Raw genomic sequence first — 56,174 nt, forward strand, 5'->3', positions numbered from 1 at the left:
CTATCAAATTATCTATCACAGCAACTTTGGCAAGCCGATCCTCGAAGAAGGCGCCCGCTTCCTGGCCCCGATCGCCAGCATCAGTCCATTCAACGACTACGCCAAAGCGGGCTTAAAAAGCTGGCAAACCTACGCCGGACCAACGAAAGATTTCGATGAAATGGTGTTTAATATGCAGCCTCTGGCGGATGAAAATCATCAAACGCTAGCCGCAGTGGTCAACAAAGCCGGCGATAAAGGGGCATCTATTCAGTTTGATACCCGCCAGCTACCGGTGCTGACCCTGTGGAAAAATACCGATACCGAGAAACAGGGTTACGTCACCGGTATTGAGCCAGGCACCAGCTACGCCTATCCGGTCACTATCGAGCGGGAGCAAAAACGCGTTAAGCAGCTTCAGCCCGGGGAAAGCGCCCAGTTTGATCTGACCTATACGCTGCTGCACAGCAGCGAGCAGGTTGCCGAGGTGGAGAAGAAGATCGCGGCTATTCAGGGCGATAGCAAAGTGGCGGAAAACGAAACGCCTATCGCGAAAGAGTAATTTAACGCGTTGAGCATGTTCCGGGCGACAAAACACGCAGACGACGGTGAACTTGTCGTCCGGCTAAGCGCAGCGCGAACCGGAAGAAAAGCGGAGGCCGTATTACGCACGGCTTCCCGGAGGCGGCGCTTGACGCGCCTTGTCCGGGTGACAAAAACTCAAAACACGCGGACCTTTAGCCCAGCTCAGGCATCAGCCGCAACCGGGGATTTTCCCGGAGGCGGCGCCTGGCGCACCTTGTCCGGGCGACAATACCTCGATCGCACCAGCCTGAGCCATGACCACCAAACGCAAATCCCGCGCAAAGCGCTGATACCGCGCCTCATCAATCGGCTGCGGGTAGCTCAACACGATCAATTCATGATCGGCAATACCCTGATGATAGGTCGGATGGCGATGCGCCCAGGGATTCGCGCAAAACCCCATGGTTTCATAAAAGCGCAGACGCTTATGGGCAATCTCGCTGGTCAGCGGATCGATTTCGAGAATGGTCAGCGGCGCACGCTGAAGTATTTCAGCTAACAGCCGCTTGCCGTAGCCACGCGATCGTAACGTATCGTCGATGGCCAGATGTTCAATGTAACTATAGTCAGCAAACCGCCAGCAGCCGCTCAGGCCGATAAACAGACCATCATCGAACCAGGCTTCCAGTACATAATGGGGATTATCAAGCGCCTGCTGTTTAGCCTCGGCTTCACGCTGTTCGTGCCACGGGAAGGCCCTGCCGTACAGGGCGTCCAGCGCGGGAAAATAAGCGGAATCGGTAGAGGTCACTCTTTGTGAAATCAACATGAACCATCCGTAACTATCCGCCCTCACGCGGAGGGCGGACCAACGCGGAGAATGGCCTATTCGGCCGCCTCGGCTTTTTTCGCCAGCTTATCGAGCAGCTTCTGATGAATGCCGCCAAAACCACCGTTGCTCATGACCAGAATGTGGTCGCCAGGATGCGCGGTCTTCACAATCATATCCACCAGCGTATCGACATCGGCGCTCCAGTGCGCGGGCTGTACGCAGGCGTCAGCTACTTCAGCTACCTGCCACGGAATATGCTGCGGCTGCAGCAGGAAGACCTCGTCGGCTCGGCCGAGAGACGGCGCCAGGTCGTCTTTGCAAATGCCCATTTTCATGGTGTTGGAACGGGGTTCAAGCACGGCAAGAATTCGCGCGGTACCGCCAACTTTGCCGCGTAGCGCCTGCAGAGTCGCCAGAATCGCCGTCGGGTGGTGGGCAAAATCGTCGTATACGGTGACGCCGTTGGCTTCGCCGCGTAGTTCCAGACGGCGGCGGGCGTTGATAAAGCTACCCAGCGCATTGGCCGCATCGGCAGGCAGCACGCCGACATGACGGGCGGCGGCAATGGCCATCAGGCCGTTATGCATATTATGTTCGCCGACCAGCGCCCACTTCACCTCGCCCACTTTCTCGCCGTCCAGCCACACTTCCCATGAGGATGCATCGGTGGTCAGCTTTTTCGCCTGCCAGTGGCCCTGTTCGCCGACCAGTTCCTGCTCGCTCCAGCAGCCCATCGCCATCGTCTGTTTTAGGTTGATGTCGTTCTCAGGCAGAATGATTTTGCCCTTGCCCGGCACAATACGCACCAGATGATGGAACTGTTTCTGGATGGCCTTCAGGTCGTCAAAAATGTCCGCATGGTCGAACTCAAGGTTATTGAGAATCAACGTACGCGGGCAGTAGTGAACGAACTTAGAGCGCTTATCGAAGAAAGCGCAGTCGTATTCATCGGCTTCAATCACGAAGAACGGGCTGTCGCCAAGGCGCGCGGACACCTCAAAGTTGCCCGGTACGCCGCCGATGACAAAGCCCGGCTTGTAGCCGCAGGCTTCAAGGATCCAGGTCGCCATTCCGGCAGTGGTGGTTTTACCATGCGTCCCGGCAACCGCCAGCACCCAGCGATCGCGCAGGACAAAGTCGTGCAGCCACTGCGGCCCGGACATATACGGGATGTTATTTTCCAGCACCGCTTCCACGCACGGGTTGCCGCGCGTCATCGCGTTACCGATGATCACCAGATCCGGCTGAGGATCCAGCTGGCTGGCATCATATCCTTGAATTAACTCAATTCCCTGGGTTTCCAGCAGGGTACTCATTGGCGGATAGACGTTTGCATCCGACCCCGTTACCTCATGACCGAGGGAACGCGCCAGCATCGCCAGCCCCCCCATAAACGTGCCACAGATTCCTAAAATATGAATGCGCATTCGTCATTTCCTTCTCTTATCTGAAGCACAGTTTACCGGGATGTTGGGGCTGAAAGAAATGCATTTCAGGGGAATCCGTATTTTGCTGGCGCGATTCACCTGTGCGAACTTTTTTTATTCTTTGTTAAGATTGTTTTGTTCGTTTTACTTCACATAAACATGCAGGGAACGGGTTATGAAAACGTTAGGTGAATTTATTGTCGAAAAGCAGCACGAGTTCTCTCACGCAACGGGCGAGCTGACTGCTTTGTTGTCGGCGATAAAGTTAGGCGCCAAGATCATCCACCGCGATATCAACAAGGCCGGTCTGGTCGATATCCTGGGTGCCAGCGGTGCTGAAAACGTTCAGGGCGAGGTGCAGCAAAAACTCGACCTGTTTGCCAATGAAAAGCTGAAAGCCGCACTGCGAGCACGCGATATTGTTGCCGGGATCGCCTCTGAAGAAGAAGATGAAATCGTCGTCTTTGAAGGCTGTGAACACGCCAAATACGTGGTGCTGATGGACCCTCTGGATGGCTCCTCTAACATCGACGTTAACGTCTCCGTCGGGACGATTTTCTCTATCTATCGCCGCGTCACGCCGGTGGGTACTCCCGTCACCGAAGAAGACTTCCTGCAGCCGGGTAACCGCCAGGTCGCCGCCGGCTATGTGGTTTACGGCTCCTCGACGATGCTGGTTTATACCACCGGCTGCGGCGTCCACGCCTTTACCTACGACCCGTCCCTTGGCGTGTTCTGCCTGTGCCAGGAACGCATGCGCTTCCCGGAAAAGGGGAATACCTACTCGATTAACGAAGGTAACTACATCAAGTTCCCGATGGGCGTGAAGAAGTACATCAAGTACTGCCAGGAAGAAGATAAAGAGACCCAGCGCCCGTATACCTCGCGCTATATCGGCTCGCTGGTAGCGGATTTCCACCGCAACCTGCTCAAAGGCGGCATCTACCTCTACCCGAGCACCGCCAGCCACCCGGACGGTAAACTGCGTCTGCTGTACGAGTGCAACCCGATGGCGTTCCTCGCTGAACAGGCGGGCGGCAAGGCCAGCGACGGTAAAGAGCGCATTCTGGATATTATCCCGGAAAGCCTGCATCAGCGCCGCTCTTTCTTCGTCGGCAATAACCATATGGTCGAAGACGTCGAGAACTTTATTAAAGAGTTCCCGGACGCGTAATATTCAGACGCCGGATAATTCCGGCGTCTATTTGCTTTAGTTCACGAAGGTGAGTTTGACGCGTTTCGACAGGCGGAAATAAGGTATCCAGATGATTATCTGCAGCGCGCATGAGGCCAAAATTTTTATATCTTCAACCTCCAGCCCGACACCATAAAAATGCGCAGCAATCCAGCAGTCGACGGCGTAGAGAATCGTGGTGAACAGAACCCAGACAGTATAATAATTTGGCAACTGACGTTTCTTCCTGAAAAACAACATCGTCGTATAAACTGCCAATAACCAAAGAAATAGTGCCCCAGCCGCTTCAAACAGCGCAAACGCTCTAAACTCCTCTTCAACATCCAGAAAAACCGTCACCGTATTACATATCCCAACGATCTGTAAAAGCGAGCTGAGCGTCAGGGTTAAAGCCGGCAGATAAAGCCAGCCGCCGATACCGGTATATTTTTTATCCTTACAGGTTTTACAATAACGCGCCGGAGGCAATACCTTTTGCCCACAGCTGGCGCACTTGCCTGATAATCCTTCACCTTCAACCATATCCATTAATAGCGTTCCTTTGCTCAAAATATCCCTTTTCAGGGTGCCTGTTGTATCAGGCACCTATCATGGATGAACGTGGCGAGTAGGTACATAAGTTGAGCGAAAAACCAGAATACTACTCAGCAGTCGCACGCACATTTACCCTTGTCACCGGCGAACTCTGCCGATTCTCCCACAGCACCGTCAGGCCGCGCTGCAGCGCGATAAAGATAAACAGCAGAATACCGATGGCGATCTTGGTCCACCATGAACTAAGAGTACCGTCGAAGTTGATATAGGTTTGAATCAGCCCCTGAATGGCGACGCCAAACAGGGTGCCGAGAACCGTGCCCACGCCACCGCTTAACAGCGTGCCGCCGATCACCACCGAAGCAATGGCGTCCAGCTCGACGCCAACCCCTGCCAGCGCATAACCCGCCTGGGTATAAATAGAGAAGACGATCCCCGCCAGCGTCGCCAGACCGGTAGAGAGCATATAGATGCGAATCGTCGTGCTCCGCGTGGAGATCCCCATCAGGTTGGCCGACGTCGCGTTACCGCCAATGGCGTAAACCTGATTGCCAAAGCGGGTGCGGTGGGCCATAAAAATACCACCGAACACCACCAGCAGCATCAACAGCCCCATGGCGCTCAGACGACCGCCGCCGGGGATGGTCCATGCCAGTCCGGAAAGCGCGTCATACACCGGATGATTGATGGGAATCGACTCCTCCGAAACCAGATAGCTGACGCCGCGCAGAAAAAACATCCCGGCAAGCGTGATGATAAACGCCGGGATCTTCAACGCATCGATGAGCAGCCCCATAAAGGCGCCAAAAGCGCAGCCCATCACCAGCACTAGCGGAAATGCCACCAGCGGCGAGATCCCCCAGAAACCGATCGCTTTGGCGAGGAATACCCCGGTGAAGGCGATCACCGACCCCACCGACAGATCGATCCCGCCGGAGAGGATCACGAACGTCATGCCGACGGCGATGATCCCGAGAAAAGCATTGTCGGTCAGGATATTGCAGATCACCCGCGTCGAGGCAAAGCCGGGAAACTGCGTCAGGCAGTAAAGGTATCCCAGTACGAAGACCGCGAGGGTAATCATTAACGGTAAATTACGTTTTATCATGGCCACGCATCCCCTTCAGTATGCTGATAAAGCGCGGCGACTGGACGATCAGTACGCATAGCACCACCACCGCTTTGACTACCTGATTAAGCTCCGGCGGGAAACCGGACAGCAGGATCCCGGTATTCATGCCCTGGATAATCAGCGCCCCGACAACCGAGAGCAGCAGATTAAAGCGCCCGCCCATCAGCGAGCCGCCGCCGATAACGACCGCCAGAATGGCATCCAGCTCCAGCCATAGCCCGGCGTTATTGGCATCCGCGCCGCGAATATCCGCCGCGACGATAATGCCGGCGATGGCCGCGCATACTCCGCTCAGCACGTAGGCCAGCATCACGACGATGCGGGTATTTACCCCGGCGTTTTTCGCCGCACGAATGTTAATCCCCACCGCTTCGATAAACATCCCCAGCGCGGTTTTGCGGGTAAACAGCCAGAACAGCACCAGCGTAACGATGGCGATTATCACCGGCGTCGGGAACAGCAGCAGCGATCCGCTGCCCAGCCAGGCCAGCGGCGGGGAGTCAAAAGTGACGATCTGCCCGGAGGTGATCAGCTGCGCCACGCCGCGTCCGGCGACCATCAGGATCAGCGTGGCGACAAACGGCTGGATCTTCAGCACCGCCACAAGAATACCGTTCCACAGGCCCGCCAGCGCGCCGGCTCCCAGCGAAGCCAGCAGCACAATCGGCAGGCTGTGTCCCGCCACGGTCATTGACGCCGCCGTTGCGCCGGCAATCGCCATCACCGCCCCGACGGAGAGGTCAATCCCGCCGGTGGCGATAACCAGCGTCATGCCGATCGCCAGCAGCGCCACCGGCGCGGCGCGGTTCAAAATATCAATCGGGCTGCCGAACAGTCGCCCCTCCTGGAGCACGATCTGGTAGAAATGCGGGGCGACCAGGCTGTCAACCACCAGCACCAGCAGCAGCGCAACGATCTGCGGCATCCCTTTGGGCCAGTTAACGCGCCGTTTCGGCTGGCCGGTTTTCGGAACAGATTGAGGCATCATCGGTTACTCCTTATGCCGCAATAGCGTTCATGATCGCCGGCACGGAGAGCTCGCTCAGAGCCAGCTCCGCCACCTGCTGGCGATCGCGCATGATAATCACCCGATCGGCGTAACCCACCAGCTCTTCCAGCTCTGAAGAAATAACCAGCAGCGCCAGACCATCGGCGCACAGGGTTTCGATCAGGCGGATGATCTCGGCGTGGGCACCCACGTCAATACCGCGGGTGGGTTCATCGAGGATCAGGAACTGCGGTTTCGTCAGCAGCCAGCGGGAGAGAAGTACCTTTTGCTGATTACCGCCTGAGAGAAATTCGATCGGCTGTTCGGCGCTGGGGGTACGAATACCCAGCTGACGAATAAAACGTTCGGCAATCTCATTTTGTTCGCGCCGCCCAATCGGCCGCAGCCAGCCGCGCTGCGCCTGTAGCGCGAGAACAATATTTTCCCGCACCGAGGCGGCGGCGATAATGCCGTCGGTTTTGCGGTCCTCCGGGCAGAAGCCGATCCCGAGGCAGGATGCCTGATGCGGCGAGCGCAGGGTTTGCGGCTTGCCTTTGATCCACGCTTTGCCGCTGTCGGCGGGTTTAATGCCGAAGATAACCTCCGCCGTTTCCGTGCGCCCCGAGCCTAACAGACCCGCCAGGCCGACGATTTCACCGGGACGGACCTGCAGACTAAACGGTGCAATGGTGCCTTTTTTGCCAAAATCTTCGAAGGCGGCCACCGGCTTATCGCTGAGCAGGGTGCGGCCCGCGCGCTGCAGGGCGTTATGCTCCAGCTCGCGGCCCAGCATCATCTTCACCAGCTCAATTTGCGGCAGCTCGCGGGTTTCCCGGCAGCCGACAAAACCGCCGTTGCGCAGCACGGTGATGCGATCGCTGACGGCGTAAACCTGGTCGAGGAAATGGGTGACGAAAATCAGGCTGACCCCGCTATCGCGCAGCTGGCGCATCAAGGTGAAGAGCATCTCCACCTCCTGGGTATCCAGGCTGGCGGTCGGTTCATCAAGAATTAATACTTTTGCTGACAGGTCGATCGCCCGGCAGATGGCGACAATCTGCTGCATCGCCACTGAAAAGCGGTTCAGCGGCTCGCGTACATCAAGGGAAAAACCGTAGGATGCCATCAGCGCGGTGGCGCGCTTTTCCATCTCTTTACGCCGCAGCAGGCCAAAACGCCGGGGCTCACGGCCGATAAACAGATTGTCCGCCACCGACATGTTAGGCAGCAGGTTCACTTCCTGATAGACAGTACCAATCCCCAGCTGTTGGGCATGGGCAGTGTTTTTCGGCGAAATCGCCTGGCCTTCCAGCCAGATTGTCCCGCGGTCGGCGTGATAGACGCCGGTCAGCGCTTTAATCAGAGTAGATTTACCCGCGCCGTTTTCGCCTAGCAGAGCCATGATTTCGCCCCGGCGCAGGCTGAAATTAACGTTATCCAGCGCTTTCACGCCGGGGAAAAACTTGCTGAGCCCTTCCGTACGAAGGATTTCCTGATGCGATTCGCCGTTCATGCTCTCCCCTCACCTTTGCCCTCTCCCCGAGGGGAGGAGAGGGAAATCAGCCGTGCTATAGCGACCGGGGAAATCCCGGAGGCGGCGCTGCGCGCCTGTCCGGGCTACCCGCTCCGCAGACGGCGGTAAAACTGTAGCCCGGTCAGCGTAGCGCCACCGGGAACGTGGCCTGTTTTTAGCTACGACTCAGTAGCCCATATTTTTCTTCTTCTCTAACTCTTCTTTCGCCGTATCCGGCAGGTAGAGCGTCGATTGAGTGATGGTGACTTTTTCAGGCAGGGTGCCGTCTTTTTTGTATTTCTCCAGCGCATCGAACGCCGGGCCTGCCATATTCGGCGTCAGCTCGACGCTGGCGTTAGCTTCACCGGCCATCATCGCTTTATAGATATCCGGCACGCCGTCGATAGAGCCGGTGAGGATATCTTTGCCCGGCTTCAGCCCGGCTTCTTTAATCGCCTGAATAGCGCCAATCACCATGTCGTCGTTATGGGCGTAAACCATGCAGATGTTCTTGCCGTTGTTCTCCGCTTTGATAAAGCTTTCCATCACTTCTTTGCCCTTACTGCGGGTAAAGTCGCCGGACTGGGAACGGATAATTTTGATATTAGAGGCTTTAGAAATGGCTTCGGCGAAGCCTTTCTTACGGTCAATCGCCACGCTGGCGCCTACGGTCCCCTGCAGCTCAACAACGTTACACGGTTTGCCATCGACGGTTTTCACCAGCCACTCGCCGATCAGCTGGCCTTCCAGCACGTTGTTGGCGGTCACGGTGGTCATGTAGAGGTCTTTATCTTTAACATCAATGGAGCGGTCGAGCAGGAATACCGGGATTTTGGCCTCTTTCGCTTCTTTCAGTACCGGTTCCCAGCCGGTCGCCACCACCGGAGCGATGAAGATGGCATCGACGCCCTGAGCGATAAAAGAGCGGACGGCTTTAATCTGGTTTTCCTGTTTTTGCTGCGCGTCGGCAATCTTCAGAGTGATACCGCGCTTCGCGGCTTCCTCCTTCGCGACGTTGGTTTCTGCCGCACGCCAGCCGGATTCAGAGCCGACCTGTGAAAAACCCACGGTCAGAGGGGCAGCCATGGCCATAGACGACATAGCTGCGGAAACTGCGGTGACAAGAAGTAAGCGCTTCCACATAAGAGGATCCTCGTAGGGTTATTGTTGGATAAAGCCTCACCAGCGGACAAACTATAGACAATCGGAGATGTAACTGAATGCGTTACATCACACTTCAAAAAAGTTAATTAGATGTTAATCGGTGCGTTACTCTTCAGCGGAGAGCCGGTGAGGCTTCGCGACCCGCGCGAGCTTCGCCGTTTATGACGAAATTTTGCGCGCTTTGAGATATCAAGCATATGCAATGAAAACGGTTACATAATTTTATTCAGTATGCGGCTATGTTTATGGATTTTCAGGCTGTATTACGCCGAAAAATTCGGACTCCACCCACCCGTTCTGGGGAAAAAGAAGCGAAGACATTCGATGTGAGTTGGCTATAATACCGGGCACTTGTTTGCCATACATTTTAAAGGAAACAGACATGAGCTTACTCAACGTACCTGCGGGCAAAGATCTGCCGGAAGACATCTACGTCGTGATCGAGATCCCGGCGAACGCAGATCCTATCAAATACGAAGTCGACAAAGAGAGCGGTGCACTGTTCGTTGACCGTTTCATGTCCACGGCGATGTTCTATCCGTGCAACTACGGCTACATCAACCACACCCTGTCCCTGGACGGCGACCCGGTTGACGTTCTGGTCCCGACGCCGTACCCGCTGCAGCCGGGTTCCGTTATCCGCTGCCGTCCGGTTGGCGTACTGAAAATGACCGACGAATCCGGTGAAGATGCGAAACTGGTTGCGGTACCGCACACCAAGCTGAGCAAAGAATACGATCACATCAAAGATGTGAACGACCTGCCGGAACTGCTGAAAGCGCAGATCACCCACTTCTTCGAGCACTATAAAGACCTCGAAGCAGGCAAATGGGTTAAAGTTGACGGCTGGGACAACGCTGAAGCGGCGAAAGCCGAAATCGTGGCTTCCTTCGAGCGCGCTAAGAAGTAATTCTGCCGCACTCAGGTTCGCAAAAACACCGCCTCCGGCGGTGTTTTTTTTTGGGCGTTGCTCTATTGCTGAGCGGCGGCTGATGCCTTAGCGGGCCGACAACATCCCCCTATAAAAAACAACGCCACCCGAAGGTGGCGTTATCGTTATTAATACTGGTCTTTATCCAACCAGTTGCCGCTTTCTATCAGCGTGAAGCCCTCAACGGGGCGCTGATAGACATACATCCAGGCGCTACCGTAGGGCGTCTGGATCAGGTGACGAGCATACTCGCCGCCTTTAGTACGCAGCGCATCCAATTCAGCCAGCGTCGATGCGTCAATACGATAGACCTCACCATGTACCGTGCCATCGCCGGGCACCGCGCCTGGATAGTGGCCCAGGCTGTACAGTTGATAATCATTGACACTATGATCGCCCAGCCACTGAGCGTTGGTCATCCAGTGGCTGTTGCCTTGTTTGCGTCGTAAACTGCCGTAAACAAATATTCGCATTGCTAAAACTCAAACTGATAGAGCAAATCGAGAGCCTGGTCTACGCCAGACACGGCTTCCATATATAGCTTAGGCATCAGGCGATAACGTAACGTCAACGTCGCCAGGGAGTCAAAGATCCCTACCCCATATTTTACCTGCAGACCCGGCAGCACGTAGCCGCTGACCACCACCTGGGAGGAGTCGCCCACCCCTTCGGTATCCAGCGCCAGATTACTTACGCCAAACGTCTCGCCGATTTTACCCACAACCTGACCACTTTGTGCAACCCCCATACCAATAAGCATGGAGGTCATTGCCGCACTATCGCTCTGTCCGCTGCCCAAACCCTGCCCGCGCAGCAGGTAAGAGAGCGCTTCCTGCTGCGACATGGCCGGATCGGAGAAAATTTCCGCTTTCGGCTGATCGGCCGAACCGGTCACGCGAACGCCGGCGATCACGTCGTCTTCCGTGGCATCCGGATTACGAATGGCTTCGATGTTCAGCAGCGGCTGATCCGGCGGTCCGGAGAACAGCAGTTCGCCTTTACGCACGATCAGATCCTGGCCGTAGGCATGGAAGCGGCCTTCCGGGATATTAATCTGCCCGTTGAGGCCCAGCCCCTGTTTATCCTGAGCCACTTTCAAATCGCCGGTCAGACGCGCTTTCAGACCAAAGGCGTCGAGGCGAACGTTGTTGCCTACATGAATCGTCAGGTTGCTGTTAATCGGAATACCGGCGCTCTGCTGCTTAATCGGCTGCAGATTTTTATCCAGCATGACTTCGTCAGAAGAGACCCCAACGGCGCTTTCCGGCACTTCATTGACGACGATTCTTGCCCAGGGCACGTCAACGCTACCATCCAGGTTAAACAGGCTTGGCGTGGCGGTAAAGACGACATCTGGCGAAACATCCAGGCGCACCATCGGCGGCACGGTTATCCGCACCCGGCTGCCCTTCGCGGCAATCTGCGCGCGCCAGTTGTCAATCTGCGTCCAGTCGGCGTTACCGCTGAGCGCAATATGGCCCTGGCTGGTATTCACCGTCCCTTGTAGGGTCGAGCGGGTACCGGTGAAATTCATCGCCAGCTGGCTCGGCTGCATATCGAACGGCATAAAGTTGCCGTCAATATCCACGCCATTCAGCTGCATCTGCCCGTACAGCTGCGGGCTCTGTACGTTGCCGCCCAGCGTCAGACGCGCATTGAGCCGCCCTTCCGCCTTTTCACCGCGCGAGAAGATAGGGTTGATCATCGCCAGCGAGAAGTTGCTGATATTCACGTTCCCGCCCAGATTACGTCGGCCCTGCGGATCGGTGACCTGCACCTGCCCATCCAGTTGACCATTGTTGGTCAGGCGAATCAGCCAGCCCAGCTGGGCGCGATTGTTGTGCAGATCGGCCGTAAGATTCAGGGTATCGAACGCCACCGGCAGCGGCGCGTCGTTGACCGTCTGGGTCACCTTCACGTTACGTCCGCTCAGGGTGACCTTGCCCTGCGGTAGCCCCTCTTTGGTGGTGTCCCAGCTCACGTCGGCATTGCCGCTAAACACGCCGCTGGCCTGCGTCTCTTCCGGCATAAACGGCTTCAGCATCGCCAGGTCGAAACGGTTGAGATTCACTACCGCGCGCCCGCTCGCGCCGGCGTCAATGGTCTGCGGTACGCACAGTTCGGCATTCGGGTTAGTCCAGCAGTGCGGTCCAATGCTGATTTTCTGCTCGAGGTTACGGTAATCCAGCGCGATGTTGCGCGTCAGCGCCACCGGCCCTACCGGCGTCTGGAAGCGGGTATTGCTCAGCGTGCCTTTCCAGCGCTCCTCTTTGCGGTCAAAACTGCCTGCCAGCGACAGCTGTCCGGAAACCGGATCGCCCTGCACCCGCAGCTGCAGGTCGTGCTGTTTCTCGTTGCCCTTCGCGTTGAGCTGCACCAGGCTGATATTCACGCCCGGCTGGCTAATGCGGTCCACGCGTACGTCAAGATGACCGCCAATCTGGTCGGTGGATTTCACATCGCCCTTCACGTTCACCTGAGCCACCGATAGCTCCTGCCAGCGCAGCGCCCGGGCGGTGATATCCGCCAGCAGCTGCGGTGCATCGACGGTGCCGCGAACTTTTACTAATCCCTTCGCCGTCCCGCCCAGGCCCGGCAGGGCGTTATCGAGATGCGGCGCGTCAATGGTGGCGTCGAGGTTAAGATCTTTAACTCCCAGCTCGCCTTTCACGTCGGCGCTGTTGGGGCCCAGAGCCAGATGCAGGCCGGGGATTTTCCACTGCATATAGCTGTTGCCCTGCAGCGAACCGCTCACGTCGACTTTGTTTTGCTTCACGTTACCGGTGATTTTCAGCTCCGGTACCGACATCTGCCAGCTGCCGCCGTACAGGCTGCCCTGGGTCTTAATCAGTCCGTTGAGCTTCGACGGCCAGTCCGGTACCTCTTTAGCGGTGTTGATACCGTTAAGCGTCAGTTCGCCGCGCCAGCTGATCGCCTGCTGCCAGTCGAGCAGCGCTTTCAACTCGGTTTTTCCTTCGAGGGCGGCGACGGTGAGCTTGTCGAGATTCACCTGCTGCTCGTTGCCCTTCGCGTTCAGGCTAATTTTCGCTGGCGGCAGCGACTGCCCTTTCACCGCGGTGCTGAAGGCCAGCGTGTAGTCGGTCATCTTGCCGTTAAATTTCAGCAGTAGGTCGTCAGCCTGATACGCTTTCTCGCCGGTAAATGGCCAGTAAAGCTGCTTGCTTTTCACCTCCATATCCAGCGGCAGGCCGGCCTCCGCCAGCTGCGTTTCGGCGCGCAGCGTCATGGCGACAGGGCCGTTCAGATCCACGCCGAGCGTGAGCTTTTTACGCACTTCGCCGCCCACTTTGAGCTGCACTTTCTCGCCCTTGAGCGGGTCTACATTCAGCGTACCGTTGAGGGTGATATCGACCGGCCAGTTATCCTGCAGTTGTGCATTACCGGAAGCCGTCACTTTGCCCTGGTCAGAATCCACGTCCAGCGCGTCCAGCTTCATCTGCCCATCAATGCTGCTGACTTTGAGCAGCAGCGAGTAGATGGTCATATCGGTATCGCCGGTCAGACGCAGCTGCTCGCCGCGAAACTCCTGAATATTGAGATTCAACGGCAGATGGACATCGGTCATTTCCGGCAGCACCGGCTTCGAGAACAGGTCTTTCATCGTCTCGCCGAGCGGCTTTTCTTCCGGCTGCGGATTGTCAATTTTCGGCTCAACGACCTGCTCCTGGGCCACTTTCGCCACCTTCGGCAGCGCGATAAGCAGCCCCTGCAGCGAGGTTGGCGTCAGGGTCAGGTTTTTCTCTTGCCAGTTAAGCCCCGTGGAAAAATCGCGCAGCGAAACGGCCGTATCGTCAATTTTCACGTTGACGTTATGCAGCGCCACTCGGCTCAGGGTGATGGGGTAAGGCGTGGAGAGATTCAGCGGCCCGCTATCTTCTTCTTCAACCGGCGCCGCTGGCGGCATTTTGCTGGTATCGATCGCCACATAGATATCGCGCAGAGAAATATCGTTGACGCACAGGCTACTGTCCCACAGGCAGCGTAGTTTAACGCCAAGGTGGAACTGCCCGGCGGTGACCGCCACGCCCGGCTGCTCAAAGCGCACGTTCTCCAGCGTCAGATCGCGCCAGCCGCCGGTGGCTTTGCCAATTTCCAGCCCAGGGACCCAGCGATCGGCGGCTTTGATAACCAGATGCAGGCCAGTCGTCGTCCCCACCAGGAAACCTACCGTCCCCAGCAGCAGCACCAGAAAAATCAGTACGCCGAGGCTTATCTTCTTCCATAAACTCATAATTCAGGCCCCAGGCCGATATAAAACTGTAAACCGTGTTCTTCTTTGTCACCGATCGGTCTGGCGATATCCAGCTTGATTGGACCGACCGGGGACTGCCAGCGTACGCCGAGGCCAGCGCCGGTTTTAAAGTTGCTTTCGCGGATATCGCTCACCGCTTCGCCGCTATCGACGAACACCGCGCCCCACCATTTGCCGCTCACGTTGTACTGATACTCCAGCGAGCCGGTGGCCAGCTTCGAAGCCCCCATCAGCTTGCCGTCATCATCTTTTGGCGAGATAGATTTGTATTTATAACCGCGAATGCTGCGGTCGCCACCGGCGAAGAAACGCAGATCCGGCGGGACTTTGCTGAAGTTATCGGCCTCAATCCAGCCAAGGTTGCCGCGTACCACGAAGCGGTGGCGGTCATAAAGGGTGCGGATCCAGACGTCCTGCGCCTGCATCACGATAAAGTTAATATCCGAGCCCCACATGGTGTTGGAGTAGTCCACCGAATAGCGCTGTGAATCGCCCCAGGTCGGCATCAGGCCGCCGCGAGAACGGGTCCGGTTCACCGACACGCCGGGATAGATCAGCATCGTGGTATTGGTGACGTTGGCCTGGGTAAAGTGGTCGAGACTCCAGCGCAGGTTCAGCGCGCGCTGCCAGCCGCTCGACATCTCCCAATAGCGCGACACGGCCAGGGTGGTAGAATCCGCCTGGGTATCATTGAGATCGGTACGCTTAAAGCCGCCCTGCATCAGGTAGTACTGTTCAAGCGGGCTTTTTAGCAGCGGTACCTTGTAGCTGAAATCAAGCTGCTGTTCAGGAGCGGACAGGCTGAGGCTGGAGGTCAGGCTGTGGCCGTAGGAGTTCATCCACGGCTTTCTCCAGGTCCCTTTGACGCGCGGCCCGACGTCGGTTGAGTAGCCGACCCCGGTCTCAACAGTATTCTCTTTGCGCGGAGAAACCACGCCCTGCAAAGGCAACACTTTCGTCTGGCGGGACTTCTCAAACTGCGGCGCCACGACGACGGAACTGAACCAGCCGGTCGCCGCCAGGCGGCGGTTGAGTTCGGCGAGATCCTGCGAGGTGTAATAGTCGCCCTGCTTAAACGGCACCAGATTTTGCAGATATTCGTCGCGAATTTGCGAGCCCTCAAAGGTCACCGGGCCAAAGCGGTAGCGCTCGCCGCTGTTGTAGTCGATATCCCAGAAGGCCTGATGACGGTCAAGAGAAACCCCAAGCTGGCTTTTATTAAACTCGCTATCGAAGTAGCCCTTACGCAGCGCGACCCGGGTCAGAGAGCTTTTAAAGCTATCATAATCACCGTGATTGAGGATGGTACCGATGGCCGGTCGCGTGTTTAACAAATCCAGATAGTCGCGATCGGTTCGGGCTCCGCCGCGTAAAATGACTTCAGTGCCGCCAATGCGCACCGGTTCGCCGGGCGTGACTTTGGCGATCAGTACCTGGCGCCCCTTCGCCGGCGGCGGACGTAAATCAAAATCGATGGTGGGTTCATAGTAGCCGAGCGCTTTCAGACCTTCGCGGATAGCATCATCCACGCGCGCGCGAAAGCGCCGGTCCGGCGTAACTTCATCGCTCTGGATCGTAGAGAGTTGGGCGCGGACGTTTTTTTCCAGTTCCCCGGATAACCCCTCAACCTGCAAACGCACGTTCGCTGCGCTGGCGACCCCGCTGACCAGCAAAAGGCTGGTGATACATAACTGGCGGATTTGTAGCACGTTTTCTCCTGAATATCCTTGTTTCCCCCCGAAGGAAACGAAAGTGCCGCTCCACGGCTTAACAAAACCCTAACAACTAAGGGTTGAAAAATAGACGTTAACCCAAATAATTCTTATGTTTAAATCTAGACGTATTAAGCGTGGTTATTGTGTTAAAAGTCACGCTTGGTTACAACCTTAACCACATTTTCTGTTAGAGAGGCCCACCGTGAGTCTATTTGATAAAACGCATCTTGTCGCCCAAGCGGACGCGCTGCCGGGACGCAATACGCCGATGCCGGTGGCTACGCTCCACGCCGTCAATGGCCATTCGATGACCAACGTCCCCGCCGGAATGGAAGTCGCTCTGTTCGCCATGGGCTGTTTCTGGGGCGTCGAACGCCTGTTCTGGCAACTGCCCGGCGTTTATAGCACCGCCGCAGGTTACACCGGCGGCTACACGCCAAACCCCACCTATCGTGAAGTTTGCAGCGGCGAGACGGGCCATGCTGAGGCCGTGCGCGTGGTCTACGATCCGCAGGTTATCAGCTATGAGCAGCTGCTTCAGGTCTTCTGGGAAAATCACGACCCGGCGCAGGGCATGCAGCAGGGTAACGACCGCGGCACGCAGTATCGTTCCGCTATTTATCCGCTGACGCCGGAACAGAGCGAAGCCGCGAAAGCCAGCCTCGCGCGTTTCCAGGCGGCAATGAAGGAAGCCAACGACCCGCGCGCTATCACCACCGAGATCGCCACGGCAAAGCCGTTCTATTATGCGGAAGACGATCATCAGCAGTATCTGCATAAAAACCCCTACGGATACTGCGGTATCGGCGGGATTGGGGTTTGTTTACCGCCGCAGCCCTGATGCCGTTGACCCGTAATAGCAGGCTGCCGGATTGAATAATTTACGCTCTGGCGGCTTTACAGTACCTTACGCTATACTACGCCGTGTTATCGCCGGTCCAGAGCCTTCGGACCGGCTTTTTGTGAATTCCACTTAGCGTTATCCACTTCCCTTCCGAGGATCTGATCTCAACGGTCAGATAAGATATGTTAAACAGTATTTTAGTAATACTTTGTCTGATAGCCGTCAGTGCGTTCTTTTCGATATCGGAAATCTCGCTGGCCGCATCACGTAAAATCAAACTCAAGCTGCTGGCCGATGACGGCAACGTCAACGCTCAACGCGTGCTGAAGATGCAGGAAAACCCCGGTATGTTCTTTACCGTGGTGCAAATCGGCCTCAACGCGGTAGCGATTCTCGGCGGTATCGTCGGCGATGCTGCATTTTCGCCGGCGTTTCACGGCCTCTTTAGTCGCTATATGTCCCCCGAGCTCTCCGAGCAGCTGAGCTTTATTATCTCCTTTACCCTGGTCACCAGCCTGTTCATTCTGTTTGCTGACCTGACCCCGAAACGCATCGGTATGATTGCGCCTGAAGCCGTCGCTTTACGCATCATCAACCCGATGCGCTTCTGCCTGTTTCTCTTCCGCCCGCTGGTGTGGTTGTTCAACGGCATGGCCAACAACATCTTCCGCCTGTTCAAAATTCCGATGGTGCGTAAAGACGACATTACCTCCGATGATATTTACGCCGTAGTGGAAGCCGGCGCGCTGGCCGGGGTGCTGCGTAAGCAGGAGCATGAGCTGATTGAGAACGTGTTTGAGCTGGAGTCGCGCACCGTGCCTTCGTCCATGACTTCGCGTGAAAACGTCATCTGGTTCGATCTCCATGAAGATGAACAGAGCCTGAAGAATAAAGTTGCAGAGCATCCGCACTCTAAGTTCCTGGTGTGTAACGAAGATATCGACCACATCATCGGCTACGTTGACTCCAAAGACCTGCTGAACCGCGTGCTGGCGAACCAAAGCCTGGTGCTGACCGGCGGCGTGCAGATTCGCAATACGCTGATTGTCCCGGATACCCTGACGCTGTCTGAAGCGCTGGAAAGCTTTAAAACCGCCGGTGAAGACTTCGCCGTGATCATGAACGAGTATGCGCTGGTCGTCGGGATTATCACCCTTAACGACGTGATGACCACCCTGATGGGCGATCTGGTCGGCCAGGGGCTGGAAGAGCAGATCGTCGCACGCGATGAGAACTCCTGGCTGATTGACGGCGGCACGCCGATCGACGACGTTATGCGGGTGCTGGATATCGATGATTTCCCACAGTCCGGAAATTACGAGACCATTGGCGGCTTTATGATGTTTATGCTGCGTAAAATTCCCAAGCGGACCGACGCGGTGAAGTTCTCCGGCTATAAATTCGAGGTGGTGGATATCGACAACTACCGCATCGATCAGTTGCTGGTGACCCGCATCGACAATAAGCCGACGGTGCTGGTGCCCAAGCTGCCGGACGCGGCGAACAGTGATAAAGAGTCAGCGTAACGCTTTCTCGCGAACACTGTTCTTCCCCCCCCTGTTGCCGGGCGGCGGCTAACGCCTTGCCCGGCCAATAAAGATCGCAATCTCATCAGATTACGCATTGCCCATCGATATACACTTAAGTCTGCGTATGCCGACCAATCTGGGGCTGATGCCGGGTCCAGAAACATCAACGGCTCCCTGGGGGAGCCGCCTTTTTACCGTGTAGTCATACCACTTTTCAGGTTATGCCATCTCTGTTTGTAGACGGCTGACCTGGCGGTTGACTTCGGACATCACTGACAAATGCAGCTTGTCCTTAACCTTCGGGATAAGGATTTTGCCCTTATCAAACTCAAAAGCGCCAACGTCCTTGATATACAAACGTCCACGGAACAGGATCTTCACGTACTTCGCTACTTGTAGCGGGTTGTAGCGTTGGAAAATTTTCATTGTTGTCTCCTGCCAGGGTTACGCTCCTGTGGTGCCACAGTTAGCCCACGTACCGGAATCGCAAATTTTAATGCCCTGAAACTATAGTCCAGAATCTGAGTGATACCCAGTTTGTATAAGTTTATTTACCTTATGATGACAATAATTCAGAGTTTTCGTTTCAGGCATCCGATGAAGGTAGTATAAGTCGCCGATTTTAGACGGAATTGTGCGTCAACACGCAAACTGGCACCATCATTGCGGGTAATGCCGATAAATCGCACTTATGATTAAAGCAGACCAAGTGGTCGGATCACCTGCAAAGATAATAAAAGGAAACACCATGACCCTACGTAGATTACTGGCCGTTTCATGTCTCCTGTTCCCACTGTTGGCCTCGGCGCATAACTTTGTCGACGGTCAGCGCGTTGCGCCGGTCGGCGTAGCGGATCGGGGAGAACTGGTGCTGGATAACGATAAATTTAGCTATAAAAGCTGGAATAGCGCGCAGCTGGCGGGAAAAGTGCGCGTCGTGATGCACATTGCCGGTCGCTCGTCGGCAAAAGAAAAAAACGCGACCTTAATTGAAGCCATTAAAAGCGCGAAGCTGCCGCACAACCGCTACCAAACGACGACTATCGTCAATACCGATGACGCTATCCCAGGCTCGGGAATGTTTGTCCGCAGCAGTATCGAGAACAATAAGCAGCTCTACCCCTGGTCACAGTTCATCGTCGACAGCAACGGCGCGGTGCGCAAAGCGTGGCAGCTCGAAGAAGAGAGTTCGGCCATCGTGGTGCTGGACAAAGAGGGTCGCGTGCAGTGGGCTAAAGACGGCGCGCTCAGCCAGCAGGAGGTGCAGCAGGTAGTGGGCCTGCTGCATAAGTTGCTTAATAAATAGAGACCCGGAAGCCGGGGTTGAGGAACGATTCACGCGGCGTGTAATCAAGAGTACGCCCCTGCCAGTCGTGAACGTGCGCCCCGGCGGCGCTGGCGACCGCATGACCGGCCGCGGTATCCCAGGTACTTGTCGGCCCGAAGCGCGGGTAAAGCTGGGCCTGCCCTTCAGCGACCAGACAGAACTTCAGCGACGAACCAATTGAGGTGGTCTGGTGTTCGCCAAGCTGCTCAAGATACTCCTGCAGCTCCGGGTCATTGCCGTGTGAACGGCTAATCACCACCAGCGGCGGGCGCGCATCGCGGACCTGAATCTGCTTGCGAACGCCGCACTCCTCTTTCCATGCTTTGCCCTTTTCCGCGCTGTACATCACCTTCATCACCGGCGCGTAGACCACGCCCAGGGTCGGTTTACCGTTTTCAATCAAGGCGATATTGACGGTAAACTCGCCGTTGCGCTTGATAAACTCTTTGGTGCCGTCCAGCGGGTCCACCAGCCAGTAGCGCTGCCAGTGCTGGCGCACCTCCCAGGCCGGCGGATCCTCTTCCGACAGAACCGGAATATCGGGCGTCAGGGCCAGCAGGCCGCTGATAATCACCTTGTGCGCCGCAATATCCGCGGCCGTGACCGGAGAATCGTCCTTCTTGCTGGTAACGTCCATCGGCTGTTTTCCATCGTAAACTTCCATGATGGCATCGCCCGCATTCCGTGCAAGCTGACATACTTGTTCTAACATTCTCCACCTCGTCTGGTTACAGTGGCGTTAACTCGTTGTTTTATTTATATCGCATCATTGTGAGTTCCGCTATCTGTGATAACGATGGCGGTTTCCTTCACCGCTTTTCTGGCATGATTCACATTTCTGTAAGCAACAGAATGTAAATACATTTTCTTCTGTGCCACTGCTCATATAAAAAGGACGCCACTGATGATTAAGTTTAGCGCAACGCTGCTGGCCACGCTGATCGCCGCCAGCGTAAATGCGGCAACGGTCGATTTGCGGATCATGGAAACCACCGATCTGCACAGTAATATGATGGACTTTGACTATTACAAAGATGCCGCCACGGAAAAATTTGGCCTGGTGCGTACCGCAACCTTGATTGAGAAAGCGCGTCAGGAAGTCAGCAATAGCGTACTGGTCGATAACGGCGATGTTATTCAGGGCAGCCCGCTGGGTGACTATATGGCCGCAAAGGGTCTGAAAGAGGGCGATGTTCACCCGGTCTACAAGGCGATGAATACCCTGGATTATGTCGTGGGCAACCTCGGCAACCACGAGTTTAACTACGGGCTCGACTTCCTGCATAAAGCGCTGGCAGGGGCGAAGTTCCCCTACGTGAACGCCAATATTATCGACGTCAAAACCGGCAAACCGATGTTTACGCCTTATCTGATTCAGGATACCCAGGTGAAGGATAGCGACGGCAAAACGCAGACGCTGCGCATTGGCTATATCGGCTTCGTACCACCGCAGATAATGACCTGGGATAAGGCCAATCTTAGCGGCAAGGTGACCGTTAACGACATTACCGCAACCGCACGCAAGTTTGTCCCGGAAATGCGCGAAAAAGGCGCGGACGTGGTGGTGGTCATTGCCCACTCCGGCCTCTCCGCCGACCCGTATCAGGCCATGGCGGAGAACTCCGTTTACTATTTAAGCCAGGTGCCTGGGGTCGATGCCATTATGTTCGGCCACGCTCACGCCGTCTTCCCGAGCAAAGATTTTGCCGGTATCAAAGGCGCGGATATCGCGAAAGGTACGCTGAACGGCGTACCGGCAGTGATGCCGGGCATGTGGGGCGATCACCTTGGGGTGGTCGATCTGGTCCTGAACAACGACAGCGGCAAATGGCAGGTCAGCGCAGCGAAAGCCGAAGCGCGGCCGATCTACGACTCGGTGGCGAAGAAATCGCTGGCGGCAGAAGACAGCAACATGGTGGCGGTATTAAAAGCCGACCATGACGCCACCCGCGAGTTTGTCGGCAAACCGATTGGTAAATCCTCGGATAATATGTACAGCTACCTGGCGCTGGTGCAGGACGACCCAACCGTACAGGTGGTCAATATGGCCCAGAAGGCCTACGTTGAGCACTATATTCAGGGCGACCCGGATCTGGCGAAGCTGCCGGTACTCTCCGCCGCCGCGCCGTTTAAAGTCGGCGGACGTAAAAATGACCCGGCCAGCTTTGTTGAAGTGGAAAAAGGGCAGCTCACCTTCCGCAACGCCGCCGACCTCTACCTGTATCCCAACACCCTGGTGGTGATGAAAGTCAGCGGTAAAGAGGTTAAAGAGTGGCTGGAGTGCTCCGCCGGACAGTTCAATCAAATTGATCCCGCCAGCAGCAAGCCGCAGTCGCTGATTAACTGGGACGGCTTCCGCACCTACAACTTCGACGTGATTGACGGCGTGAACTACCAGATCGATATCACCCAGCCGGCGCGCTACGACGGCGAATGCAACAGCGTGAATCCGCAGGCCGAGCGAATTAAGCATCTGACCTTTAACGGCAAGCCAATCGATCCGAACGCCACTTTCCTCGTCGCAACCAATAACTACCGCGCCTACGGCGGTAAATTCCAGGGCACCGGCGAGGATCATATCGCGTTCGCCTCACCGGATGAAAACCGCTCGGTGCTGGCGGCCTGGATTGGCGCGGAGTCGAAGAAAAACGGCGAGATCCATCCGGCGGCGGATAACAACTGGCGCCTGGCGCCGATCCACAGCACAGTACCGCTGGATATTCGCTTTGAAACCTCACCGGGCGACAAGGCCGCGGCATTTATCAAAGAGAAAGCGCAATACCCGATGCGCCAGGTGGCTACCGACGATATCGGCTTTGCTATTTATCAGCTGGATTTGAGTAAATAATTGCCGGTTCCCCGGTTGTGCTGCGCTTACCGGGGCTACACTGACATCAACCTCAGGCTACCTGTTCGTGGTTCGCCAGAACCGCGGGCAGGTTCAGCTCAATCCAGTCCGCCAGCGCCGCCACCTTCTCGCTCACCTGCTCACCGAGCGGAGTCAGACTATATTCAACGTGCGGCGGCACCACCGGATACGACACGCGTTTAAGAAAGCCGTCCTGTTCCAGCGCCTGGAGCGACTGGGCCAGCATTTTTTCGCTGACGCCGCCGATCTTACGCCGCAGATCGCTAAACCGATGGGTGCCATCGCGCAGGGACACCAAAATCAGTACGCCCCAGCGGCTGGTCACGTGTTTGAGCACTTCCCGCGAGGGGCACTGTTCGGCAAACAGGTTGCCGTTACGTAGCTGCTCGCTCAGCGTCAGATTCGCCATATTCATACTTACCTTTTTGTACGTACTTACTAAAAGTTAGTTAAGGTGTTAGCTTACCACAACTGCCAATGAACACGAAGGAGAAGACCCATGATCGCAATTACCGGCGCAACCGGCCAGCTTGGCCAACACGTCCTGGAAAACCTGTTAAAAACCGTCCCCGCGGGCCAGGTTGTGGCTATCGTGCGCAACCCGGCAAAAGCCGAATCGCTGAGCCAAAGGGGCATAGGGGTTCGTCAGGCCGACTACAGTGATGAAGCGGCCCTGACCGCCGCCCTACAGGGCGTGGACAAACTGTTGCTGATCTCTTCCAGCGAGGTCGGCCAGCGCGCCGTCCAGCACCGCAACGTGATTAATGCAGCGAAAGCGGCCGGCGTGAAATTTATCGCCTATACCAGCCTGCTGCACGCCGATACCTCCCCGTTGGGGCTGGCGGATGAACATATCGCCACCGAGCAGATGCTCGCCGACTCCGGCATTGCATATGCCCTGCTGCGCAACGGCTGGTACACCGAAAACTATCTCGCCAGCGCGCCGCCGGCGATTGAGCACGGCGTGTTTATCGGCGCTGCCGGTAACGGCAAAATCGCCTCTGCTACCCGCGCGGATTACGCCGCCGCTGCCGCTCGCGTTATCGCCGAAGAGGGCCACGCCGGAAAAGTGTATGAACTGGCGGGCGATGTGGCGTGGACTTTGAGCGAACTCGCCGCTGAGCTGAGCAAACAAAGCGGTAAAAACGTGGTGTATCAAAACCTCAGCGAAGCCGACTTCGCCGCCGCGCTGAAGGGCGTCGGCCTGCCCGCAGGCCTGGCAGATATGCTGGCGAATTCTGATACCGGCGCCTCCAAAGGCGGGCTGTTCGACGATAGCCGCACCCTGAGTAAGCTCATCGGTCGCCCAACCACGACGCTGGCAGAGAGCGTCAAAGGCATTCTGTAACTGTTACATAGTGGTTAATTTTTGTAGCATCCCGGCGGGCCATCCTCAATAATGCACGGATGTCCGTCGGGAGTTATCGCATGCAAGGCGTACCGGAACAGTTTAATGATGAAAGAGACAGCGCGCGCTTTCGCCATCTGGCGCAGCTGCCCGGCGTTGAGCTGTATCATGCCCACATCTCCCGCTACGCCTTTGAACCGCACACCCATGAAGCCTTTGGTATCGGCGCGATAGAGCTCGGCGCCGAGCGTTTTCGCTATCGCGGCAGCCAGCATGTGGCTTCGGTTAACTCTATCGTCACCATGAATCCCGATGAACTGCATACCGGCGAGGCGGAGACTGCCGACGGCTGGCGCTATCGGATGATTTATCTCGACCCGGATACGCTGGAAAAGGTGACCGGCGTGCGCCACTGGTGGTTCAGCGAAGTGGTGCGTCAGGACCCGCTTCGCTCCCGGCAAATCGGCAATCTCATCTACGGCCTGTGGCATACTGACGATCCGCTCGCGCAGCAGGGTCTGCTGCTGGATTTAATCGATACCTTCCGGCCGTTCGCTCACCACGCCACTGCGCTGCCCGAAGCTCGCCACCGCTTCGAGCGGGTACGAGACTATCTGCATGATAACTATATGCGTACGGTGACCCTCGATGAGCTGGCGCAGGTGGCGGCGCTGAGCCCGTACCATTTCCAGCGCCAGTTCAAAGCGCATTTCCACGTTACGCCGCACCAGATGTTAATGGCCATTCGCCTGTGGCGCGCCAAAGCGTTTCTCACCCACGGTATGCCCGCTGCCGACGTCGCTCTCGCCGCCGGACTGACCGACCAGTCGCACCTGACCCGCGCGTTTACCCGCCGTTACGGCATTACCCCGGTACGTTATCAAAAGCAGGTTCTCCCGCGCTAATGCGCAACCTCATACAATATTCCCGCTAAAGCCTCTCCTACACTGTCGCCAACAAAAAGAGTAATGGAAAGCATGATGATTAGTGGTGTGCTGTACGCCCTGCTGGCAGGGCTGATGTGGGGATTGATATTCGTGGGCCCTTTACTGGTGCCTGAATACCCGGCTGTTTTACAGTCGATGGGGCGCTATCTGGCGCTGGGGCTGATCGCCCTGCCGCTGGCCTGGCTGGGCCGCGCGCGGCTGCGCCAGCTCGCCAGGAAAGACTGGTGGACGGCGCTGGGACTGACCCTGATGGGCAACTTAATCTATTACGTCTGCCTGGCCAGCGCGATTCAGCGTACCGGCGCGCCGGTGTCGACCATGATTATCGGCACTCTGCCGGTCGTGCTGCCGGTTTTCGCCAACCTGCTCTATAGCCAGCGCGATGGAAAGCTGCCGTGGCGGCAACTGTTCCCGGCGCTGGTCTGTATTGCCTTCGGCCTGGCATGCGTCAATATCGCTGAACTGCATCAGGGCTTACCCGATTTCAGCCCGTGGCGCTACGGCTCCGGTATCTTGCTGGCGTTGATCTCGGTGGTGTGCTGGGCCTGGTACGCGCTGCGCAACGCCCGTTGGCTGCGGGAAAACCCGGATAAACCGCCGATGATGTGGGCTACCGCGCAGGCGCTGGTGACCCTGCCGGTATCGCTGGTCGGATACCTTATCGCCTGCGGGTGGCTGCATGGACAGCACCCGGACTTTCCGCTCCCCTTCGGCCCGCGCCCGGCGGTGTTCGTCACCCTGATGCTGGCGATCGCTATCTTCTGTTCATGGGTTGGGGCGTGGTGCTGGAACGTTGCCAGCCAGCGTCTGCCAACGGTGATCCTCGGGCCGCTGATCGTCTTCGAAACCCTTGCCGGACTGCTGTATACCTTTATTCTGCGCCAGAGTCTGCCCCCGCTTCTGACCCTAAGCGGTATTCTGCTGCTGGTGCTCGGTGTGGTGTCTGCCGTGCGTGCTCGTCCGGAAAAACCCGTGCTGCAGAAACTGGTCAGCGAGAAAAAATAGCCTGGTACCCTAAAGGGGTATTCCCTGGAACATAAGATGCATTTAAAATACAACTTATATTCTTGATGACGAGGTAACTGCTATGGCTTTCCGTGACCAACCTTTAGGCGAGCTGGCGCTGACGATTCCGCGCGCCTCCGCGCTGTTCCGTAAGTACGATATGGACTACTGCTGCGGCGGCAAACAGACGCTGGATCGCGCGGCATCTCGCAAAGAGCTGGACGTCGCGGTGATTGAAGCCGAGCTGGCAAAACTGGCGGAAGAGCCGGTAGAGCGCGACTGGCGGGTTGCGCCCTATGCGGAAATTATCGATCACATTATCGTTCGCTATCACGACAGGCATCGCGAGCAGCTGCCGGAGCTGATTTTACAGGCCACCAAAGTCGAGCGCGTTCACGCCGACAAGCCCAGCGTTCCGAAAGGCTTAACCAAGTATCTGACCATGCTGCACCAGGAGCTTTCCAGCCATATGATGAAAGAGGAGCAGATTCTGTTCCCGATGATCAAACAGGGCATGGGAACGCAGGCCGGCGGTCCTATCAGCGTGATGGAAAGCGAGCATGATGAAGCGGGCGAGCTGCTGGAGGTGATTAAGCACATCACGCAGAACGTGACGCCGCCAGCGGAAGCCTGCACCACCTGGAAAGCGATGTACAACGGCATCAACGAACTGATTGATGACCTGATGGAGCACATCAGTCTCGAAAATAACGTGCTGTTCCCGCGTGCCCTCGCCGGAAAGTAAATAAAAAGGCGCCCGCAGGCGCCCTCGACATTGTCAGTCTTATTGGCCACCCCGGGTGGCCTTTTTTATGACGGGCGTCCTGCCCCCTTCGGGCCGTTGCAAGCAACGTTAAACATCTCTCCCGAGGATTTTTTATTTCGCCAGACGCTTCTTGCCGGCAAAAAGCCAGCCCGCGCCGAGCAGTACAAACCACAGCGGGGTCACCATCAGCGCTTCGCGGGTATCGGCTTCCAGCGTCAGTAGCACCAGCACAAAGACGAAGAATGCCATGCACACCCAGCACATCAGTTTGCCCAGCGGCATCTTATATTTGGACTGCTCATGCAGCTGCGGACGTTTCCTGCGATAGGCCAGATACGAGCACAGGATAATCGTCCAGACGAACATAAACAGGATCGCCGACACCGTAGTAATCATGGTAAACGCCGCAATGACGCTTGGATTGACCATCAGCATGACCACGCCGCCCAGCAGACACATACAGGAGAAGGTCAGGCCTTTCGCCGGTACCGCGCGTTTCGACAGCTTGGCGAACATTTTCGGCGCCTGCCCGTCCTGTGCCAGACCAAACAGCATACGGCTGGTAGAGAATACGCCGCTGTTAGCGGAAGAGGCCGCCGAGGTCAGCACCACGAAGTTGATCAGGCTCGCCGCCGCCGGCAGCCCGACCAGCACAAACAGCTCAACGAACGGGCTCTTTGACGGCACGACTGAGCTCCACGGAGTCACCGACATAATGACGATCAGCGCAAAGACGTAGAACATAATGATACGAATGGGAATCGAGTTAATCGCCCGCGGCAGGGATTTCTCAGGATCTTTCGTTTCCGCCGCCGTGGTTCCCACCAGTTCGATGCCCACGAAGGCGAAGACGGCGATCTGGAAGCCGGCAAAGAATCCGCTGATGCCTTTCGGGAACCAGCCGCCGTCATTCCACAGATGGGCGAAAGAGGCTTCCACGCCGGTCGGTGACTGGAAGTGCATCAGCACCATCACCAGGCCGACCACGATCAGCGCCACGATAGCGACAATTTTGATCATCGCAAACCAGAACTCCATCTCACCGAACATCTTCACGGTGGCGAGGTTAAGACCCAGCAGCAGCAGGATGACCGCCAGCGAGGCGACCCAGTCGGAGAGTCCCGGGAACCAGAACTGCGCGTAGGCGGTGATCGCCACCACGTCCGCCATCCCGGTCACCACCCAGCAGAACCAGTAGGTCCAGCCGGTGAAATAACCTGCCCAGGGGCCCAGCAGGTCGGCGGCAAAATCGCTGAATGACTTGTATTCGAGATTCGACAGCAGTAATTCACCCATGGCGCGCATGACGAAAAACAGCATGAAGCCGATGATCATATAAACAAAAATAATTGACGGCCCGGCAAGGCTGATGGTTTTGCCCGACCCCATAAACAGCCCGGTGCCTATCGCACCACCGATAGCGATAAGCTGAATATGCCGGTTAGTGAGATTTCGCCGCAGCGACTGTTCAGTCGGCGCCTGTTCGTCGGCAACGACTTTTACCTGATCTACCATGTGATTTTTCCTGTTGTACCTGTCTGTGTTGTTCGGGCTCTATTGGCCCTTCATTCGTATTAACCCCGGAACGAGGGTTTATCGATATTAGGTAAGAATCGGAGGGATGAATACTATGATTTAGAGATAATGTTAATTTTATGTTTAAAGTGAGTGTTATATCACTCCGGTTACGCGAAACAGCTCACAAAAATACACCCATTCAGCAGATATGCAATATAAAGCTCCAGCAAATGCCCAACTTAAGGGTTTTACACTATTTAAAGCGGCTCCCTCCCCCATACGGAAGAGGAAGCACCTGCTGTTTAAATAATGTCCAGCAGTTCAACTTCAAAAATCAGGGTACTGAACGGAGGAATGGATGCGCCCGCGCCGCGCTCGCCGTAGGCCAGGTTGTGCGGAATCGTCAGTTCCCATTTAGAGCCTACCGGCATCAGGGTCAGCGCTTCAATCCAGCCGCCGATCACGCCGGTCACCGGGAACTCAGCCGGTTCGCCGCGCGCAACGGAGCTATCGAAGACGGTGCCATCGATCAGTTTGCCGGTGTAGTGAACGCGAACGCGGTCAGTACGCGCCGGGATCGGGCCTTCACCCTGGGTCAGTACGCGGAACTGCAGGCCAGATTCGGTGCTGTTCACGCCTTCGCGCTCGCGGTTTTCTTCCAGGTATTTCTCGCCATCCGCGGCCATTTCCTGGAAACGTTCGCGACGCACGGCGTCAGCGCGTTCGTGAATTTCACGCAGCGCGCGGTGAACGGCTTCCACCGGCACCTGCGGCTGTTTACCTTCCAGCGCGTCAGCAATACCCGCGACCAGCGCTTCCGGCAGCAGCCCCTGCAGGCCAGATTCGCTCAGCTGTTGTCCAACCTGCAAGCCGATACCGTAACTTGCCTGTGCTTCAATCGTGTCAAAAGTAGGGGTTGCCATCTTTGTTCCTTTTTTGGGTGAGAATTTCATATTCCACGGCTTCACGCAGCATAAGCAGAAAAGCCGGAACATATACCCTAAATAATTCGAGCTGCAGCCAACGCATCTGCAACCTGAAGTATGACGGGTATAAAGAGGTGGGCAGCATATCAGCCACAGCACGACGGGTAAAACTTTGTCGGCAGGATGATGACAAATCTGACGGAAACAGAAACAATAGAGAGATAAGGTTAACCTCACGAAACATATCTTTGTCTCGTCCTTCAGAAAGTTAGCCATCTATACTCTAGAGACAGCAGGATAAAAATATGCGGAGCAGGAGGAAAGCCATGCCCGGGCGCTTTGAACTGAAATCTACCCTGGAGAAGATCTGGCATGCCCCGGATCATTTTCGCCTCATGGATCCGCTACCGCCGATGCACCGCCGCGGTATTATTGCCGGAGCGCTGCTGGTGGTTATCGGCGTTCTGCTCCCTTCAGAGGATAACGGCAGTTCATTTCAGGCCAGCCGCGAGGCGAATCTCGACCTGCAATCTCAGTCGCAGCCGCAGTCTTCAGGTAATCAGGCCGTCCCACTGCCGCCCATCACCAACACGCCGCCGGTCAACGATGCCGATCAGGTGGCGCCGGTCGCGCCGGAGCCCATTCAGGATGAGCAGCCGGATCAGCCGCAGCAGCAGACCGCTTCCCAGCCTTATCAGGAGCCGCAGTCGACTCCCGGCATTGAGCAGCAGTGGCGGACCTACCGCATTGAATCCGGCAAAACCCTCGCGCAGCTGTTCCGCGACCACAACCTGCCGCCGACCGACGTTTACGCCATGGCCCAGGTTGAAGGTGCCGGTAAGCCGCTAAGCTCGCTGCAAACCGGGCAGACGGTACAGATCCGCCAGAATGCCAGCGGCGTGGTCACCGGGCTGACTATCGATACCGGCGGCGGGCAGCAGGTGCTGTTTACCCGCCAGTCGAACGGTAGCTTTATTCGCGTCCGTTAAGCGTTCCGGCCGGGTAGCTTACCCGGCCTGCTGTGAAGATTTTCCGGATGTTGCCCCCGGCTTATTTACCCACCAGATCCCGGCGCACACCAGCACCAGCGCAACCGCATATTTCGGTTCAAAAATATTCTCGCCAAGGAAGATGGCCGACAGCACGGTTCCGGCTACCGGGATGACAAAGTTGAACGGCGCAATCATGCTCACGCGGTTATGCTTCAGCAACACGCTCCACAAAGCAAAAGCGATGGAAGAGAGCAGCGTCAAATAAGCCAGAACCAGCACCGCTGCGGAGCTGTGAACCTCGAGGGTTCCGCCGGTCAGGTAACCGCCGCCAACCAGCACCAGACCGCCAAACGCCAGCTGCCAGCCGGTCATCACCGTTGGGTCAACCGTTTGTGAAATGCGTTTACCATATAGCGTCGCCGCCGACAGAATAAAAGCCGCCAGCACCACAAAACCATCACCTTGCCAGACAAAGCTAAAATCGCTCAATGAATGATTAAAGTTCACCAGCATGACGCCGGCAAAACCGAGAATGCAGCCGATGGCCTTGTTATAGCTCAGCTTGTCATTCTGATAGATGAAGTGCGCCAACAGGACGCTGAAGAAGGTTCCGGTAGCGTTCATAATCGAGCCCTTCACGCCGGTGGTAAACGCCAGGCCCACGTAGAAGAAAACGTACTGGATAGACGTTTGCGTAACGCCCAGTATCGCCAGCTGCCCGCACTGACGCGGATTTAAGCGGGCAATCGGCTTACGTTGCACCAGCGCGAAGAGCAGCAGCAGGGTTCCGGCAAACAGGAAGCGATAGCCAGCAAAAACGATTTTTGACGGCACATCATCAGTGGCAATCTGAAACAGTTCGTAGCCGCTTTTAATCGCCGGATAGGAGCTTCCCCACAGCAGGCAGCAGAGGGTTGCGCAGGCATAAGCCACATTCTTGCGGGAAAATATTGAGGGTGCGTCCATTCACTTTACCAGAAATAAAATAGTGTTTTATTTTATTATCCAGAAAGTTGCTAAGAATAGCCACCATACCAGGAAAAGATTAGGCAAATACAGAAAAGCAAAACGCCGGCACAGGGCCGGCGTCTCGACGTGAGTTGAGTAATGAATTACTCAGCTACAACGTTAACAACCAGTTTAGCGAAGACTTCGCTGTGAACCTGGAAGTCCACTTCGTGCTCACCGGTGGTGCGCAGAACGCCGTTCGGCAGACGAACTTCGCTCTTAGCAACGGCAACGCCAGCTGCAGTTACAGCGTCAGCGATGTCGCGAGTACCGATGGAACCGAACAGTTTACCTTCGTCGCCAGATTTAGACGCGATGGTAACGGTGCCCAGTGCGTTGATTGCTTCAGCACGTGCGTTAGCAGCGCTCAGAACTTCTGCCAGTTTGGCTTCCAGTTCAGCACGGCGTGCTTCGAAGAATTCAACGTTTTTCTTGGTAGCAGGAACAGCTTTACCCTGTGGTACCAGGAAGTTACGAGCATAGCCCGCTTTAACGTTAACCTGATCACCCAGGCTACCCAGGTTTGCTACTTTATCAAGCAGAATAACTTGCATTACCTTATCCTCTCAAAGTCGTATTAATGGACCGTGACCGATTACTGATGACGATCAGTGTACGGCAGCAGGGACAGGTAGCGAGCGCGTTTGATAGCGCGTGCCAGCTGACGCTGATATTTTGCACGGGTACCGGTGATACGGCTCGGGACAATCTTACCGCTTTCGGTGATGTAGTTTTTCAGCGTAGCGATATCTTTATAGTCGATCTCTTGAACGCCTTCCGCGGTGAAACGGCAGAACTTGCGACGACGGAAATAACGTGCCATATGGCTAGTCTCCAGAATCTATCAATTCAATCTGCTCGGCATGCAGAACCATTTTGCTCAAGCCGTTCTTTGCCTTGTGGCAAGAGATGAACCCTCGAACGATTACTGCGCTACCGACCGTTATACTGTGAGTAATGGCCTGGTTCTGGTGTCCGCTGATTATCACGGGCATCTGGCACCACGCCTGCCGGTGAAAACCGGCTTCCTCCTGCACTGAACGATGCTCAAGCACGAACTGGCAGTGTGGAATTCCTGACGGGCTGACCTTACGAAGTGGAGTCCTGCAAACAATGCCGGACAGCTCCAGACGATTGGTCATCAGGATTACTCTTCAGAATCCCCAGCTTCAGAATCATCTGCGGTTTCGTTAGCGAAATCTTCGCGACGCTCACGGCGCTCGTCTTTCGCTTTAACCATCGGAGATGCTTCGGTAACAGCGTGCTTAGTACGCATTACCATGCTGCGGATAACGGCGTCGTTGAAGCGGAAGTTAGTTTCCAGCTCATCGATCGCTTCCTGCGGCGCTTCAACGTTCAGCAGAACGTAGTGAGCTTTGTGCAGTTTGTTGATCGGATAAGCCAGCTGACGGCGGCCCCAGTCTTCCAGACGGTGGATCGTACCTTCTGCTGCAGTGATTGCACCAGTGTAACGTTCGATCATGCCCGGAACCTGTTCGCTCTGGTCAGGATGGACCATAAAAACGATTTCGTAATGACGCATCGAATTGCTCCTTACGGATTATTCAGCCTCCTGTCTGGGTCAGCCGCGGCCCATGGAGGCAAGGAACGTGTTAAAGGGCGGCTGAAAAATTGACGCGTCATAATACGGGCGAGCGGGGTTTAAGACAAGTGAATTGTGCAAATAATTCGCACTAAGCGCAAAGTGACCCTAAGCCCGTGATTTAAAATTAATCAACAGCGGAAGCGACAATTTTTTGAACAACTGCATCAGAAATGGTCGCGATGCGCCAGAGAGAGGCAGCGATTACAATTAGATCAGAAGCAATCCATACCCCAGGGAAGCGGGTGAACGTCAGGACTGTCATAAGGAGCGTAGATGATGAAATACATCCTCATAACCATGATGGCAGCGCTTTTGTTATGCGCCAACGCGCTGGCTGCTATTAAAATCGATGCCCGCCAGGCCCGCAATATGGATGATGTGCAGAGCCTCGGCGTTATCTATATCAACCATAACATCGCCACCGAGCAGGAAGCTGACCAGGCGCTTAGCCAGCAGAGCGATGTTCAGGGAGCGAAATACTTCCAGCCAATCCTTATTCATGAACCGGGAAGCGATGGGCAAATTCACGCCAGCGCCGTCATTTACCGCTAACGCCTCCGGAGCGCTGACTTCTTCCAATAACAGGGGAAGTCAGCGATGCTCCTGCCCGGCCCGCCGACGTTGCTCAATTCGACACAAAACACAGAACCTGATGTTTGACTGGCGTTTCCTGACTGAGTAAGGCGTCCGCCGCGTCGCGGAAGAGAGCGTTGCTTAATGCAATTGAGAATTATTTTTCCTCGTGACTTATCAGCCTGCGCGTAACCTGATTTAATCTCTCTTTAACTGCATGATTCTCTGGAGTGATTCATGGTTCCGCGTTTTGCCACGCTCAGCCGTATCCCAAAAGGGGTTTGGGTGCTGGGCGGCGTTAGCTTGCTGATGGATGTTTCCTCAGAAATGATCCACAGCCTGCTCCCATTATTTATGGCCACCACGTTGGGAGCCAGCGTGATTATTATCGGCATTATCGAAGGCGTGGCGGAAGCCACCGCGCTGATGCTGAAGGTGTTTTCCGGCGTCATCAGCGATTATGTCGGCAAACGTAAAGGGCTGGCGCTGCTCGGCTATGGTCTGGGAGCGCTGAGTAAGCCTCTTTTTGCTATCGCCCCTACCTCCGGCATGGTGTTTAGCGCTCGAATGATCGACCGCATCGGCAAAGGAATACGCGGTGCGCCGCGGGATGCGCTGGTTGCCGACGTCACTCCCCCGGAAATTCGCGGGGCCGCCTACGGGCTGCGCCAGGCGCTGGACACCATCGGCGCGTTTCTGGGCCCGCTGCTTGCCGTCGCGCTGATGTTTCTCTGGGATAACGATTTCCAGTCGATTTTCTGGGTCGCGGCGATTCCCGCCGTCCTCTCAATCGCTCTGTTGGGCTTTGGGTTAAAAGAACCCAACACATCGGTCGTCCAGAAACGTACCAATCCCCTGCGCCGCGAGAATCTCAAGAAGCTTTCCGCCGCTTACTGGTGGGTGGTGGCTATTGGCTCGATTTTCACCCTCGCCCGCTTCAGCGAAGCCTTTCTGGTGCTACGCGCCCAGCAAATGGCGATCCCGCTATTCGCCATACCGCTAGTAATGGTCGCCATGAACCTGGTCTACAGCCTGACTGCCTATCCTTTCGGGAAATTATCGGACAGGATGAGCCACAGCAAAATGCTGCAGTGGGGCCTGCTGGTGCTGATTGCCGCCGATATCGTGCTGGCGCTGAGTAGCCACTGGAGCACGCTTTTAGCCGGCGTCGCGCTGTGGGGTATTCATATGGGCATGACGCAGGGTCTACTGGCGGCAATGGTGGCGCATACCGCCCCGCCTGAACTGCGCGGCACTGCATTCGGAATGTTCAACCTGATGAGCGGAATCGCGCTACTGCTGGCCAGCGCCGGTGCAGGCGTGCTGTGGGAAATGTTGGGCGCCGCCTCGACGTTTTATGCTGGCGCGATAATTTGCGTCGTGACGCTGATAGGTATGCGCTGTATGCCGTCGGCTTATCAACAACGTTAAAAAAGGCTCCGGAGCAGACCGGTTGATTCATCATAAAGATGAAATGCTCCGGAGCACGTATTTCACTTTTGCCCGTAGTAGGCGTTTGGCCCGTGCTTGCGCATGAAGTGTTTGTCCATCAGCCAGCTATCGATGGGCTTCAGCTGCGGGTTGATCGCGCGGGCTATCCACGCCATCCGCGCCACTTCTTCCATCACCACCGCGTTGTGCACCGCATCGTGCGCATCTTTGCCCCAGGCAAAAGGCCCGTGCTGATAGACCACGACGCCCGGCGTATGCAGCGGCTCAACATCGCCCAGCGTTTCGATAATCACGTGGCCGGTATTCAGCTCATAAGCCTCTTCCACTTCCCGGGGGCTCAACGCCCGGGTGCAGGGGATATCGCCAAAGAAGTAGTCCGCATGGGTCGTTCCCAGCGCGGGAATGGCCAGACCCGCCTGCGCCCAGGCCGTTGCGTGCGTCGAATGAGTATGTACCACGCCCCCCAGACTCGGGTAGCGGCGATACAGCGCCAGATGCGTGGCGGTATCGGAAGAGGGACGATACCGCCCGTCTACCACTCTCCCCTCCAGATCCACGACCACCATATCGTCCGCTTTCATGGCCTCGTAGGCGACTCCGCTGGGCTTAATCGCCACCAGCCCGCGTTCGCGGTCGATAGCGCTGACGTTACCCCAGGTAAAAGTGACCAGGCCGTAGCGCGGTAAATCCATATTGGCTTCAAATACCTGCCGTTTTAGCGTTTGCATTATGCTGCCTCCACCAGACCGGCGCTGGCCATCCTCGCCTTCACCCAATCGCGTGCTTTCGCGACCTCGGCGGCCGGATCGTCGGTCGTTTCGCTCCACATTTCAATTAGATACGGGCCGCAATAGCCCGTCTGCTTGAGCGTTTCGAAACAACGTTCAAAATCGACGACGCCTTCGCCGAACGGCACGTTTTTAAATACGCCGGGTTTCGTATCTTTTATATGCACCGCCACGATATGCCCCATCCCGGCCTGCAGCTCCATCTGCACGTCGTTATCCCAGGCGGAAAGGTTGCCGATGTCCGGATAGAGCTGGAACCACGGATTATTCAGATAATGAGCATAGCCCAGCGCCTTGCTGATCGAGTTCATCAGCGGATAGTCCATGATTTCCATTGCCAGCGTTACCTGCGCGCGGCTGGCCATTTCAACGCTCTCTTTTAGCCCGTCACGGAAGCGGCGGCGCGTCTCGTTGTTGGCTTCCTGGTAGTAAACATCGTAGCCCGCCAGTTGAATAACGCGAATGCCGACATCCTGAGCCAGTTGAATCGCTTTGCGCATAATCTCCAGGCCCTGCGCCCGAACCGCGTCGTCTTCGCTACCGAGCGGGAAGCGCCGATGGGCGCTCAGGCACATAGAGGGCACGCGCACCCCGGTTTCGGCAATCGCGTTAACCAGCGCGAAGCGCTGCTCCCGGCTCCAGTCGAGCCGGGCCAGGCGGGCGTCAGTTTCATCGACCGACATTTCGACGAAATCAAAACCGAGCGCCTTAGCCAGCTGCAGGCGTTCCAGCCAGCACTCCCCGGCGGGGAGCGCTTTTTCATAGATGCCGAGCGGAATATGTTTCGACAGCATAGCCGCTCCTTAGCCCCACAGTTGGGCGATAGAACGTTTGAACTGCCGGGCGGCTTCCACCGGCGAAGCGGCGTCGCGAATGCTGCGCCCGGCGATAAAGACGTGGATCGGAATTCCCTGGAACAGCGGCAAATCCTCCAGCGCCAGGCCGCCGGTGACGGTGACTTTAAAGCCCATATCGGACAGGCGTTTGATAGCGTTAATATCCGCCTCGCCCCATGCCACCCCGGCCGCCTGGGCGTCGCGGCTACGGTGATAGACTACCTGCTGGATACCCGCTTCGCGCCACTCCTGCGCCTGCTCCCAGGTCCAGTAGCCGGTCAGTTCAATCTGAACGTCTCCGTTGTACTCTTTCGCCACGTCCAGCGCGCCTTTGGTGGTGTTGATGTCCGCACAGCAGATCACGGTTACCCAGTCGGCGTTGGCTTCAAAGCACATGCGGGAGAGGATTTTACCGGCATCGGCGATTTTAGCGTCCGCCAGCACGATTTTGTTGGGATAGAGCGCCTTCAGGTCGCGAACGGCGCGAACGCCTTCAGCCACGCAAAGGATGGTGCCGACTTCAATAATATCCACTTCATCGGCTATCAGGCGCGTCGTTTCATACGCGGAAGACATGGATTGGTTATCGAGCGCAACCTGCAACATAGGTAATGACATTTTCTCTTCCTTTTAAACGGCCGCCGCCGTGGTGTTATCAATTAAATCCAGCACTTGCTGCGCGGTGCGGCAGGCGCGTAAACGGTCAAAATTGGCTTCGTCTTCAAACAGATTGACGATCTGCATGATGCCCACTTCCTGATGGGTATTGGCATCCACGGCCGCCATGGTGATCAGGATGTCGACCGGGTCGTTATCCTCATGATTGAAAACCAGCGGCGTTTTCAGCGTGACCAGCGCAAAGCCAGTTTTCTTGACTCCCTCTTCCGGGCGACCGTGCGGCATCGCCAGGCCGGGAGCTATCACAAAATAAGGGCCGTGCTGAGCTACGCCATCCAGAATGGCCTGGTAGTAGCGCGGCTCTACCACATCGGCTTTCACCAGCAAATCAACGCTCAGCTTGACGGCTTCCTGCCAGGTGCTGGCATCAGCCTGTAAAAGGATGGAGTTATTCTCCACCAGCGAATCACGTAATTTCATTTGGCGTCCTTACTTCACATCCTGCGGAAAGTGCGCTTTGATCACTTCCAGCAGTTTTGGGCCAAAGTCCGCTGGCGAGAGCATGTTGCGTACGCCAACCACGTATTTATTGCCGGAGACGCTAATCTCACCGGCGATATGGGTGGAGGCGATAATAATGTCCGCGCCGTTTAGTTCGCTTTTATATTCCCCCACCGCGCAGCTGTTCACCGTGTGATCGATATTTGACTGGGTCAAAAACTGGTCCACCTTCATCTTCATGATCATGGAACTTCCTTGCCCGTTGCCACATACAGCCAGAATACGTACGGTCATAGTCAAAACTCCTTATTGAGCAGAAGCATCTGCCAGTTGTTTTTCCGCGTCCTCTTCAGCACGCAGCGTGCGCCCTGCGAAGAACATATAAGCCAGTGCAATAATGATGATGACGGCCATAAACGCGATACCGATGGAGGCGAAGCCCTGCATCATCGGCGGCGCCAGAATTGACCAGTCAGCCATGCCCATCCAGGCGCTCATGCCGGTCAGCTTCACCGCCCAGACGCAGCCAAAGATTTCAATCATTCCCATCACCAGGCAAATCTTGAGCGCCGCGCGCCAGCCGCCAAAGTGGTTAGCAAAGACGCCGATGGTAGCGTTCGAGAAAAACATCGGGATAAAGCCCGGAATAATCAGAATGGAAGAGCCGACGCCCACCAGAATACCGACGGCGATCAGCTGGCCGATGGTGCCCCACATAAAGCCCCAGACGACGGCGTTTGGCGCAAAGCTATAGATCGCCGCACAGTCAATGGCCAGTACGGCCCCAGGAATCAGGCGCTGTGAGATGCCGTTAAACGCCTCGGAGAGCTCGGCGACGAACATGCGCACGCCCTGGGTGATAATGAAAATAGCCACGGCGAACGAGAAGCCCGTTTGCAGGATATAGACCGTCCAGTGGGTATTGCCCGCCATCGCCTGTACGGTATCGATGCCGAAGGAGAGCAGGATCGCGCCGAAGAAAATGGTCATCACAATGGCCGTGGAGACGATGTTGTCGTGAAAGATGTTCAGCCAGCCCGGCAGCTTAAGATCTTCAACGCTCTCCTCTTTTTTACCCAGATACGGAGCGACCTTGTAAGCAATCCATGAAGCGAACTGCTGCTGGTGACCGATGGAGAAGCCGCAGCCGTCGGTCACTTCCTGGGTCGGCTTGTACATCATGTTCGAGGTAATGCCCCAATAGAGCGATACCAGCACCGCCGTACAGATGATGGTCGTCCACATCGGGTAGCCGAATATGTAAAAAGAGACGGCAATCAACCCAGCCTGCTGGAACATGATGTGCCCGGTCAGCATGATGGTGCGAATACCGGTAATACGCCGCAGCAGGACGTAACAAATATTCAACGCCAGAGCTAACAGCACGGCATAGCCCACCCAGCTGTAGGCGTCTCCCATGCGTTCGATCGTGGCCATCATTGATGCGTAGGTATCGGAGATAGCCCCGTTAATGCCATAAACCTCAGACATTTTCGCCACTACCGGCTTAAAGGTGCTGGTCAGAATGCCGGAGCCAGCCTGCAACAGCATAAAACCGATAATGGTTTTAATCGTCCCTTTAACAATAACGCTGGCGCTTTTACGCAGCAGGATATAGCCCAGGCAGGTCACAATCCCCAGCAGTAGCGGGGCGTTAGTCATTACCTGGTTAAAGAACACGGTAAAGATGTGGTAGAGAATCTCCATAACACACTCCAGAAGGTGGACGCTCTGAACGCACGCTACGCTCAGGGTTTGTTGTTGGGATCACTCTAATAATCAAAAATAATCACAACAAGATTATATTTGATTAAATGTGACGCACGCCGCAAATAATCACACAATCCGCCATCGTATTAATTCTCATTTTCATAAAATAAAAAATAACACATTAAAATCAATAAAATATAATTCCACATATATCATAAAATCTGTCTTAACCTCCGTTTACCCCTTAGGATTGCCTCCAGAACAGGCAAAATTCAGGATTGCAATCCTGAACAAACGATGCCAGTATTCTTCAAAACAAATCACAATGTGATTACTTTTGATAATATGTGAGGGGAAAATAAATGAGTAAAGTGCAAACCATCACCCGCGAATCATGGATCCTGAACACTTTTCCGGAATGGGGCAGCTGGCTGAACGAAGAGATTGAGCAAGAGCAGGTGGCGCCGGGCACCTTTGCCATGTGGTGGTTGGGTTGTACGGGCATCTGGCTAAAATCCGAAGGCGGAGCCAATATCTGCGTCGACTTCTGGTGCGGCACCGGCAAGCAAAGCCACGGCAACCCGCTGATGAAAACGGGCCACCAGATGCAGCGCATGGCGGGTGTGAAGAAGCTCCAACCAAACCTGCGGACCACTCCGTTTGTCCTCGATCCGTTCGCCATTCGCCAGATCGACGCCGTGCTGTCTACCCACGATCATAACGATCATATTGATGTGAACGTAGCCGCCGCGGTCATGCAGAACTGCGCCGAAGACGTACCTTTTATCGGCCCGCAAACCTGCGTCGATCTGTGGATGGGCTGGGGCGTTCCGAAAGAACGCTGCATAGTGATGAAACCGGGCGATGTGGTTAAAATCAAAGATATTGAAATCCACGCGCTCGACGCCTTTGACCGTACCGCCCTGATCACCTTACCCGCAGAACAAAAAGCCGCGGGCGTGCTGCCGGATGGGATGGATCAGCGCGCGGTGAACTACTTGTTTAAAACGCCGGGCGGCAACCTGTACCACAGCGGCGATTCTCACTACTCTAACTACTACGCGAAGCACGGGAATGAGCACCAAATCGACGTGGCTCTGGGCTCCTATGGCGAGAACCCGCGCGGCATTACCGACAAAATGACCAGCGCCGATATCCTGCGCATGGCCGAGTCGCTGAATACCAAAGTGGTGATCCCTTTCCATCACGATATCTGGTCAAATTTCCAGGCCGATCCGCAGGAGATCCGCGTTCTGTGGGAAATGAAAAAAGACCGCCTGAAGTATGGCTTTAAGCCATTTATCTGGCAGGTCGGCGGGAAGTTCACCTGGCCGCTGGATAAAGACAACTTTGAATACCACTATCCTCGCGGATTCGACGATTGCTTCACCATGGAACCGGACCTCCCCTTTAAGTCCTTCCTCTAAGGCATCTCCGGCGGGAGCCCCCGCCGGAAATTATCCCCGTCAGCATTAGTATTTTCACCTGATTTCAAATATCATCTTTGCTTATCACTTTTAATCGGATTTGCTCATGACGGAAGCGCAAAGACATCAAATTTTACTGGATTTGCTGGCACAAACGGGATTTGTCACCGTGGAGCAGGTGATTTCCCGACTGGGAATTTCTCCGGCGACGGCACGGCGCGATATCAATAAGCTCGACGACAGCGGCAAACTAAAAAAAGTCCGCAACGGCGCGGAAGCCATCAGCGAGCAGCGCCCGCGCTGGTCACCAATGAATATTCACCAGGCGCAAAACCACGACGAGAAAGTGCGGATTGCACGTGCGGCTTCGCAACTGGTCAACCCCGGCGAAAGTATTGTTATCAACTGCGGCTCTACCGCCTTCCTGCTTGGGCAAGAGCTGTGCGGAAAACCGGTACAGATCATCACGAACTATTTGCCGCTGGCCAATTACCTGATCGATCAGGAACACGACAGCGTCATCATTATGGGCGGACAGTATAACCGCAGCCACTCCATCACCCTGAGCCCGCAGGGCAGCGAAAACAGCCTGTACGCCGGGCACTGGATGTTTACCAGCGGCAAAGGTCTCACCGCCGAAGGGCTATATAAAACCGATATGCTGACAGCGATGGCGGAGCAAAAAATGCTTAACGTCGTCGGTAAACTCGCGGTACTGGTCGACAGCAGTAAAGTTGGCGAACGCGCCGGAATGCTGTTTAGCCAGGCCGGGCAAATCGACCTGGTGATTACCGGAAAACAGGCGGATGAAGCGATCCTCAAGCAGCTTGAGGATCAGGGTGTTCAGGTGATTCGCGTTTAAAGATGGCGTTGAAAAAACGCCACCGTCGCCGCTAACGCCTCTGGCGTAATGCGGTGACGGACGCCCTTCTGCCAGAGGCAGGTTAACTTATCGGTCATTTCATGTTGCCGCAGCGCCTGCTGCAGACGGAAGGTCTCTTCCGGAGGCACCACATCATCTTCATCGCCGTGCCAGAGCAGCAGCGGCCGACTGGCAAGCGTCGCCAGCTGCTGGCTGACGTCCCAATCCGCCAGCTGCGCTGCATCAAATGAAGGCGAAGGGAAAAGCCTCTGCGAGAGCGTACTGAAATAGCCAGACCCCATCAGGCAGGCAACGCTTTTCAGCTCTGGATGATGGGTCATTATCCCCAGCGCCGTCATTCCGCCCATCGATGCTCCGGCAACCGCCAGCCTGTCGTCAGCAAGCCATCCCTGCGCACGAATCGCCTCCTGTAATGCCGGAAATTCAGCAAAATTTTGCATCAGGATCGGCCAGAAGCGCTGCATCCGCCCTTGTTCATCACCCTGATATCGCGCACCGTGTTCCGCCGCATCGGGCATAATGACCCGAAACCCGGCCTCTGCCAGAGCAACGGCAAAGTAGCTGTAGACCAGCTTAGAAGAGGTAAATCCATGATAAAAGACGATGCAAGGCAGCGGTGAATCCGCAGCGCCGTGCGGGCACGCATGGAGAACTTCCCCACCCGCAAGGTTACGCATTTCTAGTGCAATCATTTACCGTCTCCTTTCTCTATAGTGGTGTGGTGCTATGTTATTACTCGAGTCTCTTGTTCGCACATGATTCATAATCTTGAGAACCAGATTACGCTTTCACGATATTTTCATTCGAAAATCGCGTACCGGATAACAATTTGGGAACATTCCCCAGAAATGAGATTCAGGCTACCACTACACTATGACTATCAGGAAACGAGATATGGCTATGCGTAGGTTTATACCCTGGCTATTGGCTATCGCTTTAAGCGGCTGTAGTGCGCTACAAGGGACGCCAGAAGCGCCGCCGCCAGCAACCGACCATCCGCAAGAGATCCAACGTAATCAGACGATGGGCTTGCAGAAGATGGGCACGGTGAGTGTCTTAAAGTACGGCTCACCGATGGATGTCGAGGCTGCGCTAAAAGTCAAAGCTGAAGCAGCTAAGGCGGATTACTACGTCATCATTATGATTGATGACACCATGGTTCCCGGCCAGTGGTATTCGCAGGCGATTTTGTACCGTAAATAGCGGTCAATCTTTAAGCGAGCTTTACACTGCTTTGCGCCCATTCACGTTCTCCTGTGCATAATAACGTTCGGCCAGCTGTAACCTGGCAGAACGTTAGCAACGGACTGCCCTCAGGACTATGTGAAATGGAGCTGACGATGAAACGAAATTTTTCCCTACCCAGCCTGATGTTGACCACCGTCACGGCCAATACCTCCGCGCAGTCAGCGGAGTTTGCCAGCGCTGACTGCGTGACTGGCCTGAACGAAATTGGCCTGATTTGCGTTAACAATATTTCCGGCAGCCAGCAGGACGTTGAACATGCTATCGCCTTGCAGGCCGATGAGCAGGGCGCGTCCTGGTATCGCATCGTCCAGATGTACGAAGAGCAGCAGCCGGATAACTGGCGGGTACAGGCCATTCTCTATGCCTGAGGCGCCTGACGTCCACGCCCCATTGCCCGTAGCAGCAAGTCGTCCAGCGTCTGCTCGTCCAGACGCATGCCGCCGCGCGTGTCGAGCATCATACGGCACCAGGCTTCCGCCAACGGCGGTGAAGCAACGCGTAATACCTGCGCGCCAGCGCCCAGCCTATAGACCAGCCGGGTAATTTCCCGCCCCTGCGCTTCCACAGGTCGCCGCAACCATTGCTGCAACTGCCGCCATGCGCGGTCGAAATGACGGTTTTGCCCTTTGACTTCCGCGCACTCCGCCGCCAGTAGTTCAAGCGCCGCCGGCTGCTTCATCAGTACACGCATCACGTCCAGGCACATAATATTAGCGGAACCTTCCCAGATACTGTTTACCGGCATTTCGCGGTACAAACGCGGTAGTTCACTCTCTTCGCAATAGCCCGATCCCCCCAGCACCTCCATCGCTTCAGCGACGAAGGCGATCCCGGATTTGCAGACCGCAAATTTTGCCGCGGGCGTGAAAAGCCTTGCCCACAGCGCTTCCTGCGCATCACCGCGTCTGTCCCAGGCACGCGCCAGGCGGAACAGAAAGGCGGTTTGCCCTTCCAACCGCAGCGCCATTTGCCCCAGAACCTGACGCATCATCGGTTGATCGACCAGATTTTTGCCAAATGCCTGGCGCTGCAGAGCATGATACAGGGCGACTGAATAAGCCCGGCGCATCAGCGCATGGCTGCCCAGCGCGCAGTCAAAGCGGGTCAGGCCCCCCATCTTAAGAATCTGACGGATGCCATCGCCCTCTTCCCCGATCGGCCAGCCGCAAGCATTGTAAAACTCAACCTCGCCACTGGCGTTCGCGCGGTTACCTAATTTATCTTTCAGCCTTTCCAGGCGTACGCCGTTACGCTGACCGTCCGGCAGCAGGCGCGGGACAAAAAAGCAGGAGAGTCCCGCCGGCGCCTGCGCCAGCACCAGATGAGCATCGCTCTGCGGTACCGAGAAAAACCATTTATGACCGATAAGATGATAAAAGCCTTCGGCGGTTTTTTCCGCACGCGTCGTGTTGCTCAGGACATCGGATCCCCCCTGCTTTTCCGTCATCCCCATTCCGATAAGCAACCCTCGCTTCTGGTTACCCGGCGCCAGATGCGGATCGTAGCGATCGCTTAGGAGCGGCGATAGCCAGTCGCTAAAAGCCCCGGGTAAGGAGCGCTGCAGCAATGGAATAGCGGCAAAGGTCATCGTGACGGGGCACAGGGTTCCCGCCTCGACCTGCGCATGCAGCATAAAGCGGGCAGCGCGGGCAACGAAGGCGCCTTCGCGAGCGTCATCCTGCCAGGCAAGGTTATGCACCCGGTTAGCGCATAATCCTTGCATCAGCAGATGCCAGGCGGGATGGAAACGAACATCGTCAAGCCGCGATCCCGTCGCATCATAGCGCAATAGTTCCGGCGGATTACCGTTAGCCAGACGCCCCAGCTCCAGCGATTCTGCCGTCCCCAGCTGTTGGCCAATACTCGCCAGCAGATCGCCATCCCAGCCCGCGCCTTCGCGGACAACGGCTTCACGCAGGGCGGTATCGGACAGGAATAAGTTGCTGTTACACAGCGGCGCGGGTTGATTAAATACGGTATGAGTTTGCCAGTGCATGATGTTTCCCTCCTTCAATGGCTCTGCCGATAAGTATGGACAACGGCGCACTTTCCGTCAGAGAACTCTGTTATAAAGTTCTCTCACAATCTGAAAGGGAATTTCATGATTCATTTAATTATTGAAGATCGGGAAAACGCACTGACCTATATTCCGCTTATCCGTCGGCATCTACCCCATCTGGCGATTAACGCCATCAAGCAGAACCTGAACGCTTCGGGCTACGTTACCTCATTTGATGAAAGCAAAATTTGCGACGATATCCTTGAAGAGCAGAATCCTGTTGGAAATTTTCTCAATCTCATCAAGATATTAAAAAATCGGGGCGCGCAGCTTAAATTCATCGAGCAAACGGGAGATGAACCAGGAGAGGCGTTATCCTTAAGCCAGCTATTGAACTATGTGGAAAGAGGTCTGGAAATCGCCCGTCAGACGGAACGAGAAGATGAACAGGCAAGACGAAGATAAGCCATCCTGGAGAATGGCTTATACAGGAAGAAGAGATTAGCTGCGCTGACGCACCGCTTCAAACAGGCAAATCCCGGTGGCGACCGATACGTTCAGCGACGAGACGCTGCCGGCCATCGGAATGCTGATCAATTCGTCGCAGTGCTCGCGGGTCAGGCGTCGCATGCCTTCACCTTCCGCGCCCATCACCAGCGCCAGCGAACCGGTCATCTTGCTCTGGAACAGCGTATGGTCGGCTTCACCCGCGGTACCGACGATCCAGACGTTCTCTTCCTGCAGCAGACGCATGGTGCGTGCCAGGTTGGTGACGCGAATGAGCGGAACGTTCTCCGCCGCGCCACAGGCGACTTTTTTCGCCGTGGCATTCAGCTGCGCGGAGCGATCTTTGGGCACAATCACCGCATGTACGCCTGCGGCATCAGCGCTACGCAAACAGGCGCCGAGGTTGTGCGGATCGGTCACGCCGTCGAGGATCAAAAAGAATGGCTGATCGAGAGAAGCGATCAGATCCGGCAGATCGTTCTCCTGATACTGACGTCCGGGCTTCACGCGGGCAATAATTCCCTGATGAACGGCGCCTTCGCTTTTCTCATCGAGAAACTGGCGGCTGGCGACCTGAATCACTACGCCCTGTGCTTCCAGAGCATGGATCAGCGGCATAAGGCGCTTATCCTCACGGCCTTTCAGAATAAAGACTTCCTGAAAACGCTCAGGTGCGCGCTCCAGCAGTGCCTGCACCGCGTGGATGCCGTAAATCATTTCACTCATTTATCTACTCGTTTTAGGTTCTGTTATCAGTTCCCTTCACCCCGACCACTGCGGAATAACGCAAGAAGCCAGGGTAAAGGAAATCTCATTACTCAGCTATTTTCTTTTTCGCCGCGCGCCTGGCTTTGGTCGCAGCAGCTATCTTTTGGGTTTTCGCCGACGGCTTCTTCGCTTTCTTCTCGCCTTTTGGCTGAGCGGCCTTCGGCTGGGATTGACCTTTCGGTTTACGGAATGCGCTATCCGGCTCGAAGTTTACCTGCTTACCAGCCTGGCGGCGACGTCCGGAAGCTTTACCTGCCGCCCCTTTCTTCGCCTTTTCACGCTCGGTCTTACCGACGTTGCGCGGGGCGCGCTCGCTGGAGATAAGCGAGAAATCAATTTTACGCTCATCCATATTCACCGCTTCAACGCGTACTTCAACGCGATCGCCCAGACGATAGGTTTGACCGCCGGATTCACCGATCAGACGCTGTCCTACCTGGTCGAAACGGTAGTAATCGTTATCAAGGGAAGAGACGTGCACCAGACCATCGATAAATAGTTCATTAAGACGTACGAAGAAACCAAAGCCGGTCACGCTGGCAATCACGCCCTTAAAGACGTTACCGACCTGATCCAACATGAAATCACACTTCAACCAGTCCGAGACATCGCGCGTCGCTTCATCAGCACGGCGCTCGGTCATCGAACAGTGCGCCCCCAGTTGCAGCATCTCATCCATGCTGTAGTGCCAGCCGCCGGTCTCAGTGCTATTACCTTTATGCCCTTGCTCTTTCGCCAGTAAATACTTGATCGCGCGATGCAGCGACAGGTCAGGATAGCGGCGAATCGGCGAAGTAAAGTGAGCGTAAGATTGCAGCGCCAGACCAAAGTGGCCGCGGTTTTCCGGATCGTATACTGCCTGTTTCATCGAGCGCAGCAGCATAGTTTGCAGCATCTCAGCGTCAGGACGGTCGGCGATAGACTCCAGTAATTGCGCATAGTCGCGCGGCTCCGGCTTGTTGCCGCCAGGCAGCTCAAGCCCCAGCTCTGCAAGAACCGAACGGAATGCGGTAATCGCTTCGGTGCTTGGTTTGTCATGGATACGGAACAGCGCCGGCTCCTCGGCCTTCTCAACGAAGCGCGCCGCGGAAATGTTCGCCAGGATCATGCACTCTTCAATCAGCTTGTGCGCGTCGTTACGCTGAGTCTGCTCAATACGTTCAATACGACGTTCAGCATTAAAGATGAATTTAGCTTCTTCACTCTCAAATGAGATACCGCCACGCTCTTCACGCGCGCCGTCCAGCACTTTGTAGAGGTTGTGTAGCTCTTCAATGTGCTTGACCAGCGGCGCGTACTGCTCACGCAGATCCCGATCGCCCTGCAGCATATGCCAGACTTTGGTATAAGTCAGACGGGCATGAGAGCTCATCACCGCTTCGTAGAATTTGAAGCCGGTGAGACGACCCTTAGCCGAAATCGTCATTTCACAAACCATACAGAGTCTGTCGACCTGAGGATTCAGTGAGCACAGGCCGTTAGAGAGCACTTCAGGCAGCATGGGAACGACCTGCGACGGGAAGTAGACCGAGGTGCCGCGACTCCGCGCCTCGCCATCCAGCGGCGTACCAGGACGCACGTAGTAGCTCACATCGGCAATCGCCACCCACAGACGCCAGCCGCCGCCGCGTTTCTTCTCGCAGTATACGGCATCATCAAAGTCACGGGCATCTTCGCCATCAATAGTAACCAACGGCAGATTACGCAAATCCACGCGACCGGCTTTCGCTTCTTCCGGTACCTGCTCTTTCAGGCCAGCAACCTGTTTTTCTACTGCTGGCGGCCAGACGTAGGGGATTTCATGGGTGCGCAGGGCCATATCGACCGCCATGCCGGTACCCATGTTGTCGCCGAGAACCTCAACAATTTTGCCGACCGCTTTGGTGCGCCGGGTTGGACGCTGGGTCAGCTCAACCACCACTACAAAGCCCATCCTCGCGCCCATGATCTCTTCGGGAGGAATCAGGATATCGAAGCTCAAGCGGCTGTCATCAGGCACAACGAAGCCTACGCCTGCTTCGGTAAAGTAGCGGCCCACAATCTGGCTGGTTTTGGGCACCAGCACGCGGACGATACGCGCTTCCCGGCGGCCTTTACGATCGGCGCCTAACGGCTGCGCCAGTACCTGATCGCCGTGAATGCAGGTTTTCATCTGCTCGGACGACAAATAAAGGTCATCTTTACGGCCTTCAACGCGCAGGAAGCCATAACCGTCGCGGTGGCCAATAACGGTCCCCTTTAGCAGATCGAGACGTTCCGGCAGCGCATAGCACTGACGACGCGTAAAGACCAGTTGACCATCGCGTTCCATTGCGCGCAGTCTGCGGCGCAATGCTTCTTGTTGTTCTTCGCCTTCAATATTCAGCTCAATTGCCAGCTCATCTCGGCTGGCCGGTTTTTCACGTTTTGCTAAATGATCGAGGATAAATTCCCGGCTCGGGATTGGATTAGCGTATTTTTCAGATTCGCGGTCCAGGAAAGGATCTTGTGACATGTCGGTTCCTCCGTTGTCATCTCCAGTGAAGTTTACGTCACTCCACCAGTAATAATTTATAAAGCGGTTGATTCTTTTCAACCAAATCGGCCAGCGTGTAGTTATCCAGTTCCTTGAGAAAACTTTGCGCGGCTTCAGCAAGCGCCTGTTTCAGACGACAGGCGGGCGTAATATGGCAAAATTCACTGCTGCAGTTGACTAAAGAGAGCGGCTCCAGATCGCGAACCACATCACCCACGCGAATCATATTTGCCGGTTTCCCCAGACGAATTCCGCCGTTCTTTCCCCGAACCGCCGTCACATAACCCACGCGGCTCAGCTGATTGATTATCTTAACCATATGATTACGGGAAACGCCGTAAACCTCCGTCACTTCGGAGATACTGGTCATTCTTCCATCCGGCAGCGACGCCATATAAATCAGCGCGCGTAGTCCGTAATCAGTGAAACTCGTTAACTGCACAATCAACCTCAGGGAAAAGAAAAACAGAGTGCGTCGGTAGACGTAATTACTATTGATGATAAACCAGCCAGCGCTCAGGCCGCTAATTTATTTAAATGGGGCGGGCGAACAGCAAAAACAAGAGGCGCCTGAACGGCGCCCCTGGAGATAATTATGCGTCGAAAGGATCGCGCAGAATCATCGTCTCGGTACGGTCAGGACCGGTAGAGATAATATCAACCGGTACGCCGGTCAGCTCTTCAATACGGGCGATGTAGTTCAGCGCTGCCTGCGGCAGGCCGCTGCGCTCTTTCACACCGAAGGTGGTTTCAGACCAGCCCGGCATTGTTTCATAAACCGGCTCAATACCTTCCCAGTTGTCGGCCGCCAGCGGAGTGGTGGTCACTTCACGGCCATCCGGCATACGGTAGGCAACGCAGATTTTAACTTCTTTCAGGCCGTCCAGGACGTCAAGCTTAGTCAGGCAGAAACCAGACAGGGAGTTAATCTGCACCGCGCGGCGTACCGCAACGGCATCCAGCCAACCGGTACGACGACGACGGCCGGTGGTGGCGCCAAACTCGTTACCCTGTTTACACAGGAACTCACCGGTTTCATCAAACAGCTCAGTCGGGAACGGGCCTGCGCCTACGCGAGTAGAGTAGGCTTTGATAATACCCAGAACGTAATCAACATAACGCGGGCCCAAACCGGAGCCGGTCGCCACGCCACCTGCGGTGGTGTTGGAAGACGTTACGTACGGATAGGTACCGTGGTCGATATCAAGCAGCGTACCCTGCGCGCCTTCAAACATGACGAAATCGCCACGCTTACGCGCCTGGTCAAGCAGATCGGAAACATCAACCACCATGGAGGTCAGGATGTCGGCAATCGCCATCACGTCATCCAGAACTTTCTGGTAATCAACCGCTTCAGCTTTATAGAAATTCACCAGCTGGAAGTTGTGATATTCCATCACCTCTTTCAGTTTGTCAGCGAAGGTAGCTTTATCAAACAGATCGCCAACGCGCAGACCGCGGCGAGCCACTTTATCTTCGTAAGCCGGGCCGATACCGCGACCGGTCGTACCGATAGCTTTCGCGCCGCGCGCTTTCTCACGCGCAACATCCAGCGCAACATGATATTCGAGGATAAGCGGACAAGCTTCAGAAAGCAGCAGACGCTCGCGAACAGGGATACCACGGTCTTCCAGACCTTTCATCTCTTTCATCAGCGCAGCCGGAGACAGCACCACACCGTTACCGATGATGCTGGTGACATTCTCACGAAGAATTCCTGATGGAATGAGATGGAGGACGGTTTTTTCACCGTTGATTACGAGAGTATGGCCGGCGTTGTGACCGCCCTGATAGCGCACAACATATTTAGCCCGTTCAGTCAGGAGATCGACGATCTTCCCTTTACCTTCGTCACCCCATTGGGTGCCCAGTACGACGACGTTGTTACCCATTTTTCAAAATCACCGTTTGCTTAAAAATGGATTCTACCATCGCTTTTTCAGAGTTACAGCACTTTTTGCACTCAAAAGACGGTAAATTAGTCTACTTTGCGCTCAGCCAATCGTTTTCCTCAACATGTAGTAGATGACGATGCCGGCAACCACAAGTCCCCCGCCAAAGCGGCGTAATAAATTATCCGGTAGCTGGCTCATCGTGGCGACCATACGGCGCCATGCGCGGGGATAAAGCAGCGGTCCAAGCCCTTCAAGTACTAAAACCAGCGCCAGTGCCAACCAGATTGTTGAGTTCATTATTCACCTTTATTTAAATGCAGCCAGTACAGCACCAGTCGCTCACTCGCGTTGAGTTGCACTCACTTCACATTCTCCGCTATTTCATCAATGTTATGAACCGGCTTTATGAAATGAAATACATAACAACTTGTTTTTTCTTAATTTCAATGATCGATTAGCGTACTAACACCAGAAACGAAGATAATGAATTAAGCGCTGGTTTTATAAATGAAGCATTCTCGCAAAACGTAGCATCCGTGGGTTCATTGAATAAAAAACACCGCGGTAATTAATCGCTTTCATCATGTAAAAAAGGCGCCCCGATGGACGCCTTTTTGCATACTCATTGCTTATCAGCGAGTCGCTGCCGCTGGAGATTTCATATAGCGGAAGAAATCACTGTCCGGACTGAGAACCATTACGTCCTGATTGCTCTTGAAGCTGTTCTCGTACGCACGCAGACTACGGATAAAGGCGTAGAATCCTGGATCCTGACTGAATGCATCAGCAAACAGTTTTGCGGATTCCGCATCGCCTTCACCGCGCAGGATACGCCCCTGGCGCTCGGCTTCCGCCAGCGTTTTGGTGACTTCATAGTCCGCAGTTGCGCGCAGTTTTTCAGCTTCTTCCTGGCCCTGTGAGCGATGGCGACGAGCTACCGCTTCACGCTCAGCGCGCATACGGTTGTAGATCGCTTCAGACACTTCAGCAGGCAGGTTGATCTGCTTAATACGAACGTCGACGACTTCAATACCCAGCGCCGCCATACTGTTCGGGTTGATCACCTGAACCTTACCGTTCGTTTCTGCTTCAACTCGCTCCGCCGCTTTGGCAATTGCATCATCGGCAGCCGGCGTACTGACTTCATCTTCTGTGCCCGCAGAACCTGAGTTCAGGGCATCGCGCACTTCCAGGGTCAAACGACCGCGGGAGTCGGTCACGATGTCTTTCACATCCAGACGACCAATTTCAGAACGCAGACGGTCGGAGAATTTACGCTTCAACAGTACTTCGGCCTGGGAGACGTCACCGCCGCCGGTAGCCAGGTAGTAACGGCTAAAGTCGCTGATGCGCCACTTGATATAAGAGTCAACGATCAGGTCCTTTTTCTCTTTGGTAACAAAGCGGTCGGCCTGATTGTCCATCGTCTGAATACGCGCATCGAGCATCTTCACAGATTCAATAAATGGAATCTTGAAGTGAAGGCCAGGCGCATACACCAGCGGTTTGTTTTCATCGTCGCGCAGAACTTTACCAAAACGCAGCGTGATACCGCGCTCGCCCTCTTTGACAACAAAGATGGACATATAGAGCACCACCAGCACGATGACAATTATCGCGATAACAGATTTACGCATCGTTATTCCCCCTGACGCTGGTAGTCGTTACGCTGCGCGTTGGCGCGGCGTTGGTCCATAATGGTGCCTCCCGTAGAGGTAGAAGCGTTACTGGCGCTGCTTGAGCTGGATGCAGGCGGCAGACGCAGCAGATCGCTTGCGCCACTGCTATCACTCTTTGCCGCTGGCGCGCCAGCGCCTTTCAGCATCTGATCCAGAGGCAGAACCATCAGGTTGCTCCCCTTATCGTTAACCAGCACTTTGCGAGTATGGCTCAGCACTTTTTCCATGGTTTCGATATACAGACGCTCGCGGGTGATTTCCGGAGCCGCTTTATACTCAGGCAGAATTTTTGCAAAGCGAGCCACTTCACCCTGCGCTTCAAGAACGGTCTGGGTCTTGTACGCACGAGCCTCTTCAAGGATACGCTGCGCCTGACCGTTAGCCCGTGGCTGAACTTCGTTGGTGTAAGCTTCCGCTTCACGAATGTACTGCTGTTCGTTTTCACGTGCGGCAATCGCATCATCAAATGCGGCTTTCACTTCCTCCGGCGGACGCGCCGTCTGGAAGTTGACGTCCAGCAGGGTGATACCCATGTTATACGGACGAATCGTCTCTTCCAGCTCACGCTGGGTATCGCTACGAATGACGGTACGCCCTTCGGTCAGGATACGGTCCATCGTGTATTTACCAATAACGCCACGCAGCGCGCTGTCGGTTGCCTGACGCAGGCTGTCGTCAGCGCTGGTCACGCTAAACAGATAGCGTTCCGGGTCGGTCACGCGGTACTGTACGTTCATCTCAACGCGCACGACGTTTTCGTCTGACGTCAGCATGACGCCAGAGGCCGCCAGTTCGCGCACCGACTCAACGTTAACCGCCTGAACGTTATCAATGAAGGTGGGTTTCCAGTTAAGGCCAGGCTCAACCAGATGGCTAAATTTACCAAAGCGAGTGACGACGCCACGTTCAGCTTCTTTAATGGTATAGAAACCGCTGGCTGCCCAGATAATAACCGCAGCGGCGGCAACGATGCCGACGATACGTCCGCCCATAGGCCCGCGTGGTCCCTGTGAGCCGCTACCGCCGCCCAGTCCACCTTTCCCGCCGCCCAGGCCGCCAAGTTTTTTACTTAGCTTACGGAAGATATCATCCAGATCGGGAGGTCCCTGCTCGCGACCACCTTTGTTGCCATTTCCCCCAGAGTTGCCGCCTTGGTTATTGCTGCTTCCCCACGGGTCGCGGTCCTGTCCGTTATTACCGGGCTGATTCCACGCCATGTATATGCTCCATATTTGTTTTTGATATCCCCACAGGGGTTAATATCTTCAGGCAAGCTGCAAGGTCAAATCACGTATTCAACCAGCGCTGGCTCTTGTTTACAGAGGCGACGCCAGTCAACGATCGGCATGCGCACCTGCAGACCAACGCTACCGTCATCCTCCATCCACTCTTTCTCTATCGCCTGAAGCTGATAGAATCGGCTTCTCAAACGGCCTTCCTGCGGCGGCAGGCGCAGCGTATGCTGAGCCACTTCACCAGAGAGCCGTTCCGTCAAAGCCTGAAAAAGCAGCGGTACGCCAACCCCGGTCTGGGCGGAAAGCCAGACCCGAATCGGTTTGTTTTCTTCATCCCGATCGATACGCGGCTCAAAATCATCCAGCATGTCGATTTTATTCATGACCAGCAGCGCCGGGATCTCATCGGCCTCGATTTCCGCGAGTACCGTATTTACTGCGTCAATATTTTCCTGCACGCGAACATCCGCCGCATCAATGACATGCAGCAGCAGCGTCGCCTGGCGCGTCTCCTGGAGAGTCGCTTTAAACGCGGCCACCAGATCGTGCGGCAGATGACGAATGAAACCTACGGTATCCGCCAGCACGGTTTCGCCAACATCAGGGACATCGATGCGGCGCAGCGTCGGATCCAGAGTGGCGAACAGCTGGTTCGCTGCATAGACCTCAGCTTCAGTTATCTGATTGAACAGCGTGGATTTACCGGCGTTGGTATAACCGACCAACGACACGGTGGGAATATCGGCTTTGGCCCGTGACCGCCGTCCTTGCTCGCGCTGTTTTTCAACTTTTTCCAGTCGCGACAGGATCTGCATAATACGGTTACGCAGCAATCGGCGGTCAGTTTCGAGCTGGGTTTCACCCGGGCCGCGCAAACCAATCCCGCCTTTCTGTCTTTCAAGGTGGGTCCAGCCGCGAACGAGGCGAGTCGCCATGTGGCGCAGCTGCGCCAGCTCAACCTGCAGTTTCCCTTCGTGGGTACGCGCTCGTTGGGCAAAAATATCTAAAATCAGGCCGGTGCGATCGATAACCCGACATTCGCATAAGCGTTCGAGATTTCGTTCCTGCGCCGGACTCAGGGCATGATCGAAGAGCACGACCGATGCACCGGTCGCTTTTACGGCTTCCGCAATTTCGACAGCTTTACCTTCACCAACAAAATACTTCGGGTGCGGTGCTTTACGGCTACCGGTAATCACCTGCATTGCTTCGACACCGGCGGAAGAGGCCAGAGTTTCAAACTCCTGGAGATCTTCCATATCTTTGTCTTGCGAAAAATAGATGTGTACCAGTACCGCCTGCTCACCGGCATCATAACGGTCAAACAAGCGTAAACCCCTTATAAAATACCAGCGGGGAACGCAGAAAACCTGGCTCCCCGACGTGGAAAAACAGCATCTGCCTTATTCGGCGTCTTCGCTGTCTTGCTGCGGTGCAGAAGAACCCTGCGCACCACCACCGTGGTGATAGTTGTTAGTACCGCCGCCAGCATTGTTGCTGTGGTGTGACACCGGGCGAGACGGGACAACGGTAGAAATTGCGTGCTTATAGACCATCTGGCTGACCGTGTTTTTCAACAGGATCACGAACTGATCGAAAGACTCAATTTGCCCTTGCAGCTTAATACCATTCACCAAATAAATAGAAACCGGAACACGTTCCCGACGCAAAGCGTTCAGGAACGGATCTTGTAAAGATTGCCCCTTAGCCATTCTCTCTTTTCCTTATATGTATGCTTGTTTTGTACTCAGAACCTTACGATTCTTAAAAATTACGCACGATACCGTTCAATTGTACACGTTCAGTCCAGGCTAGCACCAACAACCTGTAATACTTTGTTGAACGCTTGTTCAGGTTGTTCACTGTCTAACCAGTGAATACCTTCCCAACCGCGCAGCCAGGTAACCTGACGTTTAGCTAACTGTCTCGTGGCGCAAACACCTCGATAAACCATTTCATCATACGGGATCTCGCCATTAAGGTAAGACCACATCTGGCGATATCCGACACAACGAATGGAAGGCATATCCGTATGCAAATCTCCCCGGGCAAAAAGCGCCCGCACTTCTGCTTCAAAACCTGAAGCCAACATCTGATGAAAACGCTGTTCTATGCGCTGATGGAGCAGTTCACGGCTCGCCGGGGCGATGGCGAACTGGTGCACCTTGTACGGCAGAGCATCACCTGACGTTTGCGTCAGCTCCGTTAAAGTTTTACCCGAAATGAAAAAAACTTCCAGTGCTCGGGAAAGTCTTTGCGGATCATTTGGATGAATACGCGCTGCGGCAACGGGATCTATTTCCTGTAGCTGCTGGTGTAACGCGTTCCATCCCTGCTCTGCGGCCTGTTGCTCAATCCGCGCTCTGACCTGCGGATCTGCCGAAGGCAAAGGCGACAATCCTTCCAGCAACGCTTTGAAATACAACATTGTTCCGCCAACCAGTAGCGGAATACGCCCGGCCGCAACGATATCAGCCATCTCTGCCAGCGCATCGCGACGGAAATCCGCCGCGGAATAAGCCTCGGCCGGGTCCAGAATATCCAGCAGGCGATGCGGCGCAGCGCTCAGCTCCGCGGCATCGGGCTTGGCCGTACCGATATCCATCCCTCGATAGATTAGGGCTGAATCAACGCTAATCAACTCTAC

The 56,174-nt window shown here is 55.4% G+C and carries 57 protein-coding genes (2 of these 57 running past the window's edge); 19 read left to right on the forward strand and 38 right to left on the reverse strand.

The window, feature by feature from the left end:
- On the forward strand, nucleotides 1–541 hold the 3' end of the coding sequence (locus IAE27_RS13555) for an aldose 1-epimerase family protein (RefSeq protein ID WP_016809346.1). Its footprint begins 668 nt before the window's first position; only the last 541 of its 1,209 coding nucleotides appear in the window; its start codon lies off the left edge, out of view; it ends in the stop codon at nucleotides 539–541.
- Nucleotides 542–733: 192 nt separating this feature from the next.
- Here the strand turns inward: IAE27_RS13555 and IAE27_RS13560 are convergent, their stop codons facing one another.
- Complete coding sequence (locus IAE27_RS13560; RefSeq protein ID WP_047720435.1) at nucleotides 734–1,333, reverse strand: GNAT family N-acetyltransferase; 600 nt, start codon at nucleotides 1,331–1,333, stop codon at nucleotides 734–736.
- A gap of 56 nt (nucleotides 1,334–1,389) precedes the next feature.
- Complete coding sequence (gene mpl / locus IAE27_RS13565) at nucleotides 1,390–2,763, reverse strand: UDP-N-acetylmuramate:L-alanyl-gamma-D-glutamyl-meso-diaminopimelate ligase (RefSeq protein WP_004109005.1); 1,374 nt, start codon at nucleotides 2,761–2,763, stop codon at nucleotides 1,390–1,392.
- A gap of 175 nt (nucleotides 2,764–2,938) precedes the next feature.
- Between mpl and fbp the strand changes: the two genes are divergently transcribed.
- On the forward strand, nucleotides 2,939–3,937 hold the full coding sequence (gene fbp / locus IAE27_RS13570) for a class 1 fructose-bisphosphatase (protein WP_004109008.1): 999 nt from the start codon (nucleotides 2,939–2,941) through the stop codon (nucleotides 3,935–3,937).
- 36 nt (nucleotides 3,938–3,973) lie between these two features.
- Here the strand turns inward: fbp and IAE27_RS13575 are convergent, their stop codons facing one another.
- The 5 genes from IAE27_RS13575 to ytfQ form a co-directional block, all read right to left on the reverse strand.
- Nucleotides 3,974–4,486, reverse strand: a complete 513-nt coding sequence (locus tag IAE27_RS13575; RefSeq protein WP_070557038.1) for a DUF2569 domain-containing protein — start codon at nucleotides 4,484–4,486, stop codon at nucleotides 3,974–3,976.
- A gap of 112 nt (nucleotides 4,487–4,598) precedes the next feature.
- A complete protein-coding gene (gene yjfF, locus IAE27_RS13580; protein ID WP_154022315.1) occupies nucleotides 4,599–5,600 on the reverse strand; it encodes a galactofuranose ABC transporter, permease protein YjfF in 1,002 nt (333 codons plus the stop codon).
- Complete coding sequence (gene ytfT / locus IAE27_RS13585) at nucleotides 5,587–6,612, reverse strand: galactofuranose ABC transporter, ATP-binding protein YtfT (protein WP_154022314.1); 1,026 nt, start codon at nucleotides 6,610–6,612, stop codon at nucleotides 5,587–5,589. The genes yjfF and ytfT overlap by 14 nt, the downstream gene beginning before the upstream one ends.
- A 10-nt stretch (nucleotides 6,613–6,622) precedes the next feature.
- Entirely contained in the window at nucleotides 6,623–8,125 is a 1,503-nt protein-coding gene (ytfR, locus tag IAE27_RS13590; RefSeq protein ID WP_004109019.1) for a galactofuranose ABC transporter, ATP-binding protein YtfR, read from the reverse strand.
- A gap of 186 nt (nucleotides 8,126–8,311) precedes the next feature.
- Complete coding sequence (gene ytfQ, locus IAE27_RS13595) at nucleotides 8,312–9,268, reverse strand: galactofuranose ABC transporter, galactofuranose-binding protein YtfQ (protein ID WP_004117462.1); 957 nt, start codon at nucleotides 9,266–9,268, stop codon at nucleotides 8,312–8,314.
- Nucleotides 9,269–9,671: 403 nt separating this feature from the next.
- On the opposite strand from ytfQ, the gene ppa reads away from it, so the two are divergent.
- On the forward strand, nucleotides 9,672–10,199 hold the full coding sequence (gene ppa, locus IAE27_RS13600; RefSeq protein ID WP_004109025.1) for an inorganic diphosphatase: 528 nt from the start codon (nucleotides 9,672–9,674) through the stop codon (nucleotides 10,197–10,199).
- Between the two features lie 149 nt (nucleotides 10,200–10,348).
- Here the strand turns inward: ppa and IAE27_RS13605 are convergent, their stop codons facing one another.
- Genes IAE27_RS13605 through tamA form a run of 3 tightly spaced genes read right to left on the reverse strand, consistent with a single transcriptional unit; the run spans nucleotide 10,349 to nucleotide 16,202 of the window.
- Nucleotides 10,349–10,693 carry a gamma-glutamylcyclotransferase gene (locus IAE27_RS13605; RefSeq protein WP_004098039.1) on the reverse strand — a complete coding sequence of 115 codons (345 nt, stop codon included), beginning with the start codon at nucleotides 10,691–10,693 and terminating at the stop codon, nucleotides 10,349–10,351.
- Nucleotides 10,694–10,695: 2 nt separating this feature from the next.
- The gene (gene tamB, locus IAE27_RS13610) at nucleotides 10,696–14,472 is read right to left on the reverse strand and encodes an autotransporter assembly complex protein TamB (RefSeq protein ID WP_004109028.1); all 3,777 of its coding nucleotides are present in this window, start codon (nucleotides 14,470–14,472) and stop codon (nucleotides 10,696–10,698) included.
- On the reverse strand, nucleotides 14,469–16,202 hold the full coding sequence (gene tamA / locus IAE27_RS13615; RefSeq protein WP_004109036.1) for an autotransporter assembly complex protein TamA: 1,734 nt from the start codon (nucleotides 16,200–16,202) through the stop codon (nucleotides 14,469–14,471). Before tamA ends, tamB begins: the two co-directional genes overlap by 4 nt.
- 208 nt (nucleotides 16,203–16,410) lie before the next feature.
- Here tamA and msrA point away from each other — a divergent pair, with 208 nt between their 5' ends.
- Nucleotides 16,411–17,049 (forward strand): peptide-methionine (S)-S-oxide reductase MsrA, encoded by a 639-nt coding sequence (msrA, locus tag IAE27_RS13620; protein WP_004109039.1) that lies wholly within the window; start codon nucleotides 16,411–16,413, stop codon nucleotides 17,047–17,049.
- 185 nt (nucleotides 17,050–17,234) lie between these two features.
- The gene (locus tag IAE27_RS13625; protein ID WP_004109043.1) at nucleotides 17,235–18,578 is read left to right on the forward strand and encodes a hemolysin family protein; all 1,344 of its coding nucleotides are present in this window, start codon (nucleotides 17,235–17,237) and stop codon (nucleotides 18,576–18,578) included.
- A gap of 222 nt (nucleotides 18,579–18,800) precedes the next feature.
- Here the strand turns inward: IAE27_RS13625 and IAE27_RS13630 are convergent, their stop codons facing one another.
- Entirely contained in the window at nucleotides 18,801–19,007 is a 207-nt protein-coding gene (locus tag IAE27_RS13630; protein WP_004098023.1) for a DUF1107 domain-containing protein, read from the reverse strand.
- Between the two features lie 322 nt (nucleotides 19,008–19,329).
- Here IAE27_RS13630 and IAE27_RS13635 point away from each other — a divergent pair, with 322 nt between their 5' ends.
- A complete protein-coding gene (locus IAE27_RS13635) occupies nucleotides 19,330–19,887 on the forward strand; it encodes a YtfJ family protein (protein WP_004109045.1) in 558 nt (185 codons plus the stop codon).
- Here IAE27_RS13635 and cysQ read toward each other — a convergent pair.
- Entirely contained in the window at nucleotides 19,877–20,620 is a 744-nt protein-coding gene (gene cysQ, locus IAE27_RS13640) for a 3'(2'),5'-bisphosphate nucleotidase CysQ (protein ID WP_004109048.1), read from the reverse strand. The genes IAE27_RS13635 and cysQ overlap by 11 nt on opposite strands.
- Before the next feature lie 192 nt (nucleotides 20,621–20,812).
- Between cysQ and IAE27_RS13645 the strand changes: the two genes are divergently transcribed.
- On the forward strand, nucleotides 20,813–22,756 hold the full coding sequence (locus IAE27_RS13645) for a bifunctional 2',3'-cyclic-nucleotide 2'-phosphodiesterase/3'-nucleotidase (RefSeq protein WP_004109051.1): 1,944 nt from the start codon (nucleotides 20,813–20,815) through the stop codon (nucleotides 22,754–22,756).
- 52 nt (nucleotides 22,757–22,808) lie between these two features.
- Here the strand turns inward: IAE27_RS13645 and IAE27_RS13650 are convergent, their stop codons facing one another.
- Nucleotides 22,809–23,186 carry a winged helix-turn-helix transcriptional regulator gene (locus IAE27_RS13650; protein WP_187326144.1) on the reverse strand — a complete coding sequence of 126 codons (378 nt, stop codon included), beginning with the start codon at nucleotides 23,184–23,186 and terminating at the stop codon, nucleotides 22,809–22,811.
- Nucleotides 23,187–23,276: 90 nt separating this feature from the next.
- Here IAE27_RS13650 and IAE27_RS13655 point away from each other — a divergent pair, with 90 nt between their 5' ends.
- From IAE27_RS13655 to ytfE, 4 genes are all read left to right on the forward strand, one after another.
- Nucleotides 23,277–24,125, forward strand: coding sequence for an SDR family oxidoreductase (locus IAE27_RS13655; protein ID WP_016809353.1), 849 nt, complete (start codon nucleotides 23,277–23,279; stop codon nucleotides 24,123–24,125).
- A gap of 80 nt (nucleotides 24,126–24,205) precedes the next feature.
- Nucleotides 24,206–25,030, forward strand: a complete 825-nt coding sequence (locus IAE27_RS13660) for an AraC family transcriptional regulator (protein WP_016809354.1) — start codon at nucleotides 24,206–24,208, stop codon at nucleotides 25,028–25,030.
- A gap of 75 nt (nucleotides 25,031–25,105) precedes the next feature.
- On the forward strand, nucleotides 25,106–26,077 hold the full coding sequence (locus IAE27_RS13665; RefSeq protein ID WP_162556154.1) for a DMT family transporter: 972 nt from the start codon (nucleotides 25,106–25,108) through the stop codon (nucleotides 26,075–26,077).
- 82 nt (nucleotides 26,078–26,159) lie between these two features.
- Nucleotides 26,160–26,822, forward strand: a complete 663-nt coding sequence (gene ytfE / locus IAE27_RS13670; protein ID WP_070557045.1) for an iron-sulfur cluster repair protein YtfE — start codon at nucleotides 26,160–26,162, stop codon at nucleotides 26,820–26,822.
- A gap of 132 nt (nucleotides 26,823–26,954) precedes the next feature.
- On the opposite strand, the gene cycA is transcribed toward ytfE, so the two are convergent.
- Nucleotides 26,955–28,358, reverse strand: coding sequence for a D-serine/D-alanine/glycine transporter (gene cycA, locus IAE27_RS13675; RefSeq protein WP_004109063.1), 1,404 nt, complete (start codon nucleotides 28,356–28,358; stop codon nucleotides 26,955–26,957).
- Between the two features lie 305 nt (nucleotides 28,359–28,663).
- A complete protein-coding gene (gene fklB / locus IAE27_RS13680) occupies nucleotides 28,664–29,284 on the reverse strand; it encodes an FKBP-type peptidyl-prolyl cis-trans isomerase (protein ID WP_004109064.1) in 621 nt (206 codons plus the stop codon).
- Nucleotides 29,285–29,613: 329 nt separating this feature from the next.
- Between fklB and IAE27_RS13685 the strand changes: the two genes are divergently transcribed.
- Nucleotides 29,614–30,276: a LysM-like peptidoglycan-binding domain-containing protein gene (locus tag IAE27_RS13685; RefSeq protein WP_154022793.1), complete on the forward strand. Its 663-nt coding sequence runs from the start codon at nucleotides 29,614–29,616 to the stop codon at nucleotides 30,274–30,276.
- Nucleotides 30,277–30,294: 18 nt separating this feature from the next.
- On the opposite strand, the gene IAE27_RS13690 is transcribed toward IAE27_RS13685, so the two are convergent.
- The 5 genes from IAE27_RS13690 to rpsF form a co-directional block, all read right to left on the reverse strand.
- A complete protein-coding gene (locus IAE27_RS13690) occupies nucleotides 30,295–31,245 on the reverse strand; it encodes a DMT family transporter (RefSeq protein WP_004109067.1) in 951 nt (316 codons plus the stop codon).
- A gap of 146 nt (nucleotides 31,246–31,391) precedes the next feature.
- Complete coding sequence (gene rplI, locus IAE27_RS13695; RefSeq protein ID WP_004109068.1) at nucleotides 31,392–31,841, reverse strand: 50S ribosomal protein L9; 450 nt, start codon at nucleotides 31,839–31,841, stop codon at nucleotides 31,392–31,394.
- A gap of 41 nt (nucleotides 31,842–31,882) precedes the next feature.
- Nucleotides 31,883–32,110 (reverse strand): 30S ribosomal protein S18, encoded by a 228-nt coding sequence (gene rpsR, locus IAE27_RS13700; RefSeq protein ID WP_000135199.1) that lies wholly within the window; start codon nucleotides 32,108–32,110, stop codon nucleotides 31,883–31,885.
- A gap of 4 nt (nucleotides 32,111–32,114) precedes the next feature.
- On the reverse strand, nucleotides 32,115–32,429 hold the full coding sequence (priB, locus tag IAE27_RS13705) for a primosomal replication protein N (RefSeq protein ID WP_004098002.1): 315 nt from the start codon (nucleotides 32,427–32,429) through the stop codon (nucleotides 32,115–32,117).
- Nucleotides 32,430–32,434: 5 nt separating this feature from the next.
- Nucleotides 32,435–32,830: a 30S ribosomal protein S6 gene (gene rpsF / locus IAE27_RS13710; RefSeq protein ID WP_004098001.1), complete on the reverse strand. Its 396-nt coding sequence runs from the start codon at nucleotides 32,828–32,830 to the stop codon at nucleotides 32,435–32,437.
- 339 nt (nucleotides 32,831–33,169) lie between these two features.
- Between rpsF and IAE27_RS13715 the strand changes: the two genes are divergently transcribed.
- Both IAE27_RS13715 and IAE27_RS13720 read left to right on the forward strand, forming a co-directional pair.
- Complete coding sequence (locus IAE27_RS13715) at nucleotides 33,170–33,445, forward strand: DUF1471 domain-containing protein (protein ID WP_004109070.1); 276 nt, start codon at nucleotides 33,170–33,172, stop codon at nucleotides 33,443–33,445.
- 258 nt (nucleotides 33,446–33,703) lie between these two features.
- Nucleotides 33,704–34,897 (forward strand): MFS transporter, encoded by a 1,194-nt coding sequence (locus IAE27_RS13720; protein ID WP_004117432.1) that lies wholly within the window; start codon nucleotides 33,704–33,706, stop codon nucleotides 34,895–34,897.
- A gap of 62 nt (nucleotides 34,898–34,959) precedes the next feature.
- Here the strand turns inward: IAE27_RS13720 and IAE27_RS13725 are convergent, their stop codons facing one another.
- Genes IAE27_RS13725 through ulaA form a run of 6 tightly spaced genes read right to left on the reverse strand, consistent with a single transcriptional unit; the run spans nucleotide 34,960 to nucleotide 39,368 of the window.
- The gene (locus IAE27_RS13725; RefSeq protein WP_004109075.1) at nucleotides 34,960–35,646 is read right to left on the reverse strand and encodes an L-ribulose-5-phosphate 4-epimerase; all 687 of its coding nucleotides are present in this window, start codon (nucleotides 35,644–35,646) and stop codon (nucleotides 34,960–34,962) included.
- Complete coding sequence (ulaE, locus tag IAE27_RS13730) at nucleotides 35,646–36,500, reverse strand: L-ribulose-5-phosphate 3-epimerase UlaE (protein ID WP_016809363.1); 855 nt, start codon at nucleotides 36,498–36,500, stop codon at nucleotides 35,646–35,648. The genes IAE27_RS13725 and ulaE overlap by 1 nt, the downstream gene beginning before the upstream one ends.
- A 9-nt stretch (nucleotides 36,501–36,509) precedes the next feature.
- Nucleotides 36,510–37,160 carry a 3-keto-L-gulonate-6-phosphate decarboxylase UlaD gene (ulaD, locus tag IAE27_RS13735; RefSeq protein ID WP_004117409.1) on the reverse strand — a complete coding sequence of 217 codons (651 nt, stop codon included), beginning with the start codon at nucleotides 37,158–37,160 and terminating at the stop codon, nucleotides 36,510–36,512.
- 12 nt (nucleotides 37,161–37,172) lie between these two features.
- On the reverse strand, nucleotides 37,173–37,640 hold the full coding sequence (gene ulaC, locus IAE27_RS13740; RefSeq protein ID WP_064343635.1) for a PTS ascorbate transporter subunit IIA: 468 nt from the start codon (nucleotides 37,638–37,640) through the stop codon (nucleotides 37,173–37,175).
- A gap of 9 nt (nucleotides 37,641–37,649) precedes the next feature.
- Nucleotides 37,650–37,955 (reverse strand): PTS ascorbate transporter subunit IIB, encoded by a 306-nt coding sequence (gene ulaB, locus IAE27_RS13745; protein ID WP_004109091.1) that lies wholly within the window; start codon nucleotides 37,953–37,955, stop codon nucleotides 37,650–37,652.
- 12 nt (nucleotides 37,956–37,967) lie between these two features.
- The gene (ulaA, locus tag IAE27_RS13750; protein ID WP_004109094.1) at nucleotides 37,968–39,368 is read right to left on the reverse strand and encodes a PTS ascorbate transporter subunit IIC; all 1,401 of its coding nucleotides are present in this window, start codon (nucleotides 39,366–39,368) and stop codon (nucleotides 37,968–37,970) included.
- Between the two features lie 365 nt (nucleotides 39,369–39,733).
- Between ulaA and ulaG the strand changes: the two genes are divergently transcribed.
- Together ulaG and ulaR are read left to right on the forward strand one after the other, a co-directional pair.
- The gene (ulaG, locus tag IAE27_RS13755) at nucleotides 39,734–40,798 is read left to right on the forward strand and encodes an L-ascorbate 6-phosphate lactonase (protein ID WP_017145082.1); all 1,065 of its coding nucleotides are present in this window, start codon (nucleotides 39,734–39,736) and stop codon (nucleotides 40,796–40,798) included.
- A gap of 106 nt (nucleotides 40,799–40,904) precedes the next feature.
- Nucleotides 40,905–41,660, forward strand: a complete 756-nt coding sequence (gene ulaR, locus IAE27_RS13760) for an HTH-type transcriptional regulator UlaR (protein WP_004109113.1) — start codon at nucleotides 40,905–40,907, stop codon at nucleotides 41,658–41,660.
- Here the strand turns inward: ulaR and yjfP are convergent.
- Complete coding sequence (yjfP, locus tag IAE27_RS13765; RefSeq protein ID WP_004109116.1) at nucleotides 41,657–42,373, reverse strand: esterase; 717 nt, start codon at nucleotides 42,371–42,373, stop codon at nucleotides 41,657–41,659. The two genes, ulaR and yjfP, sit on opposite strands and share 4 nt — an antisense overlap.
- 202 nt (nucleotides 42,374–42,575) lie before the next feature.
- On the opposite strand from yjfP, the gene bsmA reads away from it, so the two are divergent.
- A complete protein-coding gene (bsmA, locus tag IAE27_RS13770) occupies nucleotides 42,576–42,884 on the forward strand; it encodes a biofilm peroxide resistance protein BsmA (RefSeq protein WP_004109119.1) in 309 nt (102 codons plus the stop codon).
- Nucleotides 42,885–43,021: 137 nt separating this feature from the next.
- Entirely contained in the window at nucleotides 43,022–43,297 is a 276-nt protein-coding gene (yjfN, locus tag IAE27_RS13775; RefSeq protein ID WP_026055994.1) for a DUF1471 family protease activator YjfN, read from the forward strand.
- Here the strand turns inward: yjfN and IAE27_RS13780 are convergent.
- Nucleotides 43,288–44,925 (reverse strand): isovaleryl-CoA dehydrogenase, encoded by a 1,638-nt coding sequence (locus tag IAE27_RS13780; protein WP_004109124.1) that lies wholly within the window; start codon nucleotides 44,923–44,925, stop codon nucleotides 43,288–43,290. The genes yjfN and IAE27_RS13780 overlap by 10 nt on opposite strands.
- Before the next feature lie 105 nt (nucleotides 44,926–45,030).
- Between IAE27_RS13780 and IAE27_RS13785 the strand changes: the two genes are divergently transcribed.
- Complete coding sequence (locus IAE27_RS13785) at nucleotides 45,031–45,393, forward strand: hypothetical protein (RefSeq protein WP_004109127.1); 363 nt, start codon at nucleotides 45,031–45,033, stop codon at nucleotides 45,391–45,393.
- Nucleotides 45,394–45,429: 36 nt separating this feature from the next.
- Here the strand turns inward: IAE27_RS13785 and rlmB are convergent, their stop codons facing one another.
- The 10 genes from rlmB to miaA all read right to left on the reverse strand — a co-directional run.
- Nucleotides 45,430–46,161, reverse strand: a complete 732-nt coding sequence (rlmB, locus tag IAE27_RS13790) for a 23S rRNA (guanosine(2251)-2'-O)-methyltransferase RlmB (protein WP_004109129.1) — start codon at nucleotides 46,159–46,161, stop codon at nucleotides 45,430–45,432.
- Nucleotides 46,162–46,249: 88 nt separating this feature from the next.
- Nucleotides 46,250–48,697, reverse strand: a complete 2,448-nt coding sequence (rnr, locus tag IAE27_RS13795; protein ID WP_016809365.1) for a ribonuclease R — start codon at nucleotides 48,695–48,697, stop codon at nucleotides 46,250–46,252.
- Between the two features lie 37 nt (nucleotides 48,698–48,734).
- Entirely contained in the window at nucleotides 48,735–49,160 is a 426-nt protein-coding gene (gene nsrR, locus IAE27_RS13800; protein WP_004097980.1) for a nitric oxide-sensing transcriptional repressor NsrR, read from the reverse strand.
- 151 nt (nucleotides 49,161–49,311) lie between these two features.
- Entirely contained in the window at nucleotides 49,312–50,610 is a 1,299-nt protein-coding gene (locus tag IAE27_RS13805; RefSeq protein ID WP_004109135.1) for an adenylosuccinate synthase, read from the reverse strand.
- Between the two features lie 102 nt (nucleotides 50,611–50,712).
- On the reverse strand, nucleotides 50,713–50,910 hold the full coding sequence (locus IAE27_RS13810) for a DUF2065 domain-containing protein (RefSeq protein ID WP_004097978.1): 198 nt from the start codon (nucleotides 50,908–50,910) through the stop codon (nucleotides 50,713–50,715).
- 335 nt (nucleotides 50,911–51,245) lie between these two features.
- Nucleotides 51,246–52,250 carry a protease modulator HflC gene (gene hflC, locus IAE27_RS13815; protein WP_004109137.1) on the reverse strand — a complete coding sequence of 335 codons (1,005 nt, stop codon included), beginning with the start codon at nucleotides 52,248–52,250 and terminating at the stop codon, nucleotides 51,246–51,248.
- 2 nt (nucleotides 52,251–52,252) lie between these two features.
- Nucleotides 52,253–53,509, reverse strand: coding sequence for an FtsH protease activity modulator HflK (hflK, locus tag IAE27_RS13820; RefSeq protein ID WP_004109140.1), 1,257 nt, complete (start codon nucleotides 53,507–53,509; stop codon nucleotides 52,253–52,255).
- A 65-nt stretch (nucleotides 53,510–53,574) separates the two neighbouring features.
- Nucleotides 53,575–54,855, reverse strand: a complete 1,281-nt coding sequence (gene hflX / locus IAE27_RS13825) for a ribosome rescue GTPase HflX (RefSeq protein ID WP_004109143.1) — start codon at nucleotides 54,853–54,855, stop codon at nucleotides 53,575–53,577.
- Between the two features lie 75 nt (nucleotides 54,856–54,930).
- Nucleotides 54,931–55,239, reverse strand: a complete 309-nt coding sequence (gene hfq / locus IAE27_RS13830) for an RNA chaperone Hfq (protein ID WP_004097968.1) — start codon at nucleotides 55,237–55,239, stop codon at nucleotides 54,931–54,933.
- 89 nt (nucleotides 55,240–55,328) lie between these two features.
- Nucleotides 55,329–56,174, reverse strand: partial view of a tRNA (adenosine(37)-N6)-dimethylallyltransferase MiaA gene (gene miaA, locus IAE27_RS13835; protein WP_070557053.1) — the 3' portion only. It continues 105 nt past the right edge of the window; 846 of the gene's 951 nt are visible here — the last part of the coding sequence; its start codon lies off the right edge, out of view; it ends in the stop codon at nucleotides 55,329–55,331.

The sequence above is a fragment of the Klebsiella sp. S69 genome, assembly GCF_016516145.1.
Taxonomy (GTDB): domain Bacteria; phylum Pseudomonadota; class Gammaproteobacteria; order Enterobacterales; family Enterobacteriaceae; genus Klebsiella; species Klebsiella oxytoca.

Coding starts and splice junctions, on each gene's coding strand:
- IAE27_RS13650 (WP_187326144.1), bottom strand. CDS start 23,186: ATGGCGAATCTGACGCTGAGCGAGCAGCTACGTAACGGCAACCTGTTT.
- ytfT (WP_154022314.1), bottom strand. CDS start 6,612: ATGATGCCTCAATCTGTTCCGAAAACCGGCCAGCCGAAACGGCGCGTT.
- ytfE (WP_070557045.1), top strand. CDS start 26,160: ATGGCTTTCCGTGACCAACCTTTAGGCGAGCTGGCGCTGACGATTCCG.
- IAE27_RS13810 (WP_004097978.1), bottom strand. CDS start 50,910: ATGAACTCAACAATCTGGTTGGCACTGGCGCTGGTTTTAGTACTTGAA.
- tamB (WP_004109028.1), bottom strand. CDS start 14,472: ATGAGTTTATGGAAGAAGATAAGCCTCGGCGTACTGATTTTTCTGGTG.
- IAE27_RS13715 (WP_004109070.1), top strand. CDS start 33,170: ATGAAATACATCCTCATAACCATGATGGCAGCGCTTTTGTTATGCGCC.
- ulaB (WP_004109091.1), bottom strand. CDS start 37,955: ATGACCGTACGTATTCTGGCTGTATGTGGCAACGGGCAAGGAAGTTCC.
- IAE27_RS13575 (WP_070557038.1), bottom strand. CDS start 4,486: ATGGATATGGTTGAAGGTGAAGGATTATCAGGCAAGTGCGCCAGCTGT.
- rnr (WP_016809365.1), bottom strand. CDS start 48,697: ATGTCACAAGATCCTTTCCTGGACCGCGAATCTGAAAAATACGCTAAT.
- cysQ (WP_004109048.1), bottom strand. CDS start 20,620: ATGTTAGAACAAGTATGTCAGCTTGCACGGAATGCGGGCGATGCCATC.
- ulaA (WP_004109094.1), bottom strand. CDS start 39,368: ATGGAGATTCTCTACCACATCTTTACCGTGTTCTTTAACCAGGTAATG.
- ulaC (WP_064343635.1), bottom strand. CDS start 37,640: ATGAAATTACGTGATTCGCTGGTGGAGAATAACTCCATCCTTTTACAG.
- ppa (WP_004109025.1), top strand. CDS start 9,672: ATGAGCTTACTCAACGTACCTGCGGGCAAAGATCTGCCGGAAGACATC.
- cycA (WP_004109063.1), bottom strand. CDS start 28,358: ATGGTAGATCAGGTAAAAGTCGTTGCCGACGAACAGGCGCCGACTGAA.
- IAE27_RS13805 (WP_004109135.1), bottom strand. CDS start 50,610: ATGGGTAACAACGTCGTCGTACTGGGCACCCAATGGGGTGACGAAGGT.
- IAE27_RS13780 (WP_004109124.1), bottom strand. CDS start 44,925: ATGCACTGGCAAACTCATACCGTATTTAATCAACCCGCGCCGCTGTGT.
- IAE27_RS13625 (WP_004109043.1), top strand. CDS start 17,235: ATGTTAAACAGTATTTTAGTAATACTTTGTCTGATAGCCGTCAGTGCG.
- yjfF (WP_154022315.1), bottom strand. CDS start 5,600: ATGATAAAACGTAATTTACCGTTAATGATTACCCTCGCGGTCTTCGTA.
- rplI (WP_004109068.1), bottom strand. CDS start 31,841: ATGCAAGTTATTCTGCTTGATAAAGTAGCAAACCTGGGTAGCCTGGGT.
- mpl (WP_004109005.1), bottom strand. CDS start 2,763: ATGCGCATTCATATTTTAGGAATCTGTGGCACGTTTATGGGGGGGCTG.
- fklB (WP_004109064.1), bottom strand. CDS start 29,284: ATGGCAACCCCTACTTTTGACACGATTGAAGCACAGGCAAGTTACGGT.
- fbp (WP_004109008.1), top strand. CDS start 2,939: ATGAAAACGTTAGGTGAATTTATTGTCGAAAAGCAGCACGAGTTCTCT.
- yjfP (WP_004109116.1), bottom strand. CDS start 42,373: ATGATTGCACTAGAAATGCGTAACCTTGCGGGTGGGGAAGTTCTCCAT.
- hflK (WP_004109140.1), bottom strand. CDS start 53,509: ATGGCGTGGAATCAGCCCGGTAATAACGGACAGGACCGCGACCCGTGG.
- ytfQ (WP_004117462.1), bottom strand. CDS start 9,268: ATGTGGAAGCGCTTACTTCTTGTCACCGCAGTTTCCGCAGCTATGTCG.
- IAE27_RS13690 (WP_004109067.1), bottom strand. CDS start 31,245: ATGGACGCACCCTCAATATTTTCCCGCAAGAATGTGGCTTATGCCTGC.
- IAE27_RS13720 (WP_004117432.1), top strand. CDS start 33,704: ATGGTTCCGCGTTTTGCCACGCTCAGCCGTATCCCAAAAGGGGTTTGG.
- IAE27_RS13560 (WP_047720435.1), bottom strand. CDS start 1,333: ATGTTGATTTCACAAAGAGTGACCTCTACCGATTCCGCTTATTTTCCC.
- IAE27_RS13655 (WP_016809353.1), top strand. CDS start 23,277: ATGATCGCAATTACCGGCGCAACCGGCCAGCTTGGCCAACACGTCCTG.
- IAE27_RS13725 (WP_004109075.1), bottom strand. CDS start 35,646: ATGCAAACGCTAAAACGGCAGGTATTTGAAGCCAATATGGATTTACCG.
- IAE27_RS13630 (WP_004098023.1), bottom strand. CDS start 19,007: ATGAAAATTTTCCAACGCTACAACCCGCTACAAGTAGCGAAGTACGTG.
- priB (WP_004098002.1), bottom strand. CDS start 32,429: ATGACCAATCGTCTGGAGCTGTCCGGCATTGTTTGCAGGACTCCACTT.
- IAE27_RS13665 (WP_162556154.1), top strand. CDS start 25,106: ATGATTAGTGGTGTGCTGTACGCCCTGCTGGCAGGGCTGATGTGGGGA.
- hfq (WP_004097968.1), bottom strand. CDS start 55,239: ATGGCTAAGGGGCAATCTTTACAAGATCCGTTCCTGAACGCTTTGCGT.
- ytfR (WP_004109019.1), bottom strand. CDS start 8,125: ATGAACGGCGAATCGCATCAGGAAATCCTTCGTACGGAAGGGCTCAGC.
- IAE27_RS13660 (WP_016809354.1), top strand. CDS start 24,206: ATGCAAGGCGTACCGGAACAGTTTAATGATGAAAGAGACAGCGCGCGC.
- ulaG (WP_017145082.1), top strand. CDS start 39,734: ATGAGTAAAGTGCAAACCATCACCCGCGAATCATGGATCCTGAACACT.
- ulaR (WP_004109113.1), top strand. CDS start 40,905: ATGACGGAAGCGCAAAGACATCAAATTTTACTGGATTTGCTGGCACAA.
- IAE27_RS13605 (WP_004098039.1), bottom strand. CDS start 10,693: ATGCGAATATTTGTTTACGGCAGTTTACGACGCAAACAAGGCAACAGC.
- IAE27_RS13685 (WP_154022793.1), top strand. CDS start 29,614: ATGCCCGGGCGCTTTGAACTGAAATCTACCCTGGAGAAGATCTGGCAT.
- ulaE (WP_016809363.1), bottom strand. CDS start 36,500: ATGCTGTCGAAACATATTCCGCTCGGCATCTATGAAAAAGCGCTCCCC.
- IAE27_RS13635 (WP_004109045.1), top strand. CDS start 19,330: ATGACCCTACGTAGATTACTGGCCGTTTCATGTCTCCTGTTCCCACTG.
- yjfN (WP_026055994.1), top strand. CDS start 43,022: ATGAAACGAAATTTTTCCCTACCCAGCCTGATGTTGACCACCGTCACG.
- IAE27_RS13785 (WP_004109127.1), top strand. CDS start 45,031: ATGATTCATTTAATTATTGAAGATCGGGAAAACGCACTGACCTATATT.
- rpsF (WP_004098001.1), bottom strand. CDS start 32,830: ATGCGTCATTACGAAATCGTTTTTATGGTCCATCCTGACCAGAGCGAA.
- bsmA (WP_004109119.1), top strand. CDS start 42,576: ATGGCTATGCGTAGGTTTATACCCTGGCTATTGGCTATCGCTTTAAGC.
- hflC (WP_004109137.1), bottom strand. CDS start 52,250: ATGCGTAAATCTGTTATCGCGATAATTGTCATCGTGCTGGTGGTGCTC.
- rpsR (WP_000135199.1), bottom strand. CDS start 32,110: ATGGCACGTTATTTCCGTCGTCGCAAGTTCTGCCGTTTCACCGCGGAA.
- ulaD (WP_004117409.1), bottom strand. CDS start 37,160: ATGTCATTACCTATGTTGCAGGTTGCGCTCGATAACCAATCCATGTCT.
- rlmB (WP_004109129.1), bottom strand. CDS start 46,161: ATGAGTGAAATGATTTACGGCATCCACGCGGTGCAGGCACTGCTGGAG.
- IAE27_RS13645 (WP_004109051.1), top strand. CDS start 20,813: ATGATTAAGTTTAGCGCAACGCTGCTGGCCACGCTGATCGCCGCCAGC.